Here is a 57671-nt window from a genome sequence, read left to right on the forward strand (position 1 = left end):
ATAATCTTTCCCCTGTTGAATATCGTGTGAAGGCTATGTAGCTCTTTATGAGTGTCTACTTGACGGGGGGCAGATCAAGGTATTATGTTGCATTCAACTATACATAAGAAAACAGGCGCCATCCCTTGATAATCAAGGGATGGCGCCTGTTTTTGATTGGCTGCTGCTCTTTCAATGCAATATATTGAATGTTTACGTTATATTAAATGCAACAAATGTTACTCTTATTGAGTAAACGTACTTTTTCTAAAATGGACTGGTCTAACGAAGCACGAGTGTTTAACAGAACCGATAAAATGCCAGCCAGTTTTAAATTCGGATTGTATTTCTTTTGAACAACCTGGCATGTCTCTAAATAATCTTCGAGAGCATAATAGGCAAACGGCTCGGTTGCAGCCTGGCTACAGTATAGTCGCTTGCTGTCAGCCCAATCAGTGTCTGTTCAGAGAGGGCTGGAGGCAGATCAAGCAAGATGTAATCATAGGGAAGCGCTCAATTAGGGAGCGCTTTTTTATTATTAAGGTCTAGCTTCTCAAAAAACTCAAGCCATGCTACAATAAAAATAGAATTTACTTTTTGAAAGCCCGCGCATCGACAACCTTCCATTTTTGGATAACGAGCGAAAGGTGAGCACTAATGTTGATGACTCTATACAGCCATTGTTTTATCGAGCTGGAAGAGGTGAAATGGAAAAGAGAGCAAGAAACCAAACGGGATAAGTCTGTCCAAATTCAATTTGGATATTAAATAAAAAATAGATTAAGCAGCAAGATCAAATTATATAAGCGGCAACACCAAAACAGACAAGGCGTATTCGAAATGAATAGGTCATTTTTTTATGCAAAAAAACAAAAAAGGAGACTGAAATAACAAATTTGAGAGGAGAAAAAATTAGAAAAGAGATCCAAAATACACTAACTAAGGAGTTTTATCGAAAGACAGGGCAGGAGTAGTTTGTATGAGCCGGACGCGGAGCGTTTTGGCATGCAAATCCTCTTTAGCGCTGTCTATTTTTGTTTTTGCAGTTGTTGGGGTTGTCATTGGTTTTGATTCCGTTTGCGGAATCTTGCTTGCTTGCAAGCAAAAAAGTCTTTGTTTTTTGCAGGTGTTGCCGAACCTGCTGAGCAAAGCGAAAACCAGCCGCGCACGGCTGGCAGCTTGTTTACAAGCTGAACATAGTGCAACCAAACGTCCATGAAAGATAAACTTTCGCTTGATTGATCAAGTTTGGACGTGGAGCCGTCGCATGAAAATGCGACATCAGCGATAGCTGATCGCTGCTCCTTTTAAGTGCTCAACATGCAATATGCGATGAGGAAGATGCGTCCGTCTCTGTATTGGCAAAAAAATGCGAAGCATTTGGCAATACAGAGACGGACGCCGGCACGGTGTTTGTTCCGGGCCTTGGCAAAGCGCCCGGAAAGGGTTTAGAGCTTTTTGTTTTCCGAATGATATTCGGAAAACAGCCGAAAACGCAGTATCGGTCAGACGGATACTGAAGCTTTGCTGTGCAAATTTTTATATCTGAGAGGGGAATGTGGTATGGCCAGAAAAAGCATTGAGCTGAATGAAAAGCAGGAACGCATGTATAACGTCTTGAGTCAGCAAATTTCCAAGGTGGCACGCCATAATCGGCAAGGATCTTACGGAACGAAAAAAGGCTATGCGGAGAAGGTAAATAAGTTTTGCCGGTTCTTATCGAAAGAGTTTGCTGTACAAAAGTTCGCGAACATCAGCAATAAGCACCTGGCTGGATACGTGAAACACGAGCAGGGGCGTGGTATTTCGAATAAAACGCTTAAAACGGAACTGTCTGCGATTCGTTTCTTTCACGATAAAGTCGATCGCCCGAGACACGTTTTAGAAACGGAAAACAAGCTGTTGGGGGCTGAACGATTGAAAAGCAGCGGTGAAAACAAGGCGTGGAACCAACAAGAAATTGATCGTTTTCATGAGGTGTGCCCCAAATTCGGCAATGAACGCATGGCATCGGTAGCGAAACTAGCCAGAAATGAAGGGCTGCGGATTCATGAGACGCTGAGAATAGACCGTAACGTCGCAGAGAAGGCGTTAAAAACAGGTGAGATAAAAATTAAGGGGAAGGGCGGAAAAGTTCGTTGTGTGCCAATCTCGCGCGAATCAGCGGATATGCTGAAGGAAGTCATGAAAAATGTAGAGCGTGGAGATAAATTGTTCGTGCGTGAAGGAGAAAAAACGCATTTGGTTATCAAACAATGCCAAAATTTTATTAATCGGCACCGTGATAAATTTCAAGATGAAAACCGGGCTGAACGCATTGCTGCAGGTGAAAAGTTAAAAGAAAACGTCACGTTTCACGGCTTGCGGCACGCATACGCACAGGATCGCTATGATGAAGCAAAAGAACAAAACATAAATGATGGTAATGCCCGGCTCGTGGTTTCGCGCCTTTTAGGACATGAGCGCGATGAAGTGACACGGATCTATACAACAAATTAAAGCCCTCACAGTGAGGGGTTTTTTAAGGAAAGAGGTTTTCGTTGTTCTCTTTTTTGTTTAATATAACTGCTTCAAATCGAAGATTTAAAGCAGCCTTGTCTACAGTCTGATAGCAAATCACCTGTGGTGATTGCTATTTTACTTAAAGGTGATTAATGCCACCTGGTGTCTTTTTTATTTCTTTACTTTTGAAATGGTCATCCCATCACCGATTGGAATAAGCAGAGATTCTAATTGAGGATGATTCGCCACAGTTTCATTAAATTTCTTCATGAATTCAGTATAACGTTTAGGTTTAGCATCCTGGTCTGTTACACTACCGCCTGCAAGTACGTTGTCTGTAACGATTAAAGCACCCGGTTCCGCCAGTTTAATGCAATATTTCAGGTAATTTTCATAATTTTCTTTATCAGCGTCAATAAAGAAAAAATCAAATCGCTTATTATCGCCAATAAGTTTTTCAAGACTTTGCAATGCCGCCCCGGTCATATAGGATGCCTGATCGCTAAAGCCAGCTTTAGATAGATTGCTTTGTGCTAGCTTTGTGTATCTCTCCTCTAATTCAAGAGAGGTTAATTTTCCTTCTTTACCGAATCCTCTGGCAAGACAAATTCCACTATAGCCCCCAAGAGCCCCTATTTCCAGAATATTTTTCGCCCCTGAAATTGATACGAGCATCGTTAGAAGTTTTCCAGAAGAGGGAGATACTGATATGGAGGGCATTCCGTTTTCTTTTATGGACGAAATCACTTCCTCCAAATGAACATCTTGTTTATGAAACACTGAATCGATGTAACTGTTAACTTGTTTCATTAAATTCAATTCCTTTCCCGCCATTATTTAAAGATTCTTTACTATCCAATACATAATTTTACTTTTATTCAACTTTATTATATTTTTTGAATTTATTAAATTTTATCCATTTCAAATAAAGGAGTAAATTCGTCGCTTACCATCTCAATGGTTTTTAATTCACCGATTAAATTTTAATTTTTGGGGGGCAATTACTCTAACGGCCCATTATCTCCAGATTTTTCTTGCTCATTTGCAATAGGATCATTTGGCTTAACTTCATCTTGGTGAATTTCAAACAATTGAGTAAATTCATCGATAATCATTTCAACTGCTTTTAACTCTCCAACTAAAATGGGATTAATTGATTGCAGCTCTGGTGATTCTAATTGCTGTTTTAATGTTGCACGCTTTACATTCATTCTGTCTAAAAATTCAATGGCTCTTCCTCTACGGAATGTTTTTGCGCCTCGATGATGTTCTTTTCGCTTATGACTACCGCCTCTATGATGACGATCCTCTTCTTGATTGTGTTCACCTTTAAAATGTCTTTGCTCTCCTTGGTACCTTCTGCCATTTTTGCCTCTCATCATACCACTCCATTTCCGTATACAAACGTATACATTTATTTTATTGTATACGTTTGTATACGGATAATCAATGTTTTATTTTCAATAATATTTGAATACGGATTAAATTTTGGTTATTTTTCAAGATTTTTCTCCAATATAGATATTATCTTGATGTCTCGATTAAACGAATGAATGTAACTTATTCTATAGTGTGTTTCATTAGAAAAAGCCCCGGATGCCAAAGGAAGCCGGGGCTTTTTACGGTGCATTAGGAACATATTTTTAATTAGAGTTGGATGAAAGAAGCATCTTATGCCAAATACTTACGAAACATTTTATGGTACAATTATCCAAAATAGGAGGTTCTATTATGATTTTTCTAGAACAGCTGCTTCCAGTTCTTATATCGATACTTATTACTGTTGTTCCTATTGCTATTGTTATTTGGTTTTTCCTAAAAATACTTAAGAATCAAAAAGAACAAGCGATTCTCTTAAAAGATATTGTTAAGAAACTAGACGCTGGAAAGAAAACCAATACCTAAACTGTTTACTAGGTCTGTCTACTGTTGATTGAGAAGAGCAAAGCTTACGATGATCAATCATGAGCTTTTTTAATTGGAGAAATGACTATTTAAGCGAATGTAACTTATTCTATACCTGTTCTGCACCGATTTTCATTCTCTGTGGTGTAGCGCTGGTTTTGTGCTACATGGATGGCTAATGGGGCAGTACAATGCTTTACAATGTTATAGAAAAAGCCGATTTTCCTAAGTAGGAAGATCGGCTTTTTCTTCTGTTATTCATTTTTAAACAATAATCTGTCGTCACACCATAATTAATTAAAACCAACTATAGGATGCGGCACATATGGTTCTTCTAGTAATGCAATTTCTTCAGGTGTTAACTTAATTGATAGAGCAGCTGCCGCATCTTCGAGATGAGATATTTTCGTAGCACCGATAATAGGAGCTGTTACTGGTTCTTTCTGCAGCAGCCAGGCAAGCGCGATTTGAATGCGGGGAACGCCACGTTTTTCTGCGATTGCCGCAACCTGCTCCACAATCAATCGGTCCGTATTTGCAGTCGCATCGTATTTAGATTTTTGAATTTGATCGGTTTCGGAACGATGCGTTGTTTCCGCCCAATCACGTATCAATCTTCCTGATGCGAGCGGGCTATATGGAATCACACCGATTTTTTCTTCCTTACAAAGAGGCAGCATCTCCCTCTCCTCTTCACGGTATATGAGGTTTAAATGATTTTGCATCGACACAAACCTAGTCCATCCGTTTTTCTCCGCTACATGTAATGCCTTTTGGAACTGCCATGCGTACATGGCAGAAGCACCGATGTATCGTACCTTCCCAGCCTTCACCACATCATGCAATGCCTCCATCGTTTCTTCAATAGGGGTATCGTAATCCCAGCGATGAATTTGATAAAGGTCTACATAATCGGTTCCCAATCTCTTAAGACTCTTATCAATTTCACTCATAATTGCCTTTCGTGAAAGACCGGCGCTATTTGGACCTTCATGCATTCGGCCATGTAGCTTTGTTGCAATGACAATTTCATCACGATTGGCAAAATCTTTTAGTGCTCGTCCCACAATTTCCTCGCTTGTTCCGCCTGAATAGACGTTCGCTGTATCAAAAAAATTGATACCAAGCTCAAGGGCTTTTTTAATAATAGGACGACTGCGCTCTTCATCAAGCACCCATTGATGAATCCACCGCTCTGCATCACCAAAGCTCATACAGCCAAGGCAAAGCCGGGATACATCCAAGCCAGTATTTCCAAGTTTCACATAGTCCATTTGATTCGTCCTCACTTTCCAATATTAGATACGTTTTTTAGATGGCTAATCTCGGTACGTAGGCCGCATAATCATCTCGTAATCGCTGCATCAGATGGTTCTTCCATTAAACGGAAGATGCGTCAACTTGTTTTAGAGGGAAGAGAACCGGTATTCGGATGGCCCAACTCTTTATTTTTCAGCAAACGTTTCACAAAAAAAGTGAACATCAACAAGGAAAACACGACTGACACGGCGCTGACCGTGAACAACATCTGGTAACTCGTGTGCTGGGCAACCCAGCCTAACAGGATCGAACCTAGCCCGATGCCAAGGTCAGTAGCAGTCGAAAAAGAAGCATTGGCTACCCCTGCACGGTCCGGGCGGACAATACGGATGGTTGCTGCTTGAAGAGCCGGCTGCGCGGAACCGAAACCGATACCGTACAGAACCGCCGAAGCGAGCACGCCGAACAATCCGGTCGAGAAGCTTAAGACAATCAAAGCCAAAATCGTCATCACAAGGGACGGGGCAATGACAAACGCCTCGCCGTACCGGTCCGAAAGTTTCCCCGCAATGGGACGGATCAGGACAAGCGTTGCGGCATAGACCAGAAAGAACGTGCCGGAATTGACCTGGATCGAGTCAGCGAACAGCGGAACAAAGCTGATAATGCCGCCATAAGCGAGAAACAGAAAAAAGATGGATGCCGTGATGGGCAAGACCGATTTTTCGAAAAATTCAATTCTCCCTGCGCCTGATTGCGGCTGGAAAGGCGTTTTCGCACCCAGCATCAAGAACAGCGCTGCGGCAGAGAGGACGACGGCGAATAGAAACAGAGCGTCGTACGACAGGTTCTGTGTAACCCAGAGACCGAACAGCGGTCCGATTGCCATGGCCAGGGTCATGGACATGCTAAACCACCCCATGCCTTCTCCGCGGCGGGCGGACGGGATCATATCCGTAACCGCCGTGAGAATGGCGGTTGTGGAAACGGCCCAGCTCGCCCCATGCACTATTCTGAGCGCCATCAAAACGCCGATTCCACCGATCCAGTTATACATATACATCGCCACGGCAAAGAGGAGCAGCCCGCCGATGATAAACGGACGCCTGCCGAACCGGTCCAGCAGCCCGCCGACGATCGGGCGAAAAATAACGGCAGTCAGCATAAATGCGCCCATCGCCAGACCGACCTGCGTTTCGTTGCCGCCCATCTGTTTGATAAACAGCGGCAGCGTTGGGTACAGCATATAAAAGGCGGTAAATAGGAAAAGCATCCCTACGGTCATGAGAATAAACGACTTCGTCCATAGGCGTTCCACACTTCATTCCTCCTCGGGTGAAAGATTCAGTGTTATTTCTTCTTTCATTTTGTTAAATAAACAAAATTTGTTCAATTACGCTTTTGCATTCTTTATCTTCCTTTCCTTATTTTTTATTAACCACTTTAATTTCCGTTGTTGTTCATCGGGATCTATGTACTCCTAATTATGCAACAAATGAAAAAGTAACCGTTATCCCGTTCGTATCAAATGATTGCCTAATCCTCTCAACAGCCATTTACGCAACAGACGAACATGCATTACAATGGAAATATCAAGGATAAAGGAACAAGGAGGATCTTATGTCTAAACCAATATATCAACAGCAGGATGAGCTCGCCAAACTCATTGAGCGTTACTCAGGGCAGGACGGTGTTCACCCGACTGCTATTCCATCTTTATTTTTCATCTGTGAATCTATTGTTACCGAACCAATTTATAGAGTTAACGAGCCATCCTTTTGTATTATCGTTCAAGGTGAGAAGGAGGTATTGCTGGCACAGGAGCGCTTTAGGTACTGTCCTTCCGATTACATTGTTGCATCCGTTAATTTGCCGGTTAACGGGCAAGTTATAAAAGCCTCTTCTGACGCTCCGTATTTGGCTCTCAAACTTGAATTTACACCAAGTCAAATTGTAGAGATTTTAAGTGATTCTGACATTCAAGTTGGCCCGAAAGAAAATACCAAACGAGCTATGTTTGTCAGCAAAGTAGAGACATCTCTGTTAGATGCGGTAGTCAGGTTAGCTCGTTTGCTAGACAATCCGAAAGATATCCCGGTACTTGCTCCATTATTTACGAAGGAAATTCTCTATAGGGTTCTACAAGGTCCGCATGGGGATGCACTGAAACAAATGGCGATAAAAGGTAGTTATGCCTATCGAATCAGAGGCGTTATAGAACATATCATAAATAACTATGATAGGTCTTTTCGAATTGAGGAACTTGCGGAAACAGCGAATATGAGTGTTCCTTCGCTTCATAGACACTTTAAAGAGATAACCGCTATGAGCCCGATTCAGTTTCAAAAACAATTGAGACTGCAGGAAGCTAGGCGCCTGTTATTATCTGAGTCAACAGATGCCGCTGATGTCGCATTCCGGGTAGGCTACGAAAGTCCATCACAATTCAGCCGTGAATATTCCCGTATGTTTGGTTTTCCACCTAGAGAAGATATAAAGCGCCTAAGGGCGAAAAATGACCAAGAGATAAACGCATGAAGCTCCTGCTCAACGGGGTTCAAATCATTTGGAAGATTCTTTAACTAGGAATATTGTTTCTTACTATCTCATTAAAATGAAGATTGTGAAAAAGCCGAGGTCTTGCTTCATATGATAAGGCTATAATAATATTCAAAAGTTCATATATGACCAAGTATGGTATGTCTAGCTATCTTTTTTTTGTTATTAAATCAACAGAAGTAGTGTCTGTAAGAAAACATTAGAAGGTTTCCAAGAGCACAACAGTTATCCTTAAAAAAAAGGATGCTACGCTTTTTTAGTAATTCCTTATATAATAATCCCCCTAATGCGATGTATTGTGTGCCCATTTCTGATATAAATAATCCACCTACCGCAGTCCCAATTGTTATCCCTAAGACCGCCCGATAAAAACAATCCACTAGCGAAATCAGGAGCTTTCTGGAGCTGCAGATGCAATCCAATATTGACTAATGATATTTCCTGCAGCAAATAATAGTCCCCATAACATAATAGTTATCATCATAGATCCAGTGGATTTACCGGTTAGGAATGATAATAGATAAGCTATTCCTAATATGATTGGAAAAGATGTTACAGTTTTCATAGCATTTTTAGTAAGTAGCTTCCCCCCTGCAAGGTTTCCAACCAGACTTGCCAAGCCAAGTGAAAATAACACCAAACTTAACGTTGTCCCCGATATATTCGTAATGGTTTCAAGATACTCTGCAATGTAACTATTAACACTAGATGTTGCAGAACTTATAAATACGACAGTAATAATAGCTAACCAAGTAATAGGCTTTTTTAATACGCTTAATTGAGCTCCATAAGAAAGTCTTTCTTTAACAGGCATAGATGGTAAAAATAGCAATGTAGCTATGAATGCCATAGAGTTAACGATAGCGAAGAATAGCATCGCCATTTCTAAGGAAGTTTCACTAGCAATATAATTAGTGATTGGTACACCAAGTACCATACCTGCGGTTGCTCCCAACATTACTTTAGAAACAGCCTTTGGGGCTTCGTCCTTGCTAACTGAGGTAGCTGCCACAGTCAAAGCCAATGAACAATAAATCGGATGGAAAAAGGCTGGAATCACACGAGGATAAAATGGATCATAAAATGGCCGATAATTTCTTTGAAGCCAAACAGCATGGTTGTCATAATGAAAATAACGGTGACAACCACTCCGACAACCCAGTTTAAAATACCGACGACAAGCAGGTAGCCGACAATAAATTCAATAAAAGCAGCTATGACGATAAATACAGCCGGATCAAATCCAAACGTTGGCACGTGGTGAGCTGAAACGATATCAAGCGTCATTGTCGGATACACCCATTTTTCAACAGCAACCCAGCATAAAGAAAGCCCAGTTCCTAAATACAAAGGGGGGGAAGCCTTTTTCCTCAAATCGTGTTTTTCCGATAAGCGATACAGCAATAATTGCAAGGTAAAAGCCATAATCAAGCATATGAAAAATGCCATTGGCAGTAAGATTTTCTTATCGGTTAGCAAATTTGCTGAACCGTTGGGAGAAGCGTCTTTCCCTTATTAGGACGTACTCGAGTGTATCGAATGACTAAGAAGGTTGCCAACTGAAATGACGGGGGAACAACTGGAGTCTAACTATATTGCGTACGATAGCTAGGGGAATGCAAAGACCGATTATTAACGCAGCCAGCAACCGTTACGGCAATCTTGACCGACCTCCCGGGAGATTGATCAAGAATGGGTTAATTAAAAAGATAAAGAAAATAGCACAAGGCGGTGCTTAATAGGGAGCCGCAAATGTGAAACTTGCAGAGCATTTATCAGAGAAATCGAAAAAGCAACTGGCTGCTAATTCCGGCCAGAAGCAGACCCTATTTTGTCCTATAATGAGGTGTGAATCTTATTTTTCAGCCTTAATTGTGCGTAATACAAACTTAACAGGCTCATGATGGTCTCGTTGGTAATCATGAGCCCCTTTCGTAGTTATTCAATTTGTCCTTTTTATAATCATGTTTCTTCCGTAGGTGCCGTTTCTCTTTTGTTTTCACTTCCATCACGAAGCTGGAGCTTGGCTGTTAAAATAGTACATGCGAGGATTAGAATTGCAGATAATACGCAGGCTCCAAATAGTGTAAGGTGATTGGCTATAAATCGAGAACTAATTGTTCCAGCCAGCATGCCACGCATCATTAAAGGAATAAAACCATTTCTCGGCCAGGCACTTGCCCTGGCTGTTTTTTGCATTAAAAGCCTATTGGCATAATAAGATGATAGTAAAAAGATAGAAATAGTGAAACAAAGAGACTGGGTGCATGAAAACGTCAAAGATGCATATGCATAATATAAGGATCTTTGACGTTTTGTGAGCTAAATAGACTGAAAGAAGGTGATTCCTCTTATGTTATATTTACTCCGTTTTGAAGATATTTTTAAAATTGGAATAACAGAAGACCTCAATAGAATCTACAGACTGACAAAAATTTATTCAGCATTCGGGCCGCTTCTCCATACATCTTATCTAGTCGAATACAATAAAAGAAAAACCATTAAGTCGCTTGAGACCCTGCTCCATGATCATTTTGAAGAGTATAGACATACCTTTCAAGGAGAAATCACTCATGGCGGCTACACAGAATTTTTTAGAAATGACTGTTTTAGTGACGTACTGAAGCTGGTGCAGGAATTTGTTAATAGCAAGAACCGATTCTCCACAGAGAATAAAATGCATTTGGTAAAAGGAATACTATTAGAAATAGATCGAGATCATACTGATGGAAAGAAGAAAAAATTAAAATCTCAGAAGGGAATTAAAAGGAGAGAGGGAATTGACCCATATGAAAGAGAGACCATTTTAAATATGCTCCAACTTAATAAGGGGAATCTTTTTGTAGACATTAAGAAAGAAAATAATAAGACATATAGTGGGGAAATTACGTTCAACGAACGTTATAAACCAGAAACAGAAATTCCTTTTGTGAGGTATTATTTTAAAAACGAGGGAAGACACGATTCTTTCTGTCTATTCCCCTCTGTAATTAGCCTTGAAGAACAAAATGGAGAGGGAATCAGAAATGTCTTTTTTGAAATCCAGCCACTAGCATTCGAATATCCAGAAGCCATCTTATTTTATTTAGATATATTTGAGGCAATGGGTTTAAGAGATTTAATAAACGAAATGGTTCAGCACTTTGTTTATAATAACAATCGATTCTCTACAGAGGATAAATTGAACTTGGTAAAAGTATCCTTAGACAGAGATCCCCACCATACGGATGAAAAGGTGAACCATTTTAAATAAAAGTAAACGAAATCATAGGAGAGGCATTATTAGAGGCCAATAATTCCTTAGGTGGTCAGTTTGAATCAAAAAAATTGTCTGTGTACGGGAATGGATTGCTATCTTTTTTTGTAGACAAAGTCTTCACCTTGAAGATGATGTCTACAGTCTGCGCCTATCTATTTAGATAGGCGTTTTTTGTGTGTACTATTTCTAATGTACCCAAAAGTTTCATGCGCAAATGTTAAGGGAATTACTAATGTCTAAAAAGAAGAATGATTTCTAATTGGCCGGTTAATGACCAAACTCGTTTCCACCAAATCAAGAGAAAGAATTTTCCGCACCCTTCTATTTTTCATGGTGAACCAGTCATTGACCGTCAGGGGGATGTTACGAAAAAGGATGGTTAATTTTCATTGTCATAATACATTTCATCCGCATGCTTCTTATCATTTTCTTTCAGGTAGGCCCAAATTAATTCGGGCCTTTTTACCAAAAACCAGTCTCCGTTTTTATCAAATTTTCTGCTGGAGGTGATCATGGCATTAGAGATCGTACCGAACAGCTTTCCGTTTTTCAATCCCCAAATGGCCAGTCGCTGGGCAAAATCACAATCCTCAGCCAGCAGCATGTCTTCGTCGAAGCCGTTGATTGCCTCAAAATCCTTTTTATAGCACCAAAAAATACCAATGGAAATCAATCCATACTTAAAAAATAATGGAATGGCTAGTGCAGTTAGCGACGCAATGATCCCTAACGAACTTCGTTCCAATTTTCCAGTAACACCGCCGCCGATAAATATTCCGGACGATAAATTTCTTTCAACTCTGGCTAACAGGTTTTTGGTCATGCGGGTATCGGCATCGATCGTAATCAATATTTCTCCTTTTGCCATCTTTGCGCCGGCATTTCTGATTTTAGATAGATTTTTATCATCATTTTTTATTATTTTCCGGCGAGAACACTCCCGCTTCAAGCTTGTTAAGCGGGGGTAATTCAATTCGGACGATAACTTTCTAACATAAATTGTTAGGGTAAATAGTTCTGGTTTTAATGAAATATTTACGTAATACATTTAAAGTTGAACTAGGCATTTTCCTTCTGAAGTTTTCGGGTATATAACGAGTAAAACACCCAAAAGGATGAATAGACATGCCACACAGTGAGTCCGTCCATGAACTGCAGAAAGAGACCTTTCCGAATCTAAAAAAAAGCGGATGGATGGAAACATTGACCACCTTCTCTTTGAAGATGAATCGATGATCCGTGACTACCAGACGATCGGATGAGGAATTCACCCATTTCTGATGCTGAATATGTGTCTTGTGGTTTCGCTTGATGACACTTACTTGCGTTTCATGATCAGTGCTGCAGGACTAACCTATTATTCTCCATCTGCTTATTTTCCTTGCGCAGTTTTAAGAACTCCTGCTGTTCAAGAGAACGTTTGTCTTTTTCTTAAGGAGTATTTTAAGAGCATTGCACATTTTTATCTGCCGTATTATATTTAGTGAATATTATGCATAGAGAGTCCAAAAGAGGGGAAGTGGCGAACATGAAAAGGGTGTGGATACTGACAGCCACTTTTTTGCTAGTGGCATGCTCCCATCGTCAGGCAGAGTTAATTCAGTCGGAACCACAGCCTGTTACATTAGAATTCTTCACAGTAAAAGAAGAAACAAGGCCGATTCTGAATCAATTGATTCTTGATTTTGAAGCAAGGTATCCGCATATCAATATTGAGCAGGTGATTACACCGAATGGTATGTCGGTGCTGAAAACACGGATTGCCCGGGGAGATGTACCGGATTTGTTTATCACTTACCCCTTTGAGTACGATTATATCACTCGTGCTCGAAAAGGCTATCTGCTAGATTTAACCACCGAAATGTTTTTGGACCGAATTCAGCCGACCATTCAGCAGCGTTACCTTGTGGATGGACATATGTATGGAGCTGCCTTTACTCAAAACGCGGTCGGTGTTTTATACAATAAGGAAGATTTTAAAGAGCTAAATTTAACTGTTCCAGATACATGGGATAAATGGTTGAATGTAATGGATACGCTGAAGCAAGCAGGGAAGCAGCCGTTTGTCATGTCTAATAAAGAAGCAGATCAGACGAGCGTTTTTACATTGAATTTTGTGGCCAATGCATTTCCACCTTCGTATTGGAATGAGCCGAAACAGTTGGAGAACGATCCAGCATGGAGGGACCTTACCCATAAAGTGGAAAAAATCCTTTCGTATATAGAGCCAGAATCCTTTAACATGGGTTATTTGGAAGCGAACCAAGCTTTTGCAAATAGAGAAGGAACTATGTATGTGATGGGTACTTGGGCGCTGCCGCTGATTGAAAAATTGAATCCTGCTTTGGATTACGGAATTTTCCCTGTACCTGTTTCGAATCAGCCGGAACAAAATCGTGTGTTGGGCGGAGTAGATATTGGCATCGGTATTTCTTCAGAAACAGATTATCCGCAAGAAGCTAAGCTCTTTCTTGCTTTTCTAACAGAAGAACGAAACGCGCAAGGCTTGTCATTGTATGAAGGATCGATCAGCACCAGTATGAACGTTCAAAAAATAAAGGATACTCTGGCACCGCTTGAAGAAAAAGTGCAGGACGGAGAGACAGTAAATTGGCCTAATCATTATTGGGCAGGAGGAACGGCCGCTGAATCAGAATACCGGCAGTATACACTTCAGTTTTTCTATGATCGAGATGAACAAGCTTATTTAAAAAACCTTGAACGGATGTTTGAAAAATATAACAATGTTTTACTAACAGAACAGGTGAATGACTAATGACGTTCCAGCGTAAAATGATTCTTGCTTTTCTTGTATTTGTCCTGCTTCCAGTTGTAACTCTCGGCTACATTTCTAACCGAATATCCACAGATACGCTTCAAAAGACGATCAGCAGACAGACGGTTCAGACGTTGAATGTATTGGATCGGAATATGATGGAAGCGGTCACAGAAGTGAATCACTTTTCCGATTATGTAGTTTCATCTGGAGATATTCAATCTTTTTTAACGTCCAGCAAGGAAGAAAGTGTTTTCGAATTGTATAATAAGCGCCAGTCTATTACGGGTATGATGTATGCCAATGCTAAAATTCAGCAGTTTGCTTTGTATAGCAATACGGGAGACCGCCTTTATCAATCAAATGAACAAGTGACGGAAGAAGAGCCCTTTTTTCCTCATCGGCTGGTACAGGAAATGAAACAGAAAAAAGGGTCTGCGGTTTGGCTGAGTCCATCAACTTTGTCTCAGCATCCATTTCAACAAGATACATCCCTTTTTCTCACGCAAGGACGAATCATCAATGATATCAATACTCTTGATCCTCTTGGATATATGGTGTTAGCCATCCGCCTTGATTTGTTTGATGATGTGTTTGCATCTAAGATGGATACGCCATCTACTGAACTGCTAATTAATAAAGAAGGAGAAATTTTATATGCTCTAGACCATCAATGGATAGGCAAAAGACTAGCAGTCGAGTCTTTAAAGCAAGTGCAGTCGGGTGAAACCGGATTTTTGCTGGATCAATGGAACGGAGAAACGCACCTAATTACATATATGCCTTCTCGTTTCCAATTGGTAGGCGACAACGATGTGTGGATTGTAGCACTTAAACCATGGGATGTGCTTGCTAGTGATGTAGTGTATATTCGAAATACAACTCTTTTTATCGGGTTACTTACATTGATGGCTGCTGTGTTTTTCAACTTGTTTTACCTGAGAAGGGTAGCGAGCTTTATCCAAGCGCTTAACTGGAATATGAAGCAGGTGAGGAGCGGTGATTTGTCCTCCCGAATGAATGCTTATTCTTTGAAAGAGTTGAACGGCCTGTCTCTCGGGTTCAATCAAATGATTCAACGTATTGGAGAATTGATAAAGCAGATCAGACGAGAGGAAGAAAAAAATCGGCAGGCAGAATTTAAAGTTCTGCAACAGCAAATTAATCCTCATTTTCTTTACAATACACTCGAATCCATCAATGCACTGGCTGCAATGAGTGGCCAGAAGGACATCAGCAAAATGACCATCAATCTCGGTCGCCTCCTCCGTATCAGCATCAATGGAAGTTATGAAGTGCTGATCCATCAGGAAATTAGTCATGTAATCAGCTATCTGGAAATTCAAAAAATCCGTTTTAATCACTTATTTACGTACGAAGTAGATATAGAAAATTCATTGTCCAACGAGCGTGTTTTAAAGCTGATTTTACAGCCGCTTGTGGAAAACGTCCTCGCTCATGCGTTTGATCAGCAGGAAAATGGTTTAATCTCTATACGGGGAACACGAACAGACACAACCGGATACTTGTGGGTGAGGGACAATGGAAAAGGCATTTCAGCCAATTTATTGGAAAAGCTACATGAAAAACGAGGCACTTCTGAACAACAGGGACATGGCATCCGTAATGTACATGAGCGGCTAAATCTTTATTACGGCAAAGAATACGGACTGATGGTTTGCTCTTCCGAACAAGGAACCATTATTCAAATAGCTTTTCCATTGGAACGGGGTGACTAGCATAATGTTTAAAGTAGTGATTGCAGACGATGAAGCACTGATTTTGAAAAATTTACAGTTCATTATTCCGTGGTCTGATTTCCAATGCGAAGTGGTGGGGACTGCGAAAAATGGGCAGGAAGCGTACGATCTTTGTGAACAGCATCAGGCGGACTTACTGCTCACAGACATTTCGATGCCAGGCATGACCGGTTTGGAATTATTAAAGCAGCTGGACCGTCTGCCGAAAAAACCCCTTGCTATTTTAATCAGTGGATATGACGAATTTGAATATGCAAGGGAGGGATTGAAATACAATGCACTGGATTATATTTTAAAGCCGGTGGATTACGAAGAATTGCAGCAGTGCGTTGAACGGGGGATTCAACAATTAAAAGAAAAAGCGGAAAGAGAGTACGAGATTGATAAGCACTATCTATACGAGTTGCTCATACTGGGGTCTATTCAAGAGGAGAAGACATCATTTTACAAAGCGCTTATTCCGGTCCTGATTGAAAAGCGAGACGCAGTTGAACAGCCGGTTGATTTTCTGTTTCGTAACATGACGGTGAGACAATTTCAGTATACGCTCTCAGCCCATGCCATGATAATCCTAGTGGAATGGCCGACAGAAGAGCTGGTGGCGTTACGAAACTTTTTGCAGGACCGGAATAAACAGGGACATGCCATTTTGATCGGTGCGCCTGTTATAACCGAGGATGAGTTAAAGACGTCTGTAGAGGAGCTTCAAGAATGGACAAGTATTCACCGTCTATTAGATGAACGGGTGTTATTTTTAGAAGAGCTGACCGAAAAGTATCAATCGAAAAAATCCACTACAGATTCGATTGGGGAAGCAATGCGTTTTATTGAAGAACACTTTCATGAAGACATTAGCGCGGATCAGGCTGCGGCCCATGCGGATATGAGTGTCAGTTATTTCAGTCTGTTGTTTAAACAAGTGACTGGCTCCACTTTTTTGGACTACTTGACTGGGTACCGGATGGAAAAAGCCTGCTTTCTTCTGCTTCATACACAGCTGAAAACATATGAGATCGCAGAAAAAGTAGGATACAAGGATCAACGCTATTTCAGCCAGGTGTTTAAAAAACGGCTCCATCAAACCCCAAGTGAATACCGAAAACAACATATGAAGTCTTGACACCTTTTCTGGTTGAAAAGGTGTTTTTTTCTTTTAGAGAAATTTCAACATTCAAAAGAGAAACACCTCGTTTTGAAAGCTTTTCAAGTAAGTTAAGATAAGTACATGAAAACGCTTTATAAAAGCACTGGGAGGAAAAGAGATGAAAAAACTACTGGTTCTAAGCACAGCTGCGATGCTGTCACTCGGTACATTAAGCGCTTGCGGCAATGATGAAAATGCTGACACTGGCGGAAGTGCTGGAGAAACAAAATTAACACTTTGGTATCCGGAAGGCGATACGAGCACTGCATATAAAGAGGTTATTGACGAATTCAATAAGAAGAATGATGGTGAAATTGAAGCGGAAATCACATTTATCCCGCGTGGAAATAAATATGCCTATGAAGATAAAATATCGGCCGCTGCTACAAGTAACACACTGCCAGATCTTGTAGCGATGGATGGACCGAACGTGGCTAACTATGCCGATGCCGGCATCATACAGCCAATTGATGGGATGATTAAGGAGCAAGATCAATTTGTTGAATCAGTTATTAAACAGGGAACCTATCAAGATAAATTGTATGCACTTGCACCGATGGAATCAACTGTGGCTTTATTTTACAACGTGAAAATGCTGGAAGAAGCAGGTATCACTCCACCAAAAACATTAGAAGAAGCATGGACATGGGATGAATTTTACGATGCTGCGAAAAAGCTGACTAATAAAGAAAAAGGGATTTATGGTGTAAACTGGACGCTTGATTACGGCGAATGGATTATTTACTTTACAGGACCCGCTGTCTGGAGCAATGGCGGAAGTTTTATTGCGGAAGATGGTTCAAAGGCGGACGGATATGTAAACGGTCCCGAAACAGTAGAAGCATTGGAGTTTTTACAGAAATTCACTAAAGAAGGACTAGTGAACCTTCAGCCAACGCCAACTGAATTCGAAGATGGAAAAGCGGCTATGATGTTGATGGGATCATGGGAATGGGCAAAACTGAAAGATTATCCTGATACAGAGTGGGGCATCACATATTATCCGAAAAGTCCTGAGGGAGAACAAGTTTCCCCTTCAGGTGACTGGGCATGGGGTGTTTCAACAAGCGCGGAAGATAAAGAAGCCGCTGCTGAACTGTTAAATTTCATTCATACAAAAGAAAATGTATTGAAGCTGGCAGCGGTGGAAGACAAGCCGCCCGCACGGACAGATGCATTTGAAGAATTGGCAGAGTGGGACAAAGAGCCACTGAAGGTATTTAAAGATCAAGTCTTACAGACGGCACATCCGCGTCCTTCCACTACTTCGTATCCGGTTTTATCCACTAAGTACGGACAAGCGGTTCAAAACATCTTCCTTGGCGGCGATGTGCAGAAAGAGTTGGATAAAGTAGCCAAAGAAGTGGATACAGATATCGAACGAAAACAATAAATAACATTTCAAAAAGGCAATCATCTTGTATGGTTGCCTCTTTGATAAAAAAGGTGGTTTAAATGGAAAAAACAATCACATCCGTAAATGTAAAGGAAAAGTCATGGACCTATGAAACCCAGAAGCGGTGGCTAGGCGTTATTTTTTCACTGCCCGCTTTGGTTTTGTTGTTTACATTTTTGATTTTGCCAGTATTCCTGGCATTTGTGTACAGCTTTATGGATTACAATATGTTAAATCCAGCCGGTAAAGAGTTTACAGGGTTAGATAATTACACCCGCCTTTTTCAGGATGCAATCTTTCTAACAGCATTGAAGAATACATTGTATTTTACCGCTGTGGTGGTTCCGATTCAAAGTGCTGTTGCATTAGGGCTGGCACTTTTAGTAAACAAAAAAGTAAAAGTGGCAGGACTTGGCCGCGTTTTCTTTTTTAGCCCGGTTGTCACTTCTATGGTAGTTGTTGCGATTCTATGGACGTTTTTATACAACGTGGATAGTGGATTGATTAATAACACGCTGAACTTTTTTGGTATTGACAACCAGCCATTTTTGTTAAGTCCCGATCAAGCAATGAATTCAATTATTTTTATGTCTGTCTGGCAGGCGGCGGGTTTTCAAATGATGATTTTCTTGGCCGGCTTGAAAGAGGTACCGGAAGAACTGTACGAAGCAGCGGAAATGGACGGAGCAAATGTATGGCAAAAGTTTTGCAATGTGACACTTCCATCAATCAGCCATGTGACCGGATTTGTTCTGATCATTACGACAATTCAAGCGTTTCGCTTGTTTATTCAGCCGTATGTAATGACAAACGGCGGTCCAAGTGATTCAACGAAAACATTGGTATTTATGCTGTATGAAAATGGATTCCAGTTCCGGGATGTCGGCTATTCATCGGCGATAGCAGTAATCTTTTTCTTAATCGTACTGGTAGCATCACTTATTTTGAAGAAAGCACTAAAACAGTAAGGAGGGATTTCAATGCGGCATCAAACAAAAAAGAAAATAGGAAAAGTTGTCACTACGCTAGCGATTTTGTTGCTAGGATTGTTATTTATTGCGCCGCTTCTTTGGATGATTATAGCTTCATTAAAACCGGAGACGATGATTTTCAAAGATATGGGTCTGGCAGCATTTTTGCCGAAAGACGTAACGTTAGATAACTATATACAAATTTTGTTTTCAGATCGAGTGAATTTCTTTCATTATATTTGGAACAGCTTGTTCTCTGTCAGTATGATTGTTATTTTCGGATTAATTGTTAATTCTCTTTGTGCGTATGCCTTGGTGAAATTAAAATTTCCAGGCAGCGATTTGATCTTGATTGTCATTATTGCCCTATACGTAGTTCCGTTTGAAAGCATGCTGATTCCTTTGTATATTGTGGTAAACAAATTCGGCTGGATCAACGAATATCCAGCGCTTATTGTCCCGTTTATTGCTTCTGCTTTTAATATCTTCTTGTTCCGACAGTTTTTCATGGGTATTCCAAAAGAGCTGGAAGAAGCAGCGATGCTTGACGGCGCCAATCCATGGCAGACGTTTTGGAAAGTGATTGTCCCTAATTCGAAACCCGTTTTTGCAACAGCGGCCATTTTAACATTTGTTAGCCATTGGAGTGATTTTATGTGGCCGCTAATTGTGGCAACGGATGAATCGATTCGTACTGTCCAAGTGGGGATTCAATATTTATTTGCAGATAAGAACATTGCATACGGTGAAATTATGGCCGCACTATCGCTGACGACTATCCCGGTAATTTTGATTTTTGTGTTTTTCCAGCGTTATTACGTGCAAGGCATTACATCAAGCGGAGTGAAAGGATGATGACTTTTGAATAAAGATTTAAAAATGGAAAAAGAGACGTTTCGTCCAATTTGTCATTTCAGCCCATCCAAGCATTGGATTAATGATCCGAACGGCCTTGTTTATTACAAGGGAGAGTATCATTTGTTTTATCAATATCACCCCCACAGCATGGTGTGGGGACCAATGCACTGGGGACATGCGGTATCCACTGACCTATGTGAATGGGAAGAGCTTCCGGTCGCTTTGTATCCGGATGAATTGGGACAAATTTTCTCGGGCAGTGCGGTTGTCGATTGGCACAACACAAGCGGATTTCAAGAGGGAGAAGAAGCGGTACTGGTTGCTATTTTTACTCATCACGGTGAAGACAACGAAAAACAAAGCATTGCCTATTCCAACGATAGTGGCCGATCGTGGATGAAATATGAAGGGAATCCAGTTATTCCGAATCCCGGTATAAAGGATTTTCGAGATCCTAAGGTGTTTTGGCATGAGGAGTCATCAAAATGGATCATGTCACTCGCCTGTGGAGATCACATTCAGTTTTATGGATCCCCCAACTTAAAAGAATGGGACTATCTCTCTTCATTTGGTGAAACATACGGTGGCCATGGCGGCGTCTGGGAATGTCCGGACTTAATTTATCTGGATGTAGAAGGCGAAGAATTAAAAAAATGGGTGTTGATTGTCAGCTTGAATCCCGGCGGTCCAAATGGTGGATCCGCTATTCAATATTTCACAGGTGACTTTGATGGCACTACATTTGTAACGGATCAAAAAGAAGAAGACGAAAAATGGGCGGACTGGGGACGCGATTTTTATGCGGCTGTCACATGGAGCGGCACGGAACAACCAGTTTGGATCGGCTGGATGAACAACTGGGAGTATGCCAATCAAACACCCACCGCTGAATTCAGAGGGTCTATGTCCATCGCAAGAACGCTGTCGCTTGAAAACAAACAGGGAAACTATTATTTGATTCAAAAACCGTTGATGTCAAATCGATTGAAAAAGCAGCTTATTTTCAGCAGCGATCAGGCCGATTTTGGTTTGGAAAGCCCGCTCAATATAAAGATACCGGCTCTTCCTTTTATGATCGATTTGGAAATGAAAGATGGCAACTCTCCAACATTCACGGTCAGTTTAAAAGGAAAAGGTACGCTTCTAGCCATCACTTTTGACCAAACGTCTCAACAAGTACGGGTCGATCGGACTAAAAGCGGACGAGTTGATTTTTCAGAACATTTTCCAAGTATAGATACAATGCCGATAGATTCACTGAAGGATATGTTTCTTTTAGTTGACCATGCTTCGATTGAATTATTTATAAACGGTGGCCGGTATGTGATGACCGAATCATTTTATCCAGCCAGTTCAATTGATCTAGTGGAATTCAATACATCAATTGAACAAGCAGACTACGAACAACTGACGATTCAAACTATCCATATGTAAAAGAAGAAAGGATGAACATCATGAATGTCTGGAACGGAAAAACTGTAGGAATGATCAGGCCAGTGACCAACTTTCTCATATTAAATGTATTGTGGATAATCGGCTGCTTGCCGATAATAACAGTTGGTCCATCCACCGTTGCTGCTCTGGCTGTGCTTAGAGAATGGCAAATAAGTGGAAATGATAGTGTGTTTCGTAGCTTTTTCCGGTTGTTCCAGCTTCATTTCAAACAAGGTCTTCTAATTGGTAACGGATGGATAATGGGTGTGGTTTTATTTACAATAGATTTACTTTTTGTTCTTCATCTACAGTCAGATTGGAAAATATGGATACTTTCTCTGATAGGGACTGTATTCCTGCTTTGGCTTCTTGTAGGAACCGCCTTATTCCCTTGTCTGGTTCATTATCAAAAATCAGGTCTTTCATTAATAAAATGGTCTTTTATCTCAGCTTTTTCAGATCTACAATCTGCTTGTGCTATCTTACTGTTTTGGCTTGCAAGTGCTTTGCTGTTCTGGATTTCACCGGTGCTAATGCTGTTTAGCTTTATTCTTATCTCTTATGTAACTATTCGTTTTTCATTGAGTTCCTTTGAACGATTGGAGCAGCGGGCGCCAGCTCGGTTTCAGCATTACTAATAGCCAGGTTAAAAGCAGGGATTGCTCTTTAGTTAGCAACCTAGCTTATTAAAAGCCTAAAGGTACATCTTGAAAACTAAAATGTAATCCTGAGAACAAGTGATAAATCCCTTGTTCTTTAGTGGAGGTGAGTAGATTGAAAAAAGTTTTCTGTATGGGAGAAGCCTTAATTGATTTCATTCCTGCTCAAAAAAACAAATCTTTAAAAAATGTCGAAGGTTTCGAACGCGTTGCCGGTGGTGCTCCAATGAATGTCGCTATTACTGTTTCTAAATATAGCGGCCACTCGGTTATGCTGACAAAATTGGCAAATGATCATTTCGGCGATTACTTGATGGATGTCCTTCAAGAAAACGGTGTTGATACTTCATACATCACTCGCAGTAGCAAAGGTGAAACGGGTCTTGCGTTTGTTTCTGTTGATCAGGATGGGGAGCGCAGTTTTAGTTTTTATCGGAAGAACGCAGCTGATTTATTGATTTTTCCTCAAGAAATAAAAGCAGACTGGTTTAATGAAGGCGATTTTCTTCATTTCTGTTCAGTCAATTTGGTCAAAGATTCAATGAAAGAAACGCATAAAAAAGCGATAAAAGAAATACGAAAAAAAGGCGGTATCATTAGTTTTGATCCTAATGTCCGGCTCCCACTGTGGCCTAACGCGGAAGCATGTCAGGAAACCATTCGACGGTTTATACCTTTAGCAGATATTGTGAAAGTTTCAGACGAAGAACTTTCTTTTATTACAGAAATTGATGATGAGAAAAAAGCCATTCAATCTCTTTTTATCGGTTGCGTCAAAACGGTAGTTTACACTAGAGGAAAAGACGGCGCCGTTTTGTATCTCAAAAGTGGTGAACGATATGAAGACAAAGGTTACAAAGTGGTGGTTGTAGATACAACAGGTGCTGGAGATGCATTTATTGGCGGCTTTTTATCTGAACTTTCATTCCTGAATGTCTCGCAAGATAACCTATGCGCAAAAATCAATGAAAATCATCAATATTTGCTTGCCTTTTCGAATGCAAGCGGTGCACTTACTGCTTCTGTGAAAGGTGCCATTCAATCGGCACCTACTAAGCATGATGTACTCACTTTTATTACTTCACAGCGGAAAATAATTTCTTTGCCAGGATAAGTTCTTTTAAAAATCACTGGAATATTTATAAGTGTATGTTTCCTAAGTTTTGTTGGGTACTGTCCGATTAAGACAATGGAACAATTTCTGTTCATTTAGGTTAAATCCCGCTAGAACAATATTGAATGCTGTGAATTTTAATTTTGTTTTGGTTCTTACGCAGTTCTGGTGAGTTGATTTGTGTGGTAGGATCAATAGGCACACAAATTATTTTTAAATAATTTCATAATCTGTAGAGAATTCTTTTCTCTAATATTTCTAAACCAGCTCTTCTATAAGTCATCCGCTTAATGGTCTTTAACCGATTAATCTACCCTTCGAGCAACCCATTGCTGTAAGGGGTAAGAAAAGCATTTTTCACAGCCTGAAGATCATTTCGCAGCCTGAAGGCATAATGGTAGAAAGCATTTCCCCTGCTAGATAATTGTTCACGGAGCCAGCTCAAAAACATGTCCCAATCCCTTGCTTCTATAGCTTTACGATAGGCCTGGATATTGCCATAAAGAAACTTAACAGGCGGGTACAGTTCAAAACACTGGATCAGATGACTTTGTTCATCCGTGCTTAGTTCTTCATTTGATTTCCAAATCCAGGAGCCAAGCTGTCTTCTGCTTATTCGCTTTTGCGAATTTCTTTGTAAGCCGTGTTTGCGTTCTTTCCGAATTTTCATCACAAGGGTACTGACTGCAGAGAGTGTCCCTTGATATCCTTGCGTTTGAATCATGTGAAAGATTTTCTTTACGGTGTTCCCATCCTGTTCGAGTTCAATGATCTGTTCTTTGAATGCATCTATTGCCCTAGAGCGTCTGCGTGTAAATACAGGCGGTTCATTCATATTGAGATAAGTAGTGACAGTTCTTCTGTTTAATTGATATTCCCTTGAGATTCTGGAAACATTCTTTCCTTTTTTATGCGCCTGCTGAATCTCCTGAATAAACTTCCATTTCTCATGTTGTCGTTCTTTCATTCTCTGTTCAGTGCGCGTTAATGGAGTGACTGAAATAGGATGGCGCGGAGTCTCTACATTCAATGCGATCACCGCTGGCACAAGGGTCGAAAGAAAAGAATCCAGCTGCTTCTTGGCATTTCTGATAAAGTGCCATCGGTCATAGACTTGATTAATTTGATTATTTGCCTTTGTAATCGCTTGCCGAAAACTGTTAAAGCCGTCCCGGCTGACTACTTTAATAAAAGGATAATGCATCAGCCACTGAGCAACGGTTTCAGGCAGACGGTCAGGCAGAATGGCTAAGGGAGCTCTGGATTGAAGGTTACAGATGAGCGTACCATTGGTATGGCCTTTACAGAAGGCAAAGTCATCTATCCCGACAAAAGGGATAAACCTCAGGTTCAATCTGTGTTTGACGCACCAGATTTAATAAGGTGTCGTGACTGACAGGGAGATGAATCGATTTAGCCACCTTTTCAGCGGACAGACAGCTGGTCGAGAAAGCCAGTTTACGTAAAACCTCTTCAGCTCTGGCAGTACGGCGGCCATTGGGTGAAAGCCAGTTATATCTCTCTGTAAAGATTTTCAGCGGACATTCAAGTTCCTCACAAAACCATTTTCTTGTGATGAGAAGCAGGATGACGGACTTACTGCCAATTGAAAGATCCTGCACTTTACGTGAGTATTGGCTGTACTTACGATGACTAAGTGTTGAACAGCCCGGACAAGATACGGAAGTAGATGAACGCTTTACGGCCAAAAATAAGGAATCGTCAGTGGAGGTCACATGCAAAAGTTCTAAATCGAGATCTGGTGAAGGCCAGGAAATAGAGAGCATTTGAGGTCACTCCTTTTCCTTTATTATATCAGCCAAGTATCGAATTCCTCTTTCACCAACTCGTCGTAAGAACCTTTGTTTTGCGCAGTTTTTAAGCGTTAATTTGCACAATAGAAACAAAAGAAGCTTATGGTGGTCAATGAGATCATCATAAGCCTCTTTGGCTGTTTATTCATTGATCAACAGAAGACTGATACTGTGCAATAAGTTTTAATAAGCAATCAACAGTTTTGGTCAAAAGCGAATTACCGTTCTATAGTATTCAATGGTATAATAAAGTTAATAATAGGATGAAGCGGGGGATGTACCATGACACATAAAACGCACCAAACTTTGGACGCAACTGCAGCAGCACCAGTTCCAGCACCTCGTAGAGGACGTAGAGGTCATGGAAGAAAAATCCGTTATGAAAACGCACCAAAATTTGTTAAACGTGACATTTGTACAGGTAAGGCTGAAGTTGTTTATGGAAAAACGTTAAGGGATTATATTCGTGGACGTATGGCGATACCAGTAGTGGAGGTGGATACCTTGACACAGCCAGAGAAAAAACGATTAACGAAGGAACAGCGCTTAGAACTTGCCAAGAGTTTAGCGGGCAGTGCCAAACATTTCACTTTGGAAGGCCTTCGTGAATCTGATCGAATCATGAGTCGTGAAGATTGGGAGGAAGAAGCTAAGTGACAAACATCCGATACCTAATCGACAACAACGTCTGGGCAGCGCATGAAAAAAGCTATCCAGACGTTGTTCATTTTATTTTGGAAAGCATTCAAAATGATGATTTATTATATATGAACCGTGTCATTCATATGGAGCTTATGTCTTTTTATGAGGTAGAAACAATCCCAGCTGTGCGAACGGGACGAGAAGGATTTGTGCAGTTGGTAGATGAAATGATAGAACTAGATGAAAAGATTGCTGTGTTAGCCGCAGAAATCCGGAGAAAAGCTAAAGTAGCTGGAAGATCAGCGCCTAAAGGTCCTGATGCTATCATTGCGGCAACGGCTAAAATTCATAATTTAATTCTGGTTAGTAATAACGATAAGGATTTTGTATGGGCATCAAAAAATTTTGGATTCCAATACTTTAATCCAGTTACTGATCAGGCAGATTATCAGAATCATTGCAAAGTATTCGAGCAGCAAAGAGCACAACAGGGAAATAATTGAGGAAGGGAAAAGCTCCCTTCCTTTTTTCTAAGAACTAAAACATAGCTTCTTTTTACTCGGCTTGTCAGGAAAAATAAACATCAAAATGGCGCTTTGAAGTAAAGTTCTAACAAAACGCTAATTTTATATTCCCAAGGACACCTCTTAATAATCAACAGTTCGTCCATAAAATTTAACCAATCTTATTGTTTTAACCAATTTTACAACCTTTCAACAAGAGGCAGCTTTCAAGAAATTTGAAAGCTGTTTTTTATTGTCTGGCTCGTCTCAAAAACGATTGTTTTTGAGGGGATTTTACAAACAGAACATTCTGGACAAAATACTATGGTTTTTGTGTCTCAAAATATTGCTCAAAATCTATATGTAATTAATAACCGTTTATGTTTTGTTTTATCAAAGAAACCCGGCTTTTCCATTAAGACGGAAGACTTTTCAGGTTATAAGCATTAGCCAGCATTATTAAAATAACAATCAGAAGTTTTCGGCTTATCTAACAATGGGTTTGGTTGAACAGAAAATAAAAAGTGCTCAAACTTTGTTCTAAGGATACGTAAAGAAGAGAAGTACTTATCATAGAACAAACTTTGCGCCAAATACTTATTTTGCGAACATTTAGACAAAGACTCAATCAAGTGATATAATTTAAGGGGTTGGTTTATGTCTTATCGTAAGAAATATTTATTTAAGAAATTGGTTGTTCAGCAATTTAAGTATAGTTTTTCAATTTTAACTAACGGCATGGTGTTAGTTATATGATAAGTCACAACAGAGCTTGACCGTATTAGAACAATTTGTAACAGTATATTCGTGTATTTTTCACAAGGATATCCTGAAAATATTTCCGAATTATGAATGGTTTTTCACTGTTCTGTATGATTTGCATAATTCGAACTTAAAATGAACCGAGCATATTTTTATTAGTGTAAACAATAACGCCATTCAGCAGCTGTACACATTTCTCCTAATGAAAATTTTCAAACATATACTTGAGCGGACCTTACATACTTAGTTTTTCATCACTTTTCATTTTGTTGGCCTCTTTTATTAAAACTAGGATACGTTAGCCTTCCTGGCAAAAAAACAAACAAATGTTCGCCAAAATGGGATTTGGCGCAAAGTTTGACCAAATTTGACCTTTTAGAAAGGCGTGATTTTTTTGGCAGCACCCCGCGAGGAACGAATTGCTGAACAACGAATAGAAGCTATGCTTCCTTCTTTTCCATTCTATATTCAAGAATATATACGCGATAAGCGGCGATATGGCAATACCCCCTCCACCCAGCTGGATTATTTATATGATTTTCGAATTTTTTTTGAATGGCTATTAAATGAAGGTCTATCTCCCACTTCTCAATCCATTTCTGAGATCCCTTATTCTATCCTGGCAACATTAAGAAAACAGGATGTAGAGTTCTTTATTGATTTTGTGCGTGATAAGCCCTTTGAAGTAAAAAAAGATGTTTGGAAAAAACGATCTGTAACCCGGGTAATTCGAATCACTCAATCCCTGAAATCTTTATTTCGCTACCTAACTGAAGAAACAGAACTAGAAAATGGTGAATGTTATTTCGACCGAAATGTAATGACGAAAATAAAGATTGGAAAAACGAAAGAAACAGCCAAGCGGCGGTCACAACGAATAAGTACTTCACTGTTAAATGATCAGGATATTGAAGAATTTATTATGTTTTTAAAAAACGAATACGAGATGACCCTTACACCGCGGCAGAAAGCCATGTATATGAGGAATAAAGAGCGTGATATAGCCCTTATTTCTCTTATGCTCGGCAGCGGCATCCGTGTTAGTGAGGCAGCAGGGCTTCTTATGAGCAGCATAAATCATAAAAAAAACACAATAGATGTAACCCGAAAAGGAGGAAAAGAAGATACCGTACTGGTCCTCCCTTCTACTATGGATGATCTTCGGGCTTATTTAAACGTACGTTCTGAGCGCTATCAGCCAAATCAGCAGGAAGCTTTTGTTTTTTTAACAAGGTATCAAGGTAAAGCGCAGCAAATTTCTATTCGTTCCATAGAAGCAAATATAAACCAGTATACCAGGGCCTTCACATCAGGGCGGTCAATGAGCCCGCATAAACTTAGGCATTCCTTTGCGGGCGGATGGCTTCGCAATGGTGGCGATATTGTAAAACTGCGGGACCAGCTTGGGCATAGTTCTATAGAAACGACAGCCCTTTATACAAATTTAAAAGATGATGAAAGTATTTCAATTGTAGAAAGAATGGACAAATCAAGGCGGAATGACCAAATTTCTGATTAATTATTCTTCTCGTGGACTATTTAAATGAAGTGGTGCAGCAGCAGTTATTATGAGAACCCGATGATTAGAAAATTCCAAATATCTATATGAATGTCTCGGTCTTTAAGTAGAGTTTTTAAACGGGTAAAAAATATAAAAAGTGAAAGCCGGTTCAATTTGAACCGGCTTTCACTTACCTGTTGAACAATGAAATTCGATAGAGGACCCGCTTTTCTGCTGACAGCGAGGCGATAACCCCTTTAAAAAGCACTACAGCAACTGTTCTTTCATGTCCTTACCAGCTCGCCTTCTTTACACCGGGGATTTGACCTTTGTGCGCGTATTCACGGAAAGCAATACGTGACATTTTAAACTTTCGCAAATAGCCTCTTGGACGTCCGGTTACTTCACAGCGGCTTTTCAGACGTGTTGGCGAAGAGTCCTTTGGCAGTTTCTGAAGCGCTTCATAGTCCCCTTTTTCTTTTAACTCCTGGCGCAGCTCTGCATATTTTGCGACCATTGCCTGTCTTTTTCGTTCTTTCACAACTTTTGATTTTTTAGCCATCTATAAACACTCCAATTCTTCATTAAATCGTAACCATTACGTTTTAATTAATATTAAAACATAAAATATATCATTTGACAAATAAAAAACGACTGGCATGTTATTTTTAGGCGGGAATACCCCATCTTTAACAGCTTAACGGACGCAACTCAGCTGTGAGTGGAAGATGGATCGAACATAGTCTGGCTACACTGCGTTGGGGATCCGCTTCGCATAGCCGTCCATGGTCGCTTTTTCTCGGGTTCTCTCTTTTCGAACGAATTGTGCATATGTGCTATATTCAAGTAAACAGAACAACGGACGTATGTTAAGCACCACAGTCAGGCGGAATACGAGCGGCCGGCATTTTGCCTCCTAATTGTTCATACACAGAACTCCATGATCGTTTGGCGAAATATATAGGAATAGAGCGTTCACTAGCTCTTTTCTTGATGACGTTTGAAAGATTATGATTGATAAAGTCTGTCAGTATTAAAATAGAATCAACATTTACTGGAATGGCTATTCGTACCATGTTTGTTTTTCGTCCATTTACATGAATCACTTCGTCAAAGCCATGATCTGATAACTTTTTCTTCAGCTTTTGAATGTTATCTCCGCCAACAATAAGCAGGGATACCATATCCTTAGTCTCCTCTCTCCTTTATATAAAAAAAGCTGCCTATCTGTAAAAGATAAGCAGCTTTCAGTCGCCTGATCAGCTTGTTATATGGAATAATCTTCTGGAATAAAGACTTTTAGTTGATTTGGACGGACAAACACGGTTTCACCTGTTTGAATATCCAGTTCCCGATACTGTTCTTTTGTCAGTTCTGCTTCGAGAAACTGATCCGTTCCATCTTGCTTCAATTCAATATGCACGGTGCGTCCGACCACGTGAGTATGGACTACTTTAGCTTGGACTGCATCGTCAGCCGACTTTTCCCGTTCAATCGAAACGTCATGTGGCCGAACATATGCTAAAGCCTGACGATGTTCAGTGTCCACGCCGTTCCCGTTTAGCCATATGCCGCCCTCAATCCGTCCATGAAAGACATTGACATTTCCAAGAAAATCATACACAAATGGACTGTTCGGATGTTCGTATACCTCTTCTGGACTGCCGATCTGCTCGATTTTCCCTTCGTTCATGACGACAATCCGGTCCGCTACATCCAGCGCCTCTTCCTGGTCATGCGTAACAAAAATGCTGGTAATATGAAAGTCATCATGCAATCTTCTCAGCCAGCGGCGCAATTCTTTGCGTACCTTTGCATCCAACGCGCCGAACGGCTCATCTAATAAAAGCACTTTTGGCTCTACAGCAAGTGCACGCGCCAGTGCCACGCGCTGCCGCTGCCCGCCTGAAAGCTGCGATGGATACCGGTCCGCAAATGCGTCAAGCTTCACAAGTGACAGAAGCTCTTTTACTTTTTCCTTGATGTCTTTTTTAGAGGGGCGCTCTTTTTTAGGACGGACTTTCAATCCATACGCCACATTTTCAGACACAGTCATATGTTTAAACAGCGCATAATGCTGGAACACGAAGCCGACTTTTCGTTCTGTCGTCCGGATATGCGTCATTTCTTCATTGCCGAATAAAATAACGCCGTTATCCGATTCTTCCAGTCCGGCAATGATGCGGAGAAGTGACGTTTTCCCCGACCCGGACGGCCCAAGCAGTGCCACCAATTCACCTGTTTGTATATCCAGATTTATATTGCTTAGCGCCTGAAATGAGCCAAACGTTTTCGATACATCTTTAATTTGAATACTCATGTCATACCCTCCCGTTAACCGTGCTGTCCGGCTTTCCATTCCACAATATTTTTCACTACCAGTGTGACAATCGCTAAAATGGACATGAGCGATGCCACCGCAAAAGCGGCGGAAAACTGGTATTCGTTATATAAAATTTCGATATGAAGCGGCATCGTGTTCGTCAATCCCCGAATATGGCCGGATACGACCGATACTGCGCCAAATTCACCTACCGCCCGCGCATTACATAAAATGACGCCGTATAATAACCCCCATTTAATATTCGAAAGCGTGACAAGCCAGAATGTTTTCCAGCCATTCGCTCCAAGCGTTAAAGAAGCTTCTTCTTCCGCTGACCCTTGGGACTGCATAAGCGGAATTAATTCCCGCGCTACAAAAGGAAAGGTGACGAAAAGAGTAGCGAGTACAATGCCCGGCACCGCAAACAAAATTTTAATGTCATGCTCGAATAAAAAATCACCGAATAAGCCATGTGTGCTGAATAATAGAACGAATACAAGCCCGGCGATCACCGGTGAAATCGCAAATGGCAAATCAATAATAGTGATTAATATGCTTTTTCCTTTAAAATCAAACTTCGTGATCGCCCAGGCCGCCGCGATGCCAAACAAGGCATTCAGAGGTACTGTCAATACAAGAACCAGCAGGGTCAGTTTAATTGCCGACAGCGCATCTGGATCTGTAATGGATGCAATATATAACCCGAAGCCTTGTTCAAATGCTTTAATAAAAATGGCAGCAAGCGGCAAAAGAAGAAATAAGAATAAAAATGCAAGCGCGGCAGCAATTAAAATGATACGCAAGATAAATGGCTCCTGTGCTGAGCGTTTTCCAGCCTTTTTGTCGCTATATTGAAGCGGGATATGTCCAGCCATGTTGTCAACTCCTTAAGAATGGGCGAATTTACGATTTGTCCACCATTGCAGTCCGTTAATGAACAGCAGCAAAACAAATGAAATCACAAGCATGACTGCCGCAATCGCCGTTGCGCCCGCATAATCATACTGTTCAAGCTTCGTCATAATGAGAAGCGGTGTAATTTCCGTTTTCATCGGCATGTTGCCGGCGATAAATACAACCGATCCGTATTCACCGAGTGCCCGCGCAAACGCCAGCGCAAATCCGGTTAGAGCAGCGGGCAAAATCTCCGGGACAATGACTTTCACAAACGTTTGGAGCCTGTTTGCTCCCAAAATCGCCGAAGCTTCTTCCATTTCCTGATCGAAATTTTGCAAAACCGGCTGTACCATCCGGACTACGAATGGAAGACCAATAAATGTGAGCGCAATCGTGATGCCGATTGGGGTAAATGCGACTTTAAACGATAAAAACTGGCCCACCCAGCCTGTTTCTGCATACAGCGTCGTTAATGCGATACCCGCAACGGCGGTTGGCAGTGCAAATGGCAAATCCACCAACCCGTCAATTACGCGCTTGCCCGGGAACGAATACCGAACGAGAACCCAGGCGATCAGCACGCCGAATACCACATTGATACAGGCCGCCGCAAACGCTGCCCCAAAGCTTAATTGATAAGAAGCTACAACACGTGGTTCGGTCACGGTTGCCCAAAAGTCCGACCAGCTCATCGAGGCCGTATTGACAAAAATCATCGCCAGCGGCAAAAGAACGAGCAGGCTTACGTATAACGTCGTAAAACCGAGCGATAAGCCGAAGCCCGGCAAAATACTATGTTTTTTCCATCTTATTTTGGCCATTTGGTCACCTGCATTTCTATTGATTGATAAAAGCGGTGAGACTTACCCACCGCTCTTTTGTTACTGAGGCTGATAAATTTCATCAAACGTTCCGCCGTCATTAAAATGTTTTGCCTGCGCTTCTTTCCAGCCTCCGAAATCTTTATCGATGGTCACGAGGTTGATATCAGGAAACTGATCCGCGTATTTCGCCAGCACCTCTTCATTGCGCGGCCGGTAATAATTTTCCGCTGCGATTTCCTGGCCTTTTTCCGTATATAAATACTCTAAATACGCCTGTGCCACTTCTTCTGTCCCTTTTTTCTCCGCGACTTTATCAACGACCGCTACCGGCGGTTCGGCCAAAATACTGATCGATGGCACGACCATTTCAAACTCATCCTCGCCCAGTTCATTCAATGAGAGGAATGCTTCATTTTCCCAGGCGATTAACACGTCACCAATGCCGCGCTCCACAAAAGTGGTGGTTGAACCACGGGCACCGGAATCAAGCACCTCCACGTTTTTATAAATATCGCCGACGAACTGCTTAATTTTCTCTTCATCCCCGTTAAATTGTTTGTCTGCAAACGCCCAGGCCGCCAGGTAGTTCCAGCGCGCTCCGCCCGATGTTTTCGGATTGGGCGTAATCACGGATACACCATTATCCGCTAAATCATCCCAGTCCTTAATCTGTTTGGGATTGTCTTTGCGGACAAGAAACACAATGGTGGATGTGTAAGGCGTTGAATTATCCTCAAGGCGTGTCTGCCAGCCTTCCTCGGTTAACCCTGCTTTCGCTACTTCATCAATATCACCGGCAAGCGCCAGCGTCACAACGTCCGCTTCGAGGCCGTCCATAACGGCACGGGCTTGTTTGCCTGAGCCGCCATGGGACTGCTGAACCCTCACCTCCTGGCCCGTTTCATCTTTCCAGTGGGCCGCAAATTCTTTATTAAATTCTTCATATAACTCTCGTGTAGGGTCATAAGAGACATTCAGCAGCTCAACCGGCTCTTTTGAAGCCGATGAGGCCTCGCCGCCGCTTTCTTCTTCTGTGCTGTCCCCGCAGCCTGCTAAAATGGCGGCTGTTGCTGTAATGCCCGCTAGAAATTTCCATGCAAATGTCTTGTTTTTCATCTCCAAAACCTCTCTCTTATTAAGATAAATTCATATAAAAAGGCAGACTGCTTTTAACACTGTGTCGTTAAAAGAGTCTGCCTTCAGTTGGTCTGATCGGCCTTTATTGAATTTTCACCTGATTTGGTTTTTCGAATACTTGGTTTTTTTTTAATGGAAACCGCTGCTTTTCCAGCCGGTCAATCTGTGTAATCTGCGAATCATGGATCACAATTTCCACTGACCCATATTCTATTCCTTTTAGCGATTTGACAATTCGCTCAATCCATTGTTCATCAATTTGTTTTTCTGGCATGTTCCATCCCCCCAGCTTCCATTTTAATCTCCACTATTTCAGTCGACTTTTGAACAAAAAAGGCTCCTTTTCATCTGCATTAAGATTACAAGGAGCCTTCAGTTGTCTGATCGGCATCTTTTTGTATGTAGTTTTTAAACCTGAGTATTTCGGTTTGTTTTATTTGAATAATTGGATTATAGCGCATTGCTGAAATGATGTCTACCCGTTTTTGCAAAAAAATAATTTTTCTGAATTATACAGGAATAACCGATCACAGATTTCTTTAATCAAGAGGGGATATAACTAATCTGCAATAGATTATAGGCTTTTTGCTTATAATATCCTTCTATTTGTCCATAGCCTAAAACATTGGCTTACATTCTCTAGTTTAAAAGCGTTATGATAAGAACTATAGAGGAAAAAGAGGGGTGTGATTCACATGAAATGGCTAGATCAAAAACAAAGAGAGGTTACTTTGGTCCCTGCATCTGGAAAAAATCATCTTTTTCGAGACCTGACGAATCAAAACGTATCTGCCGGGATGATCTCCAGCACGCTTGTGATGACAGGTCCAGCAGCGATCATTCTAGAAGCAGCAAGCAACGGTGGTTTCACCGCTTCACAAACCATCAACTGGATGTTCGCTGTTTACTTTTTTGGCGGACTTTTTGGAATTATTATGCCATTACTATATAAAATGCCCATTACAGGCGGCCACTCTATTACAGGCGTTGCTTTTTTGGCAACGGTCACACATCAGTTCAGCTATTCGCAGTTAATTGGCGGATATGTTATGTCCGGATTAATCATTTATCTTGTCGGCGTATCCGGCTTTTTCACAAAAATTATTAAATGGGTTCCCAAAGAAGTGATCGCTTCAATGCTGGCAGGGCTTGTGACAGGATATGTTGTCCGGCTCATTCCAGCTGTGGAGGAGATGCCGCTGGTTGGAGGAGTTGCTTTAATTGCCTTTTTTATTTTTACCAAATACGGCCGGCGGTTTCCACCTGTTATGGCAGCGGTACTTGCGGCTTTTCTTGTTCTGCTGTGGACACATGAGCTGAACGGGATTTCAGAACCGATCCCTTTTGCTTTCCCTTCACTGCAAATGCCGGAATTCACTTGGATCGGATTTTTTACATTGGCTGTCCCGCTTGCTTTGCTGATTTTAAGCAATGATGCGGCACCTGGAATAGGCGCACTGGAAAGCGCTCATTTTGATCCGCCCATTCGCAAAATTATTTCTATTAGTGGGATTTTTTCCAGCTTCGCTGCTTTATTTGGTGGACAAAGTGCAAATATTGCCGGAATGATGACGGCTATTTGCGCGGATTCTGAGTCGGGTTCAAAGTCAAAGCGCTACTTGGCATCTGTCGTATCCGGCATAATTATTATGCTGTTTGGCATATTTGCTTGGAAGATCGCCCCTTTTATTCAGTCCCTTCCTACAGCATTTGTTTCACTGCTCGCTGGACTGGCTTTAATTGGTGCGCTTCAGTCCAGCTTGCAGGCGGCTTTTTCCCGTAATCAGTATCGATTAAGTGCACTTGCGGCTTTTGTTATTGCTTTATCGAATGTGTCTGTCTTCCATATCAGCGGACCAGTTTGGGCATTAGTATGTGGAGCAGCCATCGCATGGGCGATAGAAAAGCAGCGCTGAGCTCAGCTTCACATAAAAATCTCATACATAATCTGACCTGTGCCCTATCAAATGGGCAGCTTTAAAAAAGCCCGCTGCTTATGCAGCTAGTAACGGGCTCATTCTCGATGTTGTCCTCTAAACTCTGAGGGGGACTGGTTCAATTTAGCCGCGTCTGTATGGTGAAACGCATGGTAAAAGCGCAGCTGCTCGGCTGCGCTTTTTCAATCTGCTACTTTCTCTAAATTTCCGTTGCTCTCCATCTTAAAGGAAGTCCCTTTATCTTCTTCATTTCCGAATACAACCATTTTTCTTGCCCGGTCCATGATTTTCACTATTGCCTCATAGTCTTCTTGTATGGTAAGCGTTCTTTTTTCAAGTTCCTCATATTTTGTTTCCAATGCGGCTTTTGCTTGTTTTACAGCTTCCAATTCTTTTCGAAGACTTTCATAATCTTGCCCGGACGAATTGAAATTTTGTAAGAAGTCAATCACACTACTCATCGTGAGAGCAGCAGAGCCAGCCCTGTCATTCATGTTTTGTGATGTTTGGGTGCTTTCTAATACAATATGCAGCTCTCTTGACTCTTCGTCCTTATGAATAAGGCGATAAGATTGCTTCCTTTGTTTCCGGGCTAGGCCAAGTGCCTTCTCATATTGTTTTCGCACGACTGCATTCCAGCGGAAGCCGCATGCTGCAGACGTTCGATTAAGCGTATCACCCACCTCTTCAAATGCTTTTAGCTGTGTACTTCCCTCTCGAACGTGCCGCAATACCGTTTCCGCCAGTAATAAGTCATTTTCTTCTGACCAGGCATCCTGTCTTACTTTCATGCGTTTATCACTCCTTTTATTTATATCTATCTTTTCAATAAGATAGCCGCTTCCTCTCTTTTTTATACAAAAATGCTAAAAAACGATGTATTTAATTCATATTCTGGATAACCTCAAAATAGTAGACCTTGATACGAATATTATTAATTTTTTTATTGAAAAAATAGAACAGAGCAGTTGAATAAGGAGAATGAAGTATCTTTTGAAACAGAGGAGCAGTTAAAATGAGAGATTATTATAAAGGTAAAAACTTTTGAGACAAAGAAAAAAAGAGCGTATTCAATACCCAGTAAATGATGAAACTATAAAAAACAGAAGATGCTTTAGGCATTCAATTTCTCCAGTCATTCAAATGTTTAATGAAAGAACAGAATAGCCGAGAATTAACCTATCCGTATTTTGTGCTGCCGGATAGAGAAGGAAACGGCTTGGAAGTATAGAAAAATGGCGGACACATTTGATGATTTTTTAAAACGATTGTTTCGTATAAATCTTGAAACTCAAATCAATTATAAACAAATAATGTCTGGGGAAAATTTTGAACGTTGTTTACTAGTGGCTAGTATTGGTATATAATCATATAAAAATACTCGGATTAAATTAGGGGGCAGCACTATGAGTGTCAGCATTGCCATTATGGGCTTAGTAGTAGGATGTTTAGTAGGCCTGACAGGAGTAGGTGGAGCGGCCCTTTTGACTCCACTATTAATAGTAATGGGCATTAATCCTTCTATTGCAGTAGGAACGGATCTTGTGTACAACTCCATTACAAAGCTATTCGGGGTATCTCAGCACTGGAAACAAAACACTATTAATTTTAAAATGGTAAAATATCTGGCATTAGGCAGTGTCCCTAGTGCAGTCATTGCCATTGGAACCCTTCACCTTTTTCCTGCTTTTCATCAACATCAGGAGCAGATTATCAAACATGCACTGGGGTATGTGTTGACCTTTGTAGCTATTTCGATTATTGTTCGAGTCTTTTTCGATAAGAAGTTCCGCCCTAATCGTTGGCAGCTGCAGCCTCTTGAACAAAAACGGACTCTAACGATTCTTATCGGCGTTTTCTTCGGTTTTATCGTTGGATTAACGTCGATTGGTTCTGGCTCTTTATTTGCTATTGCCATGTTGTATTTGTATAGAATGAAAACTTCTGAATTAGTGGGAACGGATATTGCGCATGCCTTTTTGTTAGTAACCGTTGCCGGCATCTTAAGCGCCAGCTTTGGAAGTGTTGATTATATGCTGGTTGCTAATTTGCTAATAGGATCCATTCCAGGAGTAATAGCAGGGAGTAAACTATCGACTAAAGTTCCTTCTAAACCTCTTCAAGCTGTATTGGCTTCGATCCTTTTAATTAGCGGGATGAAACTTATCTAAATAAGCTTGGACCTGAGTGGCGCCCATTCTTGTAACAACTGACTGTTAGCATCACATTCTCTCTAAAGAACAAAATAATTTTGCAGTCTATACAGGCTTCATTTGCATGAATGATCTTCCGAAAAATGCTTAAAAAGCGACAATCCTTTAAAAAACGATTGTCGCTTTTTTGTTAAAACAGAAAATAGTCTCTTACAGCCAAGCAGTCGTTTGGCTGTTTTTTTTGTAGTGATGCGAGTTTCTCCTTTACTTTTTCACAATTTTGGATGGATTGTTGACTTTGAATGGCACAGGTACATTCAGCAAGTATTCTTCTTCTACTTCCTTGCCTGCTGGAAGCTTCTTTTTCACGATTTTCCCATCAAATTCAAGCTGCTCTCCTGGCTGCAGCTCCAGTTTTTTTAACGTTTTGCTGTGACTGCACCAAGCAAAATCAATATTAATTGGCTCCTCTTGAACAATCTGAACCTGCTCCAGCACCACCACTTCATCGTTTTCTTCGTTGAAATGATTCCAGCTAAGGGCAAATTGTTTAACAGTTGCCGTAAAATGAACCTTATCTGTAGGCAGCTGGATTTCTGGCTCTTTTGTCTTCTGAATTTTTGGAGCTGAAGACTTTGGTGCAGGCTGAGATACAGTTTTTTCTATACTTTCTACTCTTGGTTTTTCGGTTAAGGGCACCGATGCAGCGGAAAGATCTTCTGCTTCCGTACTATTTATTCTGCTTTCTTTCCCAAAGTTCCCTGACTGCATATCCTTCAAATAGTCCGGATAAATACAGCTTAAATGGCCATCTTGAAATTCAATCACCAGGATATTGATTGTATTGTTACTACCGTATGTTTGATACCCTTTGATGGTGACAAGCCGCTGATAGGTTTTGCCTTTGTACCAAAACTCTTTTTTCACTTCTCTAGCGGAGGAAAGCCCCCATTCCCTTACCCTCTTTGCATAATCCTCTTCACTTTCAAAAAGAGTGTATTCTCCTTCTGGAGGAATATAGTGTGTTAAGTTCGAATCTTCGATATGGGGATAGATAATGGCCATATTTATACGTCCTTTCTTTATGTGTATTCAAAACTTTCCTGTCTATTTAACCGAGTTTCTTCTATTATATATAGTTTCCTAGGGCATTGTCTTTCCACTGGTGGACCACATGCTGTTCCCGCTCCATGACCTTCTGCAAATAAATCATCGTTGTCTCGATTTTCTCATGCCCTAAAGCTCTCATGATTGCATAAATATCACTATTATTTATGTAGCTGATAATCGCAAAGCTATGGCGAAATTCATGCGGTGTAATTCTCTTTTTGCGTGCTTGAATAGACAAAATCGGCACTTGTTCGATCTCGTCCCCCAGCATCGTGGCGAAATAAGACGGACGGAACGCCTTCCACCGGCTGTTGGGAAACAGCGGTTCATCGCTGTTACTTGGGAAGTCTGCTGGCAGAAGCCGTGTTTTTCGGTATCGCACAATGCTTTCCATGATCTTGTTCAGAAGCGGAATATCCCGCGCTTTGTTGCCCTTCCCGATCACATGCAGGTAAAAGCCGCCGAGTATTGGATCAAACCGGACATCGGATACTTTCAGCCGGCAAAGTTCATCATTCCGCATCCCGGTTCCAACAAGCACATGAATAAGACTGAACATAATCGGATTACGGTCCTGGTAGTAATCCAGTAGCTGAATGACTTCACTTGGTCCCAAGTCGCGGTTCGGGCGGTCATCTTTCCGCACGGTTGCCGGCAGCAGTCCTTGATGAATCGGCTGCTTGAGATAGCGATTCTCGTGCAAAAAAGCAAAGAAGCTCTTCATAATGGTCGTTTTCCGCGCGAGAGTGGCCGGCGAATAAGGCCCTTTCTTTTTAACATGCGGGCTTTCTTCTGCCAGCCATGCCTGATAGCGGCGCAAGTGGCGCGGTGACAGGCTTTTGAATAGCGATCCTTCCTCTACACTCTCAATATCCAGCCCGATTTCATCCGGGTACTGCAGCAAATTCCGGATTAGCTGCGCAAGTTCCCTTTCGTATTCCTTCAATGTCCGGCCGGACCGCTCGGCTTTCTTATTGAGATTCATGCTTCGATACAGGAAATAATGAATCACATCCAGGTCGTCGAAATAATAAAAAGGATCTTCTTTTTCTTTTTCAGCCTGTTCCAGCCGTTCTAGGAGATGGCCGGTAACGTCTGCTCTGTTTTCTGGAAATAGAGACTTACTCATTGATATAAGTTCAAACAACTTCTTCCCTCCCTTCATTCTTTTTGCAGATCGTGTCGTTACTCACCTCGCCCTCAAGTCGGAAACGGCTTAGCCCCAGAAGTTCTTCCCAATGTAAAAAATAAGGATGGTGAATAAACAGATGGATCGGTGTACTCCGTCCATTTTGTGTTTTGGCCCGGCGATAGACGGTCAATATAATCCCTGCTTCCCGCAATATTTTAAGCACATTCCGGATGGTCTTATCGGATATCTTGTACCGTTTCGCTAAATGTTGGTCTTTTGCATTTAAAAAACCACGTTTAGCACCAGATTGGCACATGAATTCTATTGCTTTGCGCGTTCCTTCCTTTAAACGCCAATAGCGCTCGCCAAACGCTTCCGCTACACTGTTCAATAATTTCAACTTCATCGAGGTCTGTAGCTGCTTGTGATTTTTTGCGTATATTTTGTAACTGATCATTTGCTTGTATTCTACTTGCGAAAGTAATCGGCTCACTCTAATGTCCCTCTTTCAGTATTTTTTACAAAACAATTGATATTTACATACATCATATTATACTTCTGCTTAAATAAGCTGTTGCGCCTTTAAACTGATTTGCTACTATAGCAATTAAAATAATTATTTGTTTTAAATGCTATAGTTTACTTTATTATAAAATTAATTTAAAAATTGATTTTTAAAAGGTAATAAAATTATTGTTCTTATACTATTTTAACGATAAGAATACTTAATTGTTATTTTATCATAAAAAAATAAATATTTAATTTTAAAATTAATAAATTCCAGTGAAAAAAATGGTCCCTTTGTTTTATTTATTATAATTAATTATAATTAAAAATGATAAATAATAATAATGTTAATAAATAAAATTGTTAATGAATATGAAATATGTTAAATTGTTAATGATAAATAAAAATTGAATTTATTTTTTACTTATTCATAATATATAGCAATGAATAGAAATGGACGATCATCTCATTTTGTTAATTGCATTTTTTAAAAAGCGGTTGATAGGATGTGTTGTAAGAAGCATTCAGCAGAATCATAGTTTGATGAATGGTGGAGGTTTTGAAGATGGAGCATCATCCCGTAATGATTGCCACTTTTGGAGATAGACTTAGTCATTTTTCTGATTTTTTGAGTTAGGGCTGCATTCTTATTAGTTTAGGGAGAAAAATGGCTTGCGAGTCGCCAATGTCCGTAATGATATTCTTAGCCAAACGGATTATTGCATGCTTTTTATGGAACAAAGGTTTAGTTTGCATGGAGAAGCACAAAGCAAAAACATCCAGATGAGAGGTCTGGCAGTGAAATGGTTTAGGTTTCATGTTAATAAGAAGGCAAAAAAAAGAGCCTAAAGGCTTATGCGACTTCTTCTGTCATCTTAGAATCTTCAATCACGGCTTTTGCCTGTGCTGGAGATAGCCCATGTCCCTTTTGCAGCCAACCTTGCAGGTCAAGATGGATTACTTCAAACTGATTGATTTCCCCTGGTCTGTTTTGTCCGCTTATGCTGAGTAGGTATTCTTTATGCAACTCTAGATAGCTGTTTGCTGAGTTCATATAAAGCCCCTCCCTTTCATAACTCTATACCCGGTTTCACAGTGATTAATCAAAAAAAAGAGAAAATCGGAAAGCTTTTTACAACCAGAAAACCGATCTTACTAAACAGTATGTCTATTAGAGTGAATGAGCAGGACTTATCATATTTGAGCAACAGTTGACCGAAATTGCATAACAAATAAGTCCCTAAAGGCTAGGGACTGAAAAATTAGTTCATTAATTTGTTTATAGCTATTGCAGCTTCTTCTATATTTTCATACTGTTTAACCGACTGGACTTCGCACATGGTTACCTGAATAATAGAAGTAGCTCTTAAGCAACAAACCGAAGCGATAGGCTGTTCGTCTTTTTCGAAAGTATGGGTAATATCGATTGTGTTGTAAGAACACAGTGTTTCTAATAAATCCTGCAAGCTTTCTAAAGACAAGTTTAATTCTCCTCCTCGGATGCTGGCATGACAGGAAAAGCCTGAAAGCAAATACTTTTAGGTAATGAACAAGCGGCAACGAGGGTCCAATTTCGGGTCAACTTAACTAATTATCCACATTTTTCTTCGAAATGCAATCGTTAAGATGAATGATGAGAGAGAAAGGAGCGATGCAAAATGAAGCATCCAAATTATTATTCAACAAAAGAAGTCGCTGAACTCATTAACCGCTCTATTCCAACGGTGCATGTCTATGTACAGGAAGGAAAACTCACGCCCGTGGAAGATCCATGGAATGGTCATCATGGGCGGTTATTTTCAAAAGAAGAAGTCGAGCGGTTTATTGAAACGATGCCCGATGAACCAACTGGCTTATCCTTAAACCAGGCAGCTGCACGATTACATACAAACCGGGCATCTATCACCGCTTATATTAATGAAGGGCTTCTCCCTGCTGCACAGGGGAAAGTATTAGGACGAACAGCTACATTAGTTGAAGAAAGCGACGTAAAGGAATTTAGTGAGCGTTATCAAAAGCGGATTCAGGAAGACCGCCTCACGCAGCGGCAGTATTACAACAAAAAGACAAAAGAAGCGGTTTATCAGCGCTTTTCCTCTCCTTCCCTGCCGGAAGCACGGCTGATGCGTGAAGGATTAGGCGAATGGTACTTTATTGATCCAGCAACGAAAAAGACGTTTTCTTATAATGAAGGAATTTATACACATCGGTTAACATCCAACTATTCAGTTGAGTTTGGAAAAAGAAGCGGTACACCTGGTTATGCCATCTTAAATTTGCCGGCAGCGTATTCCCTCACCTATCAAGCGATGGATCTAATTTACCAGCATGTGAACGCGGCTAATTTATATATTGAGATGATTGAAGACCGCATTTTGTTGCATATGAAGGATATGTTGTTTCATGATGTGCCGGACGAATTAGGCTACTTCTTAAAGCGGCAGCTCGTACACGGGCGAATCAGGTATAGCCCGGAGCATGAAGCGTTAAGCATAGAATCCGATGAAGAATTGCTGTCCGTGTACTTGCCGCGGGAAATCAAGGAATGGCTAAAAAAAGAAGCCGAAGAAAAAGGAACAAGTATGCAGGAAGTCGCCGGGGATATAATTGAGAAAGTTTACAACCATGACACAAAATTCGAATAAAAACCAAGTATGTGCATTGAAAAGATACAGTCGGTTTTGTACTATTACTATACTGGGCCAGTCTAAGCTGATTCCGTAGAATCAGCTTTTTTTCAACAACTCGGAGGTTTCCTTTTATTTATAGCATATTACCATTTTTTAAATAATTGAATTTTGCAGATAGTTTCTTATTCAAAATAATTAGTTTTGGATTTTCTAATATTAATTTGTTTAATAAAAGTTGAATATTTTGTGAATATTCAACTTTCTTCAAATTTACAAAAAAAGCCCCGAATAAGGACTATTCGGGGTACAATTCACGGGAAGAAAATCTTGATGGAAGGGCGAAGTTTTTTCCCGCGTGTTCATTTACAGTTTGAATTGACCAATCACTTCCTCTAGTTCAACGGCCATTTTTGCTAACTCTTGTGCTGCAAACGATACATCTTCCATTGAAGCACTCATCTCTTGAGAAGATGCTGCTACATTTTGTGAATGTTCATTTACATTTAAAGATGTCCTTGTTACATTTTCAATATGATTCACAACTTCCATAATACTATCCTTCATTTTATCCATAGCTAATCCTACTTCTGAAACATTGGCAGATACGCCTAGAACTGAACCTTTGATCTCTTCAAATGCTTGTCCGCTTTCATTTACAAATAATAATCCTTCTTTTGCAGAATTGGACCCTTTATCCACAAGATTCATTGATTCATTTATACCGTTCTTAATATCAATGACTATATCGTTTATTTGCAATGCGGATTGGCTGGATTGCTCAGCAAGCTTCCGGACTTCATCTGCTACTACTGCAAAGCCCTTACCATGTTCTCCTGCTCTTGCAGCTTCGATCGCGGCATTTAACGCCAATAAATTGGTCTGCTCTGAAATCGATTGAATGATAAAGCTGATTTGACTTATTTCGTTGGATTTTTCGCTCAAGTCGCTTATTTTTTCGGCGGAAGAGGTGACATGTTCATCAATTTCACTCATTTGCTTTACGGTTTGATTAACCACATCACTGCCTTTTTTCGCCGTCTCTGCAGATAAAGTAATTGACTTTTTCACATTCAGCATGCTATTTGATACATCATCCATATGATTAGATACTTCGTCAATAATCGCTGCCGTATTTTCCATTGCCGCCTTTTGATCGTCTGTACCTTCAGCTGCATTCTGTATGGATTCAGATATTTGGTTAGCTGCTTCCTGGTTTTGTATAGAACCTGCGGCAAGCTCTTCCGACGTAGCCGATAGCTGTTGCGCTCCGTCAGATATCTTAGTCATTACTCCTTTTAAGCTATGAGCCATGTTGTTGTAGTTTTGGCCCATTTCTCCAATTTCATCATTAGAAGTTATATTAACCTGTTGAGTTAAATCCCCTTTCGCCATGGCTAATGAAAGGTCGCTAATCTTTTTAATGTTACGTGTAATCTGTGTACTCATAAGAAGAGAAACCAAAACAGCTGCGATAACCGCAATTGCCCCAATTAGCAGAAGAGCTTCCCGAATATCGTCTGCCGTTGCAGACAATTCGCTTTGTTCCATTACCGTAATGTACTTCCAGCCTTCATTTTGAGAACTAACTGTATTTATTACATAGTCTTTTCCATCCATGGAAGCTTCAAAGGTTCCATCTTTGCTTAAATCTTTTAATTGGGGAACATTTAACTTTGTAATCGGCTGAAAATTCAATTCGGGGTTTTTCGGATTTGCAAGAATGGTTCCATCACTTTGTGTTAAAATAACGTAGCCATTTTGGCCGATTTTAATGTCTTTAATGACATTGGTCAAACCATCCAAACTTATATCCAGACCCAACACACCTTTTGACTGTCCAGCTTGTTCGATTGTCACTACATTACTGACGATAATTCCTTCTTGTCCTGTAGCTGCATAGGCGCTTGTTAATTTCACTTCTCCTGGTTCTTCCAGCGCTGCTGTATACCAGGGTCTTTCCCTCGGATCAAATCCGGGTGTCGTAGGTCCTTCAGGATATTGCACGTATCCTCCAGCAGATGTTCCCATATAAACATACGCTGCATTTGGATGAGTATCGCCAAATTGAGAAAATACATTAAAGATGGCTTTCTCTGCTTTTCCATTTTGAGAAGGGATCATATCAATTGACTCTCCTTCCGTTTGTTCTACATAAGAAGTAATACTGCTATCTGCATTTTTCACTGCCGTGTTAGATGCCAATAACATCGCGTTTTCTCTAATAGATTCAAAATACATAGAAATAGCGTTGTCAACTTGCTTAATTTCTCTTTCACTGGAACGAATGTAATCTTTTTCAGTAATATCACTGACTTTATTATTAACGAATAAACCGAGAACTACCATTGGGATAAGTGAGAGCAGCAGTGAATAAATTAATAATTTTGCTTTAAAAGAAGACTTCATTTTCTTCATATAATTTAATCCTTTCCTCTAAACAGAAAAAGGCATATCCAATGCCTTTTTCTTGTTTGTTTTTTTATTCTTCTATAATTGGTTTAAAATAAGCGGGCTGTCTGGAAAGAATCAGCATTTCCTGGTTAAACCACGCAGCAGGCTGCAAGGTTTCAAATTCAACAATGAACGCCTCTTCTTTATTGCTTGAAGCAACTGCAGGCTGATCAAGAGCATAGAGAGGATCTAGTGTATATAAGCTGCTTCCGCCTAAGAAATTTTTTTCTGTTCCAATATAATTAGAAACAATGGTGTAAGCTTGCGCCCCAATCGCTACTGAATCCCATGTAACCATTGAACCTTTCGGATAAGGGTTAGCAGAGATCACTTTATTAATTTCCATTTCCCCGCCGTATTGTCCATTCCAGGCAGAGGGAATAGCAATAATGTCTGCACGTTTAACAGCCATAACACCGGAAGCTTCCGGATATTCAGCGTCTTCGCCAATCAAGATTCCAATCTGGCCTAACTCTTCTGTTTCAAATACTGGCAGTGCTTGACCCGGCGTTGCCCATTTTTTTTCTTTTTTGCTTAAATGTGTTTTTTGATACTTTCCAGCGTTTGCTCCGTCCGAAGAAAGAAGGATAGCTGAGTTATATAGATTTTTTCCGTTTATTTCAATAAAACCGTATACGATTGAAACTTGATGCTGTTTTGCAAGGTCTGTAAAAAATTGAGCCGTTTCTCCCTCTGGCGTTTCTGCCATTCGTTTAACGTTTTTCTTCTTTAATCCCTCTACAGGGCCTGTTAAAGATAATTCAGGAAGAACAACTAAATTTAAATGAGGATTTTTATCCTTTGCCTGCTGAATCAACTGCACAATTTTTTGCTTGTTTTTCTCTTTATTGCCTAATACAGGTTCATATTGAAGAGCTGCTGCCGTCACTTTATGAGAGGTTGTATTTTTTGTATAATCCCATGGCGCAACGGTATGCATAAGTTCTTTGTATAATTCAGATCTTCTTCTTTCTAGCGCTTCTTTATTTTCATTATCATACAGTTTCGGATCAATTTTGGCATACGTGATGGTTGATTCATTAACATCTTCATTAGGTGTCATTACAACGGGTGCTTCTGCAAGTTTCTTTCCTTCTGGTGACCAAATTGCACTTCCACCGATCATATGAAAACCATTTTCAGTATTTGAACGGTTAGCACTCACCACATACATTCCATTTTGCTGTGCTCTTGCCGGCAGTGCGGAGATAGCCTGGGCAGAAGAATTCGTTGGGAATGCTAGAATTTCAGCACCTTGAATACCAGCTAATCTGGCCGTCTCAGCATACGCTGAGTCCATACAAATATTAATAGCGATCTTACCAATTTTAGTATCAAAGACTGGAACACCTAAATCTCCCCAGGCAGCCCAGTGTGTTTCCGTTTCCCACATCTGCGTTTTCCGGTATTTCCCTACGAATCCTTCAGGACCGACCAAAGCAGCAGAATTATAATAAACATTGGTTTCTTCCTCGACTTCAGCCATACCGAATACGATATATGCATCGTATTTTTTAGCCAGCTTTTCAAAAGCATTCGTCGTTTTTCCTGGAATTGTATCAACGAATGGTTTAATTGCTTCTCGATTTTCATAATAATAACCGGTTGTCGCCATTTCAGGAGCTACAACCAGTTTAACTCCCTTCTTTAAAGCACTTTCTGTTACTTTCAACAATTCTTCAATGTTTTTATCTCTTTCATTTAAGACTGGATTAAACTGAATCGATGCTGCGGTAAAACTTGCAGAAATTTTTTCTGTTTCCTTTGCTTGTGCCTGGTTACTTTTCTCAGTCCAATAGTAACCGCCAATTGATACGATTGACAGCACTGCTGTAATCATCACAAGCCATTTTTTCAGATGCATATTTCTTTCTCCTTTTCGTGACTGTATTTACTTTCTGCTCGGTTACCTATTGTTAAATTACGGATAACACTAAATCTTATAACAGTATTTATGAGCAGTATTTCATACTAAGCTCTCCTTTTGGGCACAATAAAAAAATGGCTATTTCAATATAAGAAAATAGCCATTTTTTATGGGGGCTATTCGGCAGCCTGGCAATCATAGTTTTCAAGGAAAACGTTAGACCCAATAACTTTGCGTCCTTATCTTTCAATAAGTTTGCCATTGTCGTAATAAATGTGTGTATATTCATATGAAAAAAGAACTATAAGGACACTTTGATTATGATACAAAAGTTTTGCTGTATATACAAGTATTTTTTATAATCAATTGTTATCTATTTTCTCTTGACTGAATAAAAGTGGTTCTTCTAGGGATGCGAAAAGAAAATTTTTATATTAATATTACAATATAATGAAGTAAAGTAAATTTTTAAGATTTTTCTTGGGACTTTATGAATTTTGCGTAAATGACGAACCCGGTTTCTTGTAACTCGTCATTTTCGTATTACAAAGGAATTTACACCTATAGGCTGACACCGGACTACCCCATTGAGTTTGGCAAATGAAGCGGCACATCTGAATACGCTATTTTAAAATTGCCGAAAGAGTATTCCCTTACGTATCAAGCAATGGATCTTATTTACTAGCACGTTAAGGCGGCTAACCTGTATATTGAAATGATTGGGAACCGTCTTATGCTTCATATGAAAGATACAATCCTTCACGGAGTTTCGGTTGAATTAGGGTATTTTTTAAAGCAGCATCTTGTACAAGACCGGGCAAGATACAGCCCCGAGCATGAAGCATTGAGCGTAGAATCCGATGAAGAATCGCTGTCCATGTACCTGCCACGGGAGATCAAGGAATGGCTGAAGAAAGAAAATGAAGCAGCGATAAGATGATGTAAATATTAGAAGAATATAATCGGACTAACGACCGGTTGTTTATGCATTATTTTAACCGCAAAAGAATATATCCAAAAACCTTAAGCCACATCAGCTTTTATTCTGATATGGCCTATGTTTTGTTATTATTTTAATAACAGTGCATAGATGGAATTATTATTTTAATAACAGTGCATAGATGGAATTATTGTTTTAATAATTCATTAGCGAGCGGTTTCTCGTTTCTCAATTCAAGGAATACAACCAGAGTCAGGCCTTCTCTATAGCGGGGACTTGCTGGACTATTTTTTTTAGTAACATTCTTTAAAATTTTATTTTGTTGTTTTTTAAAATTGCCCCAATGCTATGCAAATAAAAAGGAGCGGCTGACAGTGTTTAATCAGCCGCTCCATGTATATTATTTATACTTTATTGCTGTTGTGGCCTCAAAATCAATGTCGGCTGTTCTCCATCATCCAATCTATCTTGATCAAAAATTTCTTGATACGATTCCTGCTCATAAATTTTACTCAACAATTACATTAATAAATATCCCTTGAATAAAAAATCCGCTTTTCTTTACGAAACAGCGGATTTTCAACTTTATAAAAGTACGGGGTCACTTCAGTTTTTTTGTTTAGACAGCTTTTGTGTCACTTTTATTTTCAATTTCCTTCATAATGGTTTCTCCCTCAATGTCTATATTAGGCAGGATTTTATCCAGCCATTTTGGCAGATACCAAGCTGATTTCCCCATTAACGTCATGACGGCAGGTACAATGGTCATTCTCACGACAAATGCATCGAAGAGAACACCAAACGCCAGGGCCATTCCCATTACTTTAATCATGGCATCAGGTGTCATCATAAAGCCTACAAATACAGCCATCATAATTAATCCTGCTGCTGTGACCACCCTGCCGCTGTCCCGCATTCCATCTAAAATCGCTTTGCGGGGATCTCCTGTATGAACATACACTTCACGCATCTTGCTGACCAGGAAGATCTCGTAATCCATTGCCAGTCCAAATAATATTCCGATCAGGATGACCGGCAGGAATGCAAGGATAGGGCCTGAAGCTGGAAAACCAAAGAGGTCAAGCAGGTTTCCATCCTGTACAACAAATACGACAAATCCAAGCGTAGCACCCAGGGAAAGCAGGAAGCCTAATACCGCTTTTAATGGAATCAATAAAGATCTGAATACCAGAACTAAAAGCACGTAGGCAAGCCCCACTACAAGAGAAGCGAAGATTGGCAGGGCATCATTTAACTTTTGGGAAATGTCAATATTCATCGCTGTTGTGCCTGTTACCATTAGTTCTATCTGGTTTTCTTTTTCAGTCTGGCCAGATTTTTCTCTAATGGTCTTTACAAGGTCCTTGGTCTTCGTATCGTCAGGTCCTGTTTCTGGTATGACTGTCATCACATACAATTCTCCAGAAGGTCCAGGGAAGGCAGGAGTTACAGCTTTCACGCCGGATAGCTGGCTTAGCTCTTCATAGATCTCATTTATTGCTTGCGGCGTTTTTTCATTGGCTGCTTCTTCAACTTTTGCTGCCACAACCAAAGAGGCATTAGATCCTTCGCCATATGCTTCAGTCAGTAAATCATACGCTTTTCTTTCCGTTGTTTCGGTTGATTTTGTTGTTCCATCAGAAGGCAATCCAAGATTCATATGGAACATAGGAATTGCAATGACTGCCAGCAGGGCAATCGCAACGATGGAAACAACTAAAGGACGTTTTGTAACAAATTGCCCCCACTTATTAGAGCCTTCTTGCTTCTTACCCATTCCAGTCATCTTTTGCAGGAATTTATTTTCCTTTGATGGCCCAATTTTATGGCCGATCATTCCTAGTATCGCTGGCAAAACGATGATGGATACTAAAACTGCTGTCAGGATGCTGATGGCTGATGATACACCCATCATTGTTAAAAATGGAATTTGCGCAACAGCCAATCCTAAAAGCCCGATGACGACCGTTATTCCTGCAAAAACAACGGCGCCGCCGGCTGTTCCATTTGCGATCGCAACAGATTCCTGAACCGTATACCCTTTGGAAAGCTGTTGTTTAAATCGCGTCATAATAAATAAAGCGTAGTCGATGCCCACTGCCAATCCCAGCATAGCAGCCAAAGAAAGCGAGACGGATTGTATGTCAATAAAATTTGTTCCGATGAAGATTGCGATCATCCCGACGCCTAATCCAATTACGGCCATAATAATAGGCAGTCCCGCTGCTGTAAAAGATGCAAAAGTCATGGCCAGTACAAAGAAGGCGATAACGATCCCTGCAGCCTCAGCAATATGGGCTGTTCCTGGTTCTGAAAATATTAAATTATCCCCTCTTACCTCTGTTTGGATGCCTGCATCTCTTGTTGTTTCTATTTTATCCATAATAGCGTTCGTGGAATCTTCCGTAACCTCTTCTGCTTTGACTTTGAAGGTAACTTCTGCATATCCTACCTTCTTATCTTCACTTATATTCATAAGCTGCATCGGTGTCGCTACGGCAGCGACATCCGGGTCTTTGCTAATTTCATTTAAAGTATCTGAAATCGCTTGTTGTACTTCTGCTGATTCCAACGTTTCATTTTCGGGCGCTTTAAACACTATTTGTGCTTTTGCACCTGTGTTCCCTGCTCCCTCAAACTCTTCACTGATGACTTTGCCTGCCTTATCTGCTTCTGTATTAGGAATGGTCAAGTCTTCATTAAAAGAGGAACCCATATTCATTGCAAGAACTGCCAATGCGATCAGAATTCCCAGTGTACTGAAAACCACTTTTTTGTTGTGTTTTGCTGCCCATTGTCCTAATTGATAAAGATACTTTGCTATTTTAATCTCCTCCTATTTTTGTGTATAATCTCTACTTTCCCTGTGACTTATCTTCAGGGAAAAACAGAACATCAAAAGCGCCCAAATTATCCATGCCTTCTGCATCCATTCTTTCTTTAACAGCCGAAACCAACAATCCCATTCCTTCCTCTACAATCTCCTGTTCGTTTGGTTTTAACATATCTAATACACCTCTTATTGACTTGTTTAAAATATCCGGTATACTCTCGTTTATTTCTTTAACGGTTTCGTCAGTCAGGGTAATCTCCACTGAACGTCTATCTTTAGCGCTAGGAGTTTTCAACAGGATTCCTTTTGCAGTAAGCCGTTCAACAATATCCGAAACGGTACTTTGGGTCATTTTTAAGTTCTGAGAGAGTTGTTTAATACTGATTGTTTTATTAGATAACACTTCAGCTATTACCCTTGCCTGGGGTACAGTAACACCATGCTCCTCAGCTTGTTTCTGAAGGCTTTTCATTGTATAACGATGTAAAAAATCAATGGATTCACGAATAAAATCAGTTCTTTCTGTCATTTCTAATCCTCCTTCGAACATACTTCCTGTACGATATATCGCGTTAGATGTATCGTACGGGATTAATCTTATGCGATGTATATATTGTTTGTCAATGAAAAAAATTTTTTCTAGACTTACTGAACTTATCTTAGTTGTATTCGATTGTGTTACAAAACTGCTGGGTCGGGCAAGAGTTCCTCTGCGATTTTCCTGAATAGTGTATTTTCTTTGCTTTCTTTTGCGTTCATACGTATTATTCTTCCCATATAGTGTCTGATTTTAATTGCTGTAATGTTGTATAGCGCGGATTTCTTGAATGGGCAAAAACGCTCTTTATTTTTTGAATTGGTCATAGAAAGAAATGGCGTGTTCTTTTGGATTAATAGATACGTACAATACTTTAATGGAGGAATAAATTTGGCAAAACAAGAGGTAAAAGACAAGAAAGTCATCATTACTGGGGCAAATAGCGGAATAGGCTATGAGGCTGCTAAAGTTCTGGCAGAACAGGGTGCCCATGTCGTGCTTGCGGTTCGGAATGAGGAAAGAGGAAACGAAGCAGCACAAAATATTGTGAAAGAACATGAGGGGGCAAACATTTCGGTTATGAAATTGGATTTGTCGGATCTTGCCAGCGTGAAAGAATTCGCCGATGCATACAAAGAGGGTTTCGACCAGCTCCACATCCTGATTAACAATGCGGGCGTGATGATTCCTCCCTACCAAAAGACGAAGGACGGGTTCGAATTACAATTTGGTGGAAACCATTTGGGCCACTTTGCCTTAACCGGCCATTTGCTGCCGATGCTGAAAGCGACGCCTTCCGCTCGCCTAGTTACGCTGAGCAGCATTGCGCACAGGGGAGCTTCCATCGACTTTGACAACCTTGACGGCTCGAAAGGCTACAAAGCGATGAAGTTCTATGGGCAAAGCAAGCTTGCGAACCTCTTGTTCGCAAAGGAACTCGACAACAGGCTGAAAAGAGCTGGAATTAACGCAACTAGTGTGGCCTGCCATCCCGGGATTGCTGCGACGAACCTCTTCAAGGTCGGAGGAGAACGCATGCAGCCGTTCTTGAAGCCCCTGCTCCACAAGTTTTTCCAGGCGCCAGAGATGGGAGTCTTGCCCACGCTTTACGCTGCGACCGAAGGGACTTTGAAAGGCGGGGAATACATTGGGCCGGACGGGAGAGGAAACCGTAAAGGGAATCCTACTATCGAAGTGCCTGCAAAAGGAGTCTACGATGAAAAGACGATGAAGAAGCTATGGGATGTATCCGAAAAATTGACGGGGGTCATGTTCGATTTTTCATGAGCCATCGGTGAAGAGCCGTAAAGTCTGGAACCTTGAAGAACCGGTGTGATCCGCCCAGGAAGCTAACGCACGTACAACTTTTGCTTTCGCGATTCTGAAGGTGCATGTTGTTAAAGAGAGCTTATTCTGTGGATAATTTTTGTGTAAAAAACCAGTTCGTAAAAGTGTTCTTTTACGAACTGGTTTAAAAAGTATTCTTGCTGTTAATTTGCAAGAAATATTCCCACTTCCTAAAATTTTTGTTCAGAAAAGAACGAGTTTTGGAACACATGAAGCAAAATAAGCAGCAACTCTGGTTAAGTTAAGAAATAAGAATCTATTGTACGGTACTCCCTTCAAAGACTAGAAAAATCAGGATATACCGTGGCAATTACAGAAGTCTCCTAATTCATCCATCATAAACTTAGAAATGGTGCGCACTCTTTTTGAAAAATTATAGGCAGCGTCTTATGCGCTGTCGGCCGAATTGGAAGGTGTTTAATGCCCGTTAGCCATCCATGCAGCGCAAGCATTGCACCACAGATTATGTAAGGCAACTCGTTCTTACATGAGAGAATAAGAAAAATAACAAAGCAAAAATAAATAAAACTTTTTATAAGTAATAAAAACCCCTCGCAGTTTAACCCGAAGGATTAGCATAAAATACGTCAATAAAATCTACACGGATCTACCTGTTATTTGGGTTGTAGGAAAACCCGGGATATTTCACAACAGGCCATTTTTCCTTGCGTAGAGAATCGAGCAATTCTGGTCCAACATTCAAGTTGCCTTGAACCAGCTCTTTAGGAGTCAGTGCCATCCACTGGTTCAGCGACACATCTGCAAAGCGGCTGCTTTTGAACATCTCTAAATACCATAACGTTTTGGTACCGGTGTTCTGAATATAGTGTCCAGTAGCAAAGGGTACATATCCGACATCGCCTGCTCTATAATCAAATGTACGAGCTGTACCGTTTCCGGTAAATACCGACATTCGCCCTTGTCCGGTAAGGTAATACTGCCACTCGTCGTTATTGGGATGCCAAATGTCCTGGAAGTGTCTGAGAATGAGAATTTCAAGTTAGGAAGCAAGCCTGCATCTGTAATAGGCGGGACGAGTATATTTGGATTTTGAAGATCCCGAATAAAATTACGCGGGCCAGAATCAATTGCGCCAGCTCCATCACTTCGGATAGGTTGTAGCACATTTCCGTCCACCTGATTAATAGTTCGGTTTTCCATCCAAAAGCACCTCGTTTATGGGATTATAAAGGAAAAAACCTTTATCGTAGTATTATGAATTGGGCTTCGAATGTGTGCCTATCGATAAAAAAAGGGTATCCCTTATTGAAGAAACCCTTGCTTTGAGGGACCGAAACTCTCATTTTAGTCATTAAATACAGGGTGTTATCGGATAACTATATACGGTCTCATCATTTCATAATCCTCGTGCTCCAAGATATGACAGTGCCATACATACAACCCAGTGTAGGGACCAAACTTCATGATAATTCGAGTCACCTGGTTTGGATTAGCTCTTACTGTATCCTTCCTTCCTCGTTCTTGTGGTTCGGGAGGCGTCGCCGGACCCATATACTGGATAATTCTCTCCTTGTTATACTTTTCTACATCGAAATCTCTCCGGTCTATTACTTGAAAATCAATTAAATGAAGATGAATCGGGTGTGTATTCGTCGTTAAGTTAATAAGATACCATATTTCGGTTGATCCCAATTTTGGATTTTCTGTTATGGGGGCATCCCACTGTTTATTATCCAATAGCATGAATTCACGGCCGTACTTATCCATATTGTCATTCAATGTGAGGTATCGTATCTTTGAAGCTGACTGTTCTTTTAGTATTGGAAGAGGCATCATAGAGGCTGGAATCACACTCGTATCAACACTTGACAGTGGAAGAGCCACTCTAAACTGCATCACAGTACCTGTATTTTCATCTACCGGATCTCCAGTTGGAAAAGGAGCGGGAGCATCGTTTGTCATAATGATATTCTTTCCCTCAAGATTGGTAAAATCAATGATGACATCCGCTCGTTCTGCAGGTGCCAGCATCATTTCTTTGACTCCTATCGGATGCTGCATTAATCCTCCATCCGTCGCGATTTGATACATAAGCTGGCCCGAATCAAGTCTGATCCTATAGAAACGAGTGTTGGATCCGTTTAGCAGCCTAAATCGATATTTACGTGGTTCCACGTTTAAATAGGGCCATACTTTGCCATTCACCAGGATGGTATCCCCAATAAATTCAGGAATTATCGACGTTTCTAATTCCGGGACTGGTTTTTCTGGCTGCTTTGGGTAATAAAGAGAGCCATCTTTATTAAACGTCCTGTCTTGTATAATAAGAGGGACCTCGTACTTCCCACTTGGTAAATTCAATAAATGTTCCTGATGATCTCTGATAAGATAGAATCCTGCTAATCCTGCATACACATTGAGCCTCGTGATACCAAGGGCGTGGTCATGATACCAGAGGGTACAAGCTTGCATGTTATTATCATATTGATACACTTTTTTTCTAAAATAAGGCCCCACTTGTTTGAATCCCTTTGTAAACCAAGCCTCCGGGTAGCCATCGCTTTCGGATTCAACACTAGCGCCATGTACATGTACCACCGTTCGTACTTCCGGTACATCCATATGGGCACCATGGACCGTATAATCTACCGGCAACAGATGCTTATCTGGAAGGTTGTTGATCCATTTAGTAAACACTTTTTCTCCGCTCTCTACTTCAATTGTAGGTCCTGGATAACTGCCCTCATAGCCCCATAGCGTTGTGTCATTTAACTCACTATGGAGGGACTGCTTACATTCCGTCATCTTCACTTCGTAATAAGTCTGGAACTGATCTTTCCATCGAGCTTTTAAAACAGGGAGAATGGGAAGTTCATCTACGAATTTCGAGAGATTCATGCTGGATGGATTTGTCTTGCTGTCCCCACATTGTTTTTCAGGGGTACATTTACATTGCTCTCCACATTTACAATTTGGACTATGGCAGTACGGGTTTGGACAGGGTTTGGAGAAGACCTCAACGTTTTGAGAAGTGCCATCATTAAAAATCATTAAGAGCCCCCTTCTCCTGCTTTGACGTACGATAATCACTCGGGTCGAATCCCCTCTGGTTATTAGACATGCGAATAAGGAGAGGGGAATTTTTCTAAGTCAACTGACTACACAGCCTACAATATTGAAGAAAAAACAAAGCTTTAATGAGGTTCCGATTTGTAGAACAGCTGGTTTTTTCTTCTTCTGAACTGTTGGCGGCAGTTCAGAGATTAACTTCCATGTCAATCTTATTCCTAACTAAGCGTTTTATACAGGGAAGATTCAGTAGCAGGATAAGAAGTCGTTTTTATCTTTCTTCTTCATGCTTTTTTTGATCGATACTGTTTTTCTTTTATTGAAGCTGGTTTTTGTCTTTTACATCCTTGCCCGTCCTGTTACTCTATGGAATGGTTATTATGATTATGGATCTGCACGGTTTTTTCTGTTTTATTACTGGCTGCTTTAACATTGTCAAATAAAGCGGCGCCGCCAATAATGCAGATTGATAAAGTCGTCAGCAAAGCAAAAGGCAGCCGGCGTGCACTGAACAGCCCTTCTTTTTGCGCAGGAACTTCCCGGCGAATCATCGTGATAATGACGGTTGCTATAAAAAAATAAAAAGGTCCATAGCGGCTATCATGATCATCATTTGAGTGATTGGAATCATTTCACCAAGCATTGCCCCCATCAACCCTGCCATCAGCGCTTCCATGATCGCCATCAAACCGAATGGACGCCCAATCACATATCCGAAAATGCCGCTGATTACAATCGATAAGATGGTAGAAACGGCCAGCTGCCCCTGCATGGAAAAGGCAAGAAGCAGCCCAATAAAAGGGTAGCGGTCGCCATGCTAAACGCCATGACAATACATTTCCCGGACACTGCACTTACTTGCTGCTTTACCGGATAAAGACTGAGGGCAAAAAAATGGTGCTTGTGCTGAATGCAAGTATTGAAGCAGCACGCGCAGGGGAGGATTTGCTGTAGTAGCCAGTGAAGTGAGGAAACTTGCTGAACAATCCAACGAGGCAACCAAACAAATACAGAGGATGATATCGGATATTGAAATCGAAACAGAAAAAACCGTAACCGCGGTATCTGGTACTATTAACCATTCCTAGCAATTAAACAATGCTGGGAATGAAACAGAAAAAGAGTTTATGAATATATCTGAGGCGATTACGGAAACGACAAAAGCCATCTCGATTTTGAATAAAGAAATGATGCATATCACTGAGCAAAACGAAGTG

At 40.7% G+C, this 57671-nt stretch carries 53 protein-coding genes, 3 pseudogenes and 1 riboswitch (1 of these 57 running past the window's edge); of the genes and pseudogenes, 24 read left to right on the forward strand and 32 right to left on the reverse strand.

All coding sequences use genetic code 11. The features are described 5' to 3' along the window. Window positions 1-351: 351 nt before the first annotated feature. Complete coding sequence (locus tag NLX67_RS23245; RefSeq protein WP_375143392.1) at window positions 352-471, reverse strand: hypothetical protein; 120 nt, start codon at window positions 469-471, stop codon at window positions 352-354. Window positions 472-958: 487 nt separating this feature from the next. On the opposite strand from NLX67_RS23245, the gene NLX67_RS15355 reads away from it, so the two are divergent. Continuing rightward, on the forward strand, window positions 959-1198 hold the full coding sequence (locus tag NLX67_RS15355; protein WP_254312400.1) for a hypothetical protein: 240 nt from the start codon (window positions 959-961) through the stop codon (window positions 1196-1198). 344 nt (window positions 1199-1542) lie between these two features. Beyond that, complete coding sequence (locus NLX67_RS15360) at window positions 1543-2478, forward strand: tyrosine-type recombinase/integrase (protein WP_254312401.1); 936 nt, start codon at window positions 1543-1545, stop codon at window positions 2476-2478. A 174-nt stretch (window positions 2479-2652) separates the two neighbouring features. Here the strand turns inward: NLX67_RS15360 and NLX67_RS15365 are convergent, their stop codons facing one another. Together NLX67_RS15365 and NLX67_RS15370 are read right to left on the reverse strand one after the other, a co-directional pair. After that, window positions 2653-3291 carry an O-methyltransferase gene (locus tag NLX67_RS15365; RefSeq protein WP_254312402.1) on the reverse strand — a complete coding sequence of 213 codons (639 nt, stop codon included), beginning with the start codon at window positions 3289-3291 and terminating at the stop codon, window positions 2653-2655. Window positions 3292-3482: 191 nt separating this feature from the next. Beyond that, window positions 3483-3860, reverse strand: coding sequence for a hypothetical protein (locus NLX67_RS15370; protein ID WP_254312498.1), 378 nt, complete (start codon window positions 3858-3860; stop codon window positions 3483-3485). Between the two features lie 352 nt (window positions 3861-4212). Here NLX67_RS15370 and NLX67_RS15375 point away from each other — a divergent pair, with 352 nt between their 5' ends. Further along, a complete protein-coding gene (locus NLX67_RS15375) occupies window positions 4213-4386 on the forward strand; it encodes a hypothetical protein (RefSeq protein ID WP_254312403.1) in 174 nt (57 codons plus the stop codon). Between the two features lie 293 nt (window positions 4387-4679). Here NLX67_RS15375 and NLX67_RS15380 read toward each other — a convergent pair whose 3' ends face one another. Together NLX67_RS15380 and NLX67_RS15385 are read right to left on the reverse strand one after the other, a co-directional pair. Further along, entirely contained in the window at window positions 4680-5660 is a 981-nt protein-coding gene (locus NLX67_RS15380; RefSeq protein WP_254312404.1) for an aldo/keto reductase, read from the reverse strand. A 122-nt stretch (window positions 5661-5782) separates the two neighbouring features. Then, window positions 5783-6964, reverse strand: a complete 1182-nt coding sequence (locus tag NLX67_RS15385; protein ID WP_254312405.1) for an MFS transporter — start codon at window positions 6962-6964, stop codon at window positions 5783-5785. 302 nt (window positions 6965-7266) lie between these two features. On the opposite strand from NLX67_RS15385, the gene NLX67_RS15390 reads away from it, so the two are divergent. Continuing rightward, window positions 7267-8184 (forward strand): AraC family transcriptional regulator, encoded by a 918-nt coding sequence (locus NLX67_RS15390; RefSeq protein ID WP_254312406.1) that lies wholly within the window; start codon window positions 7267-7269, stop codon window positions 8182-8184. Between the two features lie 293 nt (window positions 8185-8477). Here the strand turns inward: NLX67_RS15390 and NLX67_RS15395 are convergent. From NLX67_RS15395 to NLX67_RS15405, 3 genes and pseudogenes are all read right to left on the reverse strand, one after another. After that, window positions 8478-9268, reverse strand: a pseudogene (locus tag NLX67_RS15395) (MFS transporter); the annotation flags it as partial. Beyond that, complete coding sequence (locus NLX67_RS15400; protein ID WP_254312407.1) at window positions 9262-9492, reverse strand: DoxX family membrane protein; 231 nt, start codon at window positions 9490-9492, stop codon at window positions 9262-9264. The pseudogene NLX67_RS15395 and the gene NLX67_RS15400, both read right to left, overlap by 7 nt. Window positions 9493-10167: 675 nt before the next feature. Then, the gene (locus NLX67_RS15405) at window positions 10168-10404 is read right to left on the reverse strand and encodes a hypothetical protein (protein ID WP_254312408.1); all 237 of its coding nucleotides are present in this window, start codon (window positions 10402-10404) and stop codon (window positions 10168-10170) included. A gap of 154 nt (window positions 10405-10558) precedes the next feature. Here NLX67_RS15405 and NLX67_RS15410 point away from each other — a divergent pair, with 154 nt between their 5' ends. Continuing rightward, window positions 10559-11458 carry a GIY-YIG nuclease family protein gene (locus NLX67_RS15410; protein ID WP_254312409.1) on the forward strand — a complete coding sequence of 300 codons (900 nt, stop codon included), beginning with the start codon at window positions 10559-10561 and terminating at the stop codon, window positions 11456-11458. Between the two features lie 385 nt (window positions 11459-11843). Here the strand turns inward: NLX67_RS15410 and NLX67_RS15415 are convergent, their stop codons facing one another. Next, a complete protein-coding gene (locus NLX67_RS15415; RefSeq protein ID WP_375143393.1) occupies window positions 11844-12512 on the reverse strand; it encodes a glycosyltransferase in 669 nt (222 codons plus the stop codon). Window positions 12513-12992: 480 nt separating this feature from the next. Here NLX67_RS15415 and NLX67_RS15420 point away from each other — a divergent pair, with 480 nt between their 5' ends. The 9 genes from NLX67_RS15420 to NLX67_RS15460 all read left to right on the forward strand — a co-directional run bounded on the left by NLX67_RS15420 (window position 12993) and on the right by NLX67_RS15460 (window position 23576). Further along, window positions 12993-14240, forward strand: coding sequence for an ABC transporter substrate-binding protein (locus NLX67_RS15420; RefSeq protein ID WP_254312410.1), 1248 nt, complete (start codon window positions 12993-12995; stop codon window positions 14238-14240). Further along, a complete protein-coding gene (locus NLX67_RS15425; RefSeq protein ID WP_254312411.1) occupies window positions 14240-15979 on the forward strand; it encodes a cache domain-containing sensor histidine kinase in 1740 nt (579 codons plus the stop codon). The genes NLX67_RS15420 and NLX67_RS15425 overlap by 1 nt, the downstream gene beginning before the upstream one ends. A 4-nt stretch (window positions 15980-15983) precedes the next feature. Then, the gene (locus NLX67_RS15430) at window positions 15984-17120 is read left to right on the forward strand and encodes a response regulator (RefSeq protein ID WP_254312412.1); all 1137 of its coding nucleotides are present in this window, start codon (window positions 15984-15986) and stop codon (window positions 17118-17120) included. Between the two features lie 142 nt (window positions 17121-17262). Beyond that, a complete protein-coding gene (locus tag NLX67_RS15435; RefSeq protein ID WP_254312413.1) occupies window positions 17263-18537 on the forward strand; it encodes a sugar ABC transporter substrate-binding protein in 1275 nt (424 codons plus the stop codon). 62 nt (window positions 18538-18599) lie between these two features. Further along, the gene (locus NLX67_RS15440) at window positions 18600-19508 is read left to right on the forward strand and encodes a carbohydrate ABC transporter permease (RefSeq protein ID WP_254312414.1); all 909 of its coding nucleotides are present in this window, start codon (window positions 18600-18602) and stop codon (window positions 19506-19508) included. Between the two features lie 12 nt (window positions 19509-19520). Continuing rightward, the gene (locus NLX67_RS15445; protein ID WP_254312415.1) at window positions 19521-20366 is read left to right on the forward strand and encodes a carbohydrate ABC transporter permease; all 846 of its coding nucleotides are present in this window, start codon (window positions 19521-19523) and stop codon (window positions 20364-20366) included. Window positions 20367-20372: 6 nt separating this feature from the next. Continuing rightward, on the forward strand, window positions 20373-21803 hold the full coding sequence (locus tag NLX67_RS15450; protein WP_254312416.1) for a glycoside hydrolase family 32 protein: 1431 nt from the start codon (window positions 20373-20375) through the stop codon (window positions 21801-21803). 20 nt (window positions 21804-21823) lie between these two features. Continuing rightward, window positions 21824-22441, forward strand: a complete 618-nt coding sequence (locus NLX67_RS15455; protein WP_254312417.1) for a YesL family protein — start codon at window positions 21824-21826, stop codon at window positions 22439-22441. A gap of 136 nt (window positions 22442-22577) precedes the next feature. Then, the gene (locus NLX67_RS15460; RefSeq protein ID WP_254312418.1) at window positions 22578-23576 is read left to right on the forward strand and encodes a carbohydrate kinase family protein; all 999 of its coding nucleotides are present in this window, start codon (window positions 22578-22580) and stop codon (window positions 23574-23576) included. 310 nt (window positions 23577-23886) lie between these two features. Here NLX67_RS15460 and NLX67_RS15465 read toward each other — a convergent pair whose 3' ends face one another. Next, window positions 23887-24930: a transposase gene (locus NLX67_RS15465; RefSeq protein WP_254312419.1), complete on the reverse strand. Its 1044-nt coding sequence runs from the start codon at window positions 24928-24930 to the stop codon at window positions 23887-23889. Further along, window positions 24893-25363: a transposase family protein gene (locus NLX67_RS15470; protein ID WP_254312420.1), complete on the reverse strand. Its 471-nt coding sequence runs from the start codon at window positions 25361-25363 to the stop codon at window positions 24893-24895. The genes NLX67_RS15465 and NLX67_RS15470 overlap by 38 nt, the downstream gene beginning before the upstream one ends. A 309-nt stretch (window positions 25364-25672) precedes the next feature. Between NLX67_RS15470 and NLX67_RS15475 the strand changes: the two genes are divergently transcribed. The 3 genes from NLX67_RS15475 (at window position 25673) to xerS (ending at window position 28816) form a co-directional block, all read left to right on the forward strand. After that, complete coding sequence (locus tag NLX67_RS15475; RefSeq protein ID WP_254312421.1) at window positions 25673-26047, forward strand: hypothetical protein; 375 nt, start codon at window positions 25673-25675, stop codon at window positions 26045-26047. Further along, window positions 26044-26535 (forward strand): type II toxin-antitoxin system VapC family toxin, encoded by a 492-nt coding sequence (locus NLX67_RS15480; protein WP_254312422.1) that lies wholly within the window; start codon window positions 26044-26046, stop codon window positions 26533-26535. Before NLX67_RS15475 ends, NLX67_RS15480 begins: the two co-directional genes overlap by 4 nt. A 1156-nt stretch (window positions 26536-27691) precedes the next feature. After that, window positions 27692-28816, forward strand: a complete 1125-nt coding sequence (xerS, locus tag NLX67_RS15485) for a tyrosine recombinase XerS (RefSeq protein ID WP_254312423.1) — start codon at window positions 27692-27694, stop codon at window positions 28814-28816. A gap of 274 nt (window positions 28817-29090) precedes the next feature. Here xerS and rpsN read toward each other — a convergent pair whose 3' ends face one another. From rpsN to NLX67_RS15520, 7 genes are all read right to left on the reverse strand, one after another. Further along, entirely contained in the window at window positions 29091-29360 is a 270-nt protein-coding gene (gene rpsN / locus NLX67_RS15490) for a 30S ribosomal protein S14 (protein WP_254312424.1), read from the reverse strand. 307 nt (window positions 29361-29667) lie between these two features. After that, window positions 29668-29982, reverse strand: a complete 315-nt coding sequence (locus NLX67_RS15495; RefSeq protein ID WP_254312425.1) for a DUF2325 domain-containing protein — start codon at window positions 29980-29982, stop codon at window positions 29668-29670. An 83-nt stretch (window positions 29983-30065) separates the two neighbouring features. Further along, window positions 30066-31118, reverse strand: coding sequence for a sulfate/molybdate ABC transporter ATP-binding protein (locus NLX67_RS15500; RefSeq protein WP_254312426.1), 1053 nt, complete (start codon window positions 31116-31118; stop codon window positions 30066-30068). A gap of 14 nt (window positions 31119-31132) precedes the next feature. Next, on the reverse strand, window positions 31133-31996 hold the full coding sequence (gene cysW, locus NLX67_RS15505; protein WP_254312427.1) for a sulfate ABC transporter permease subunit CysW: 864 nt from the start codon (window positions 31994-31996) through the stop codon (window positions 31133-31135). A 12-nt stretch (window positions 31997-32008) separates the two neighbouring features. After that, a complete protein-coding gene (cysT, locus tag NLX67_RS15510) occupies window positions 32009-32839 on the reverse strand; it encodes a sulfate ABC transporter permease subunit CysT (protein ID WP_254312428.1) in 831 nt (276 codons plus the stop codon). Window positions 32840-32899: 60 nt separating this feature from the next. Further along, window positions 32900-33958, reverse strand: coding sequence for a sulfate ABC transporter substrate-binding protein (locus NLX67_RS15515; RefSeq protein ID WP_254312429.1), 1059 nt, complete (start codon window positions 33956-33958; stop codon window positions 32900-32902). A gap of 103 nt (window positions 33959-34061) precedes the next feature. Beyond that, window positions 34062-34253: a YezD family protein gene (locus NLX67_RS15520; protein WP_254312430.1), complete on the reverse strand. Its 192-nt coding sequence runs from the start codon at window positions 34251-34253 to the stop codon at window positions 34062-34064. Between the two features lie 421 nt (window positions 34254-34674). Here NLX67_RS15520 and NLX67_RS15525 point away from each other — a divergent pair, with 421 nt between their 5' ends. After that, complete coding sequence (locus NLX67_RS15525; protein ID WP_254312431.1) at window positions 34675-35895, forward strand: benzoate/H(+) symporter BenE family transporter; 1221 nt, start codon at window positions 34675-34677, stop codon at window positions 35893-35895. A 203-nt stretch (window positions 35896-36098) separates the two neighbouring features. On the opposite strand, the gene NLX67_RS15530 is transcribed toward NLX67_RS15525, so the two are convergent. Further along, window positions 36099-36707 carry an RsfA family transcriptional regulator gene (locus tag NLX67_RS15530; protein WP_254312432.1) on the reverse strand — a complete coding sequence of 203 codons (609 nt, stop codon included), beginning with the start codon at window positions 36705-36707 and terminating at the stop codon, window positions 36099-36101. Between the two features lie 615 nt (window positions 36708-37322). Between NLX67_RS15530 and NLX67_RS15535 the strand changes: the two genes are divergently transcribed. Next, window positions 37323-38087: a sulfite exporter TauE/SafE family protein gene (locus NLX67_RS15535; protein ID WP_254312433.1), complete on the forward strand. Its 765-nt coding sequence runs from the start codon at window positions 37323-37325 to the stop codon at window positions 38085-38087. A 246-nt stretch (window positions 38088-38333) separates the two neighbouring features. Here NLX67_RS15535 and NLX67_RS15540 read toward each other — a convergent pair whose 3' ends face one another. The 5 genes from NLX67_RS15540 to NLX67_RS15560 all read right to left on the reverse strand — a co-directional run bounded on the left by NLX67_RS15540 (window position 38334) and on the right by NLX67_RS15560 (window position 42299). After that, the gene (locus NLX67_RS15540; protein WP_254312434.1) at window positions 38334-39134 is read right to left on the reverse strand and encodes a hypothetical protein; all 801 of its coding nucleotides are present in this window, start codon (window positions 39132-39134) and stop codon (window positions 38334-38336) included. Window positions 39135-39198: 64 nt separating this feature from the next. Next, window positions 39199-40326: a tyrosine-type recombinase/integrase gene (locus NLX67_RS15545; RefSeq protein ID WP_254312435.1), complete on the reverse strand. Its 1128-nt coding sequence runs from the start codon at window positions 40324-40326 to the stop codon at window positions 39199-39201. Continuing rightward, window positions 40319-40804, reverse strand: a complete 486-nt coding sequence (locus tag NLX67_RS23075) for an HTH domain-containing protein (protein WP_254312436.1) — start codon at window positions 40802-40804, stop codon at window positions 40319-40321. Before NLX67_RS23075 ends, NLX67_RS15545 begins: the two co-directional genes overlap by 8 nt. Before the next feature lie 867 nt (window positions 40805-41671). Further along, the gene (locus NLX67_RS15555) at window positions 41672-41872 is read right to left on the reverse strand and encodes a hypothetical protein (RefSeq protein WP_254312437.1); all 201 of its coding nucleotides are present in this window, start codon (window positions 41870-41872) and stop codon (window positions 41672-41674) included. A 208-nt stretch (window positions 41873-42080) separates the two neighbouring features. Beyond that, window positions 42081-42299 (reverse strand): hypothetical protein, encoded by a 219-nt coding sequence (locus NLX67_RS15560; RefSeq protein WP_254312438.1) that lies wholly within the window; start codon window positions 42297-42299, stop codon window positions 42081-42083. Between the two features lie 177 nt (window positions 42300-42476). Between NLX67_RS15560 and NLX67_RS15565 the strand changes: the two genes are divergently transcribed. Continuing rightward, complete coding sequence (locus NLX67_RS15565; protein WP_254312439.1) at window positions 42477-43463, forward strand: helix-turn-helix domain-containing protein; 987 nt, start codon at window positions 42477-42479, stop codon at window positions 43461-43463. A gap of 348 nt (window positions 43464-43811) precedes the next feature. Here the strand turns inward: NLX67_RS15565 and NLX67_RS15570 are convergent, their stop codons facing one another. Next, entirely contained in the window at window positions 43812-45863 is a 2052-nt protein-coding gene (locus NLX67_RS15570) for a methyl-accepting chemotaxis protein (protein ID WP_254312440.1), read from the reverse strand. A 64-nt stretch (window positions 45864-45927) separates the two neighbouring features. After that, window positions 45928-47763, reverse strand: a complete 1836-nt coding sequence (locus tag NLX67_RS15575) for a nitrilase-related carbon-nitrogen hydrolase (protein ID WP_254312441.1) — start codon at window positions 47761-47763, stop codon at window positions 45928-45930. Between the two features lie 182 nt (window positions 47764-47945). Beyond that, window positions 47946-48036: riboswitch (cyclic di-GMP riboswitch) on the reverse strand. Window positions 48037-48499: 463 nt separating this feature from the next. Between NLX67_RS15575 and NLX67_RS15580 the strand changes: the two genes are divergently transcribed. Further along, window positions 48500-48706 carry a hypothetical protein gene (locus NLX67_RS15580; protein ID WP_254312442.1) on the forward strand — a complete coding sequence of 69 codons (207 nt, stop codon included), beginning with the start codon at window positions 48500-48502 and terminating at the stop codon, window positions 48704-48706. Between the two features lie 619 nt (window positions 48707-49325). On the opposite strand, the gene NLX67_RS15585 is transcribed toward NLX67_RS15580, so the two are convergent. Together NLX67_RS15585 and NLX67_RS15590 are read right to left on the reverse strand one after the other, a co-directional pair. Continuing rightward, window positions 49326-51530 carry an MMPL family transporter gene (locus NLX67_RS15585; protein ID WP_254312500.1) on the reverse strand — a complete coding sequence of 735 codons (2205 nt, stop codon included), beginning with the start codon at window positions 51528-51530 and terminating at the stop codon, window positions 49326-49328. Window positions 51531-51561: 31 nt separating this feature from the next. Next, a complete protein-coding gene (locus tag NLX67_RS15590; RefSeq protein ID WP_254312443.1) occupies window positions 51562-52068 on the reverse strand; it encodes a MarR family winged helix-turn-helix transcriptional regulator in 507 nt (168 codons plus the stop codon). Window positions 52069-52467: 399 nt separating this feature from the next. Between NLX67_RS15590 and NLX67_RS15595 the strand changes: the two genes are divergently transcribed. Next, window positions 52468-53364, forward strand: a complete 897-nt coding sequence (locus NLX67_RS15595) for an oxidoreductase (RefSeq protein ID WP_254312444.1) — start codon at window positions 52468-52470, stop codon at window positions 53362-53364. 667 nt (window positions 53365-54031) lie between these two features. Here the strand turns inward: NLX67_RS15595 and NLX67_RS15600 are convergent. The 4 genes and pseudogenes from NLX67_RS15600 to NLX67_RS15615 form a co-directional block, all read right to left on the reverse strand. Further along, window positions 54032-54585, reverse strand: a pseudogene (locus NLX67_RS15600) (cupin domain-containing protein). A 165-nt stretch (window positions 54586-54750) separates the two neighbouring features. Next, complete coding sequence (locus NLX67_RS15605; protein WP_254312501.1) at window positions 54751-56283, reverse strand: multicopper oxidase family protein; 1533 nt, start codon at window positions 56281-56283, stop codon at window positions 54751-54753. 530 nt (window positions 56284-56813) lie between these two features. Further along, entirely contained in the window at window positions 56814-57005 is a 192-nt protein-coding gene (locus tag NLX67_RS15610; RefSeq protein ID WP_254312445.1) for a hypothetical protein, read from the reverse strand. A gap of 17 nt (window positions 57006-57022) precedes the next feature. Then, entirely contained in the window at window positions 57023-57226 is a 204-nt protein-coding gene (locus tag NLX67_RS15615) for a hypothetical protein (protein WP_254312446.1), read from the reverse strand. Between the two features lie 125 nt (window positions 57227-57351). Here NLX67_RS15615 and NLX67_RS15620 point away from each other — a divergent pair. Beyond that, a pseudogene (locus NLX67_RS15620) lies at window positions 57352-57510 on the forward strand (methyl-accepting chemotaxis protein); the annotation flags it as partial. 71 nt (window positions 57511-57581) lie between these two features. Next, window positions 57582-57671, forward strand: the 5' portion of a protein-coding gene (locus NLX67_RS15625) for a hypothetical protein (RefSeq protein ID WP_254312447.1). It continues 81 nt past the right edge of the window; only the first 90 of its 171 coding nucleotides appear in the window; it begins with the start codon at window positions 57582-57584; its stop codon lies off the right edge, out of view.

This window comes from Domibacillus sp. A3M-37, from assembly GCF_024213455.1.
Classification (GTDB): Bacteria; Bacillota; Bacilli; order Bacillales; family Domibacillaceae; genus Domibacillus; species Domibacillus tundrae.

Excerpts from the sequence above, each read along its gene's own strand:
- NLX67_RS15355 (WP_254312400.1), top strand. The coding sequence starts at position 959 with ATGAGCCGGACGCGGAGCGTTTTGGCATGCAAATCCTCTTTAGCGCTG.
- NLX67_RS15360 (WP_254312401.1), top strand. The coding sequence starts at position 1,543 with ATGGCCAGAAAAAGCATTGAGCTGAATGAAAAGCAGGAACGCATGTAT.
- NLX67_RS15365 (WP_254312402.1), bottom strand. The coding sequence starts at position 3,291 with ATGAAACAAGTTAACAGTTACATCGATTCAGTGTTTCATAAACAAGAT.
- NLX67_RS15370 (WP_254312498.1), bottom strand. The coding sequence starts at position 3,860 with ATGAGAGGCAAAAATGGCAGAAGGTACCAAGGAGAGCAAAGACATTTT.
- NLX67_RS15375 (WP_254312403.1), top strand. The coding sequence starts at position 4,213 with ATGATTTTTCTAGAACAGCTGCTTCCAGTTCTTATATCGATACTTATT.
- NLX67_RS15380 (WP_254312404.1), bottom strand. The coding sequence starts at position 5,660 with ATGGACTATGTGAAACTTGGAAATACTGGCTTGGATGTATCCCGGCTT.
- NLX67_RS15390 (WP_254312406.1), top strand. The coding sequence starts at position 7,267 with ATGTCTAAACCAATATATCAACAGCAGGATGAGCTCGCCAAACTCATT.
- NLX67_RS15400 (WP_254312407.1), bottom strand. The coding sequence starts at position 9,492 with ATGACGCTTGATATCGTTTCAGCTCACCACGTGCCAACGTTTGGATTT.
- NLX67_RS15405 (WP_254312408.1), bottom strand. The coding sequence starts at position 10,404 with ATGCAAAAAACAGCCAGGGCAAGTGCCTGGCCGAGAAATGGTTTTATT.
- NLX67_RS15410 (WP_254312409.1), top strand. The coding sequence starts at position 10,559 with ATGTTATATTTACTCCGTTTTGAAGATATTTTTAAAATTGGAATAACA.
- NLX67_RS15415 (WP_375143393.1), bottom strand. The coding sequence starts at position 12,512 with ATGTATTACGTAAATATTTCATTAAAACCAGAACTATTTACCCTAACA.
- NLX67_RS15420 (WP_254312410.1), top strand. The coding sequence starts at position 12,993 with ATGAAAAGGGTGTGGATACTGACAGCCACTTTTTTGCTAGTGGCATGC.
- NLX67_RS15425 (WP_254312411.1), top strand. The coding sequence starts at position 14,240 with ATGACGTTCCAGCGTAAAATGATTCTTGCTTTTCTTGTATTTGTCCTG.
- NLX67_RS15430 (WP_254312412.1), top strand. The coding sequence starts at position 15,984 with ATGTTTAAAGTAGTGATTGCAGACGATGAAGCACTGATTTTGAAAAAT.
- NLX67_RS15435 (WP_254312413.1), top strand. The coding sequence starts at position 17,263 with ATGAAAAAACTACTGGTTCTAAGCACAGCTGCGATGCTGTCACTCGGT.
- NLX67_RS15440 (WP_254312414.1), top strand. The coding sequence starts at position 18,600 with ATGGAAAAAACAATCACATCCGTAAATGTAAAGGAAAAGTCATGGACC.
- NLX67_RS15445 (WP_254312415.1), top strand. The coding sequence starts at position 19,521 with ATGCGGCATCAAACAAAAAAGAAAATAGGAAAAGTTGTCACTACGCTA.
- NLX67_RS15455 (WP_254312417.1), top strand. The coding sequence starts at position 21,824 with ATGAATGTCTGGAACGGAAAAACTGTAGGAATGATCAGGCCAGTGACC.
- NLX67_RS15470 (WP_254312420.1), bottom strand. The coding sequence starts at position 25,363 with ATGCTCTCTATTTCCTGGCCTTCACCAGATCTCGATTTAGAACTTTTG.
- NLX67_RS15475 (WP_254312421.1), top strand. The coding sequence starts at position 25,673 with ATGACACATAAAACGCACCAAACTTTGGACGCAACTGCAGCAGCACCA.
- rpsN (WP_254312424.1), bottom strand. The coding sequence starts at position 29,360 with ATGGCTAAAAAATCAAAAGTTGTGAAAGAACGAAAAAGACAGGCAATG.
- NLX67_RS15495 (WP_254312425.1), bottom strand. The coding sequence starts at position 29,982 with ATGGTATCCCTGCTTATTGTTGGCGGAGATAACATTCAAAAGCTGAAG.
- NLX67_RS15500 (WP_254312426.1), bottom strand. The coding sequence starts at position 31,118 with ATGAGTATTCAAATTAAAGATGTATCGAAAACGTTTGGCTCATTTCAG.
- cysW (WP_254312427.1), bottom strand. The coding sequence starts at position 31,996 with ATGGCTGGACATATCCCGCTTCAATATAGCGACAAAAAGGCTGGAAAA.
- cysT (WP_254312428.1), bottom strand. The coding sequence starts at position 32,839 with ATGGCCAAAATAAGATGGAAAAAACATAGTATTTTGCCGGGCTTCGGC.
- NLX67_RS15515 (WP_254312429.1), bottom strand. The coding sequence starts at position 33,958 with ATGAAAAACAAGACATTTGCATGGAAATTTCTAGCGGGCATTACAGCA.
- NLX67_RS15520 (WP_254312430.1), bottom strand. The coding sequence starts at position 34,253 with ATGCCAGAAAAACAAATTGATGAACAATGGATTGAGCGAATTGTCAAA.
- NLX67_RS15525 (WP_254312431.1), top strand. The coding sequence starts at position 34,675 with ATGAAATGGCTAGATCAAAAACAAAGAGAGGTTACTTTGGTCCCTGCA.
- NLX67_RS15530 (WP_254312432.1), bottom strand. The coding sequence starts at position 36,707 with ATGAAAGTAAGACAGGATGCCTGGTCAGAAGAAAATGACTTATTACTG.
- NLX67_RS15535 (WP_254312433.1), top strand. The coding sequence starts at position 37,323 with ATGAGTGTCAGCATTGCCATTATGGGCTTAGTAGTAGGATGTTTAGTA.
- NLX67_RS15540 (WP_254312434.1), bottom strand. The coding sequence starts at position 39,134 with ATGGCCATTATCTATCCCCATATCGAAGATTCGAACTTAACACACTAT.
- NLX67_RS15555 (WP_254312437.1), bottom strand. The coding sequence starts at position 41,872 with ATGAACTCAGCAAACAGCTATCTAGAGTTGCATAAAGAATACCTACTC.
- NLX67_RS15565 (WP_254312439.1), top strand. The coding sequence starts at position 42,477 with ATGAAGCATCCAAATTATTATTCAACAAAAGAAGTCGCTGAACTCATT.
- NLX67_RS15570 (WP_254312440.1), bottom strand. The coding sequence starts at position 45,863 with ATGAAGAAAATGAAGTCTTCTTTTAAAGCAAAATTATTAATTTATTCA.
- NLX67_RS15575 (WP_254312441.1), bottom strand. The coding sequence starts at position 47,763 with ATGCATCTGAAAAAATGGCTTGTGATGATTACAGCAGTGCTGTCAATC.
- NLX67_RS15580 (WP_254312442.1), top strand. The coding sequence starts at position 48,500 with ATGCTTCATATGAAAGATACAATCCTTCACGGAGTTTCGGTTGAATTA.
- NLX67_RS15590 (WP_254312443.1), bottom strand. The coding sequence starts at position 52,068 with ATGACAGAAAGAACTGATTTTATTCGTGAATCCATTGATTTTTTACAT.
- NLX67_RS15605 (WP_254312501.1), bottom strand. The coding sequence starts at position 56,283 with ATGAATCTCTCGAAATTCGTAGATGAACTTCCCATTCTCCCTGTTTTA.
- NLX67_RS15610 (WP_254312445.1), bottom strand. The coding sequence starts at position 57,005 with ATGATTCGCCGGGAAGTTCCTGCGCAAAAAGAAGGGCTGTTCAGTGCA.
- NLX67_RS15615 (WP_254312446.1), bottom strand. The coding sequence starts at position 57,226 with ATGCAGGGGCAGCTGGCCGTTTCTACCATCTTATCGATTGTAATCAGC.